This is a genomic window from Bradyrhizobium sp. BRP20 (genome assembly GCF_020194215.1).
Taxonomy (GTDB): Bacteria; Pseudomonadota; Alphaproteobacteria; order Rhizobiales; family Xanthobacteraceae; genus Bradyrhizobium; species Bradyrhizobium yuanmingense.
This window is the reverse complement of the sequence record NZ_JADYVY010000023.1, coordinates 1-56,639: the sequence shown is the minus strand read 5'-3', so window position 1 is coordinate 56,639 and position 56,639 is coordinate 1. Positions and strand designations below refer to the sequence as shown.

The 56,639-nt window shown below is 65.3% G+C and carries 52 protein-coding genes (1 of these 52 running past the window's edge); 25 read left to right on the top strand and 27 right to left on the bottom strand.

The window, feature by feature from the left end; translation table 11 throughout:
* Positions 1–583, top strand: partial view of an alkaline phosphatase family protein gene (locus I6F33_RS33775; protein ID WP_225145397.1) — the final stretch only. Its footprint begins 1,052 nt before the window's first position; only the last 583 of its 1,635 coding nucleotides appear in the window; its start codon lies off the left edge, out of view; the stop codon is at positions 581–583.
* A gap of 157 nt (positions 584–740) precedes the next feature.
* Here I6F33_RS33775 and I6F33_RS33770 read toward each other — a convergent pair whose 3' ends face one another.
* On the bottom strand, positions 741–1,706 hold the full coding sequence (locus I6F33_RS33770) for a Bug family tripartite tricarboxylate transporter substrate binding protein (protein WP_225145396.1): 966 nt from the start codon (positions 1,704–1,706) through the stop codon (positions 741–743).
* A 192-nt stretch (positions 1,707–1,898) separates the two neighbouring features.
* Between I6F33_RS33770 and proB the strand changes: the two genes are divergently transcribed.
* From proB to I6F33_RS33720, 10 genes are all read left to right on the top strand, one after another.
* Positions 1,899–3,020: a glutamate 5-kinase gene (proB, locus tag I6F33_RS33765; protein WP_225130765.1), complete on the top strand. Its 1,122-nt coding sequence runs from the start codon at positions 1,899–1,901 to the stop codon at positions 3,018–3,020.
* 106 nt (positions 3,021–3,126) lie between these two features.
* Complete coding sequence (locus I6F33_RS33760) at positions 3,127–4,434, top strand: glutamate-5-semialdehyde dehydrogenase (protein WP_225145395.1); 1,308 nt, start codon at positions 3,127–3,129, stop codon at positions 4,432–4,434.
* A 19-nt stretch (positions 4,435–4,453) separates the two neighbouring features.
* Positions 4,454–5,098 carry a nicotinate-nucleotide adenylyltransferase gene (locus I6F33_RS33755; protein ID WP_036024650.1) on the top strand — a complete coding sequence of 215 codons (645 nt, stop codon included), beginning with the start codon at positions 4,454–4,456 and terminating at the stop codon, positions 5,096–5,098.
* A 209-nt stretch (positions 5,099–5,307) separates the two neighbouring features.
* Positions 5,308–5,664 carry a ribosome silencing factor gene (rsfS, locus tag I6F33_RS33750; protein WP_024338888.1) on the top strand — a complete coding sequence of 119 codons (357 nt, stop codon included), beginning with the start codon at positions 5,308–5,310 and terminating at the stop codon, positions 5,662–5,664.
* A 91-nt stretch (positions 5,665–5,755) separates the two neighbouring features.
* Positions 5,756–6,238: a 23S rRNA (pseudouridine(1915)-N(3))-methyltransferase RlmH gene (gene rlmH, locus I6F33_RS33745; protein ID WP_057026550.1), complete on the top strand. Its 483-nt coding sequence runs from the start codon at positions 5,756–5,758 to the stop codon at positions 6,236–6,238.
* A 32-nt stretch (positions 6,239–6,270) separates the two neighbouring features.
* Positions 6,271–7,650, top strand: coding sequence for a murein hydrolase activator EnvC (locus I6F33_RS33740; RefSeq protein ID WP_225145418.1), 1,380 nt, complete (start codon positions 6,271–6,273; stop codon positions 7,648–7,650).
* Complete coding sequence (locus tag I6F33_RS33735) at positions 7,647–9,008, top strand: S41 family peptidase (RefSeq protein WP_036008736.1); 1,362 nt, start codon at positions 7,647–7,649, stop codon at positions 9,006–9,008. The genes I6F33_RS33740 and I6F33_RS33735 overlap by 4 nt, the downstream gene beginning before the upstream one ends.
* A 146-nt stretch (positions 9,009–9,154) precedes the next feature.
* A complete protein-coding gene (locus I6F33_RS33730) occupies positions 9,155–10,375 on the top strand; it encodes a divergent polysaccharide deacetylase family protein (protein WP_225145394.1) in 1,221 nt (406 codons plus the stop codon).
* Between the two features lie 67 nt (positions 10,376–10,442).
* Positions 10,443–10,949, top strand: a complete 507-nt coding sequence (locus I6F33_RS33725; RefSeq protein WP_036024645.1) for an RNA pyrophosphohydrolase — start codon at positions 10,443–10,445, stop codon at positions 10,947–10,949.
* A 197-nt stretch (positions 10,950–11,146) separates the two neighbouring features.
* Positions 11,147–11,647 (top strand): RNA pyrophosphohydrolase, encoded by a 501-nt coding sequence (locus tag I6F33_RS33720; protein ID WP_225114555.1) that lies wholly within the window; start codon positions 11,147–11,149, stop codon positions 11,645–11,647.
* Between the two features lie 169 nt (positions 11,648–11,816).
* Here I6F33_RS33720 and I6F33_RS33715 read toward each other — a convergent pair whose 3' ends face one another.
* The 5 genes from I6F33_RS33715 to I6F33_RS33695 form a co-directional block, all read right to left on the bottom strand.
* The gene (locus I6F33_RS33715) at positions 11,817–12,224 is read right to left on the bottom strand and encodes a F0F1 ATP synthase subunit epsilon (protein WP_036008748.1); all 408 of its coding nucleotides are present in this window, start codon (positions 12,222–12,224) and stop codon (positions 11,817–11,819) included.
* A gap of 88 nt (positions 12,225–12,312) precedes the next feature.
* Positions 12,313–13,755, bottom strand: a complete 1,443-nt coding sequence (gene atpD / locus I6F33_RS33710; RefSeq protein ID WP_036008750.1) for a F0F1 ATP synthase subunit beta — start codon at positions 13,753–13,755, stop codon at positions 12,313–12,315.
* Between the two features lie 34 nt (positions 13,756–13,789).
* The gene (locus I6F33_RS33705; RefSeq protein WP_225114554.1) at positions 13,790–14,662 is read right to left on the bottom strand and encodes a F0F1 ATP synthase subunit gamma; all 873 of its coding nucleotides are present in this window, start codon (positions 14,660–14,662) and stop codon (positions 13,790–13,792) included.
* Between the two features lie 170 nt (positions 14,663–14,832).
* A complete protein-coding gene (atpA, locus tag I6F33_RS33700) occupies positions 14,833–16,362 on the bottom strand; it encodes a F0F1 ATP synthase subunit alpha (protein ID WP_036008755.1) in 1,530 nt (509 codons plus the stop codon).
* Positions 16,362–16,922, bottom strand: coding sequence for a F0F1 ATP synthase subunit delta (locus I6F33_RS33695; RefSeq protein WP_225145393.1), 561 nt, complete (start codon positions 16,920–16,922; stop codon positions 16,362–16,364). The genes atpA and I6F33_RS33695 overlap by 1 nt, the downstream gene beginning before the upstream one ends.
* 659 nt (positions 16,923–17,581) lie before the next feature.
* Here I6F33_RS33695 and I6F33_RS33690 point away from each other — a divergent pair.
* Positions 17,582–18,079 carry a septal ring lytic transglycosylase RlpA family protein gene (locus tag I6F33_RS33690; RefSeq protein ID WP_225145392.1) on the top strand — a complete coding sequence of 166 codons (498 nt, stop codon included), beginning with the start codon at positions 17,582–17,584 and terminating at the stop codon, positions 18,077–18,079.
* Positions 18,080–18,304: 225 nt separating this feature from the next.
* Here the strand turns inward: I6F33_RS33690 and I6F33_RS33685 are convergent, their stop codons facing one another.
* Complete coding sequence (locus I6F33_RS33685; protein WP_225145391.1) at positions 18,305–20,509, bottom strand: primosomal protein N'; 2,205 nt, start codon at positions 20,507–20,509, stop codon at positions 18,305–18,307.
* A 113-nt stretch (positions 20,510–20,622) separates the two neighbouring features.
* Between I6F33_RS33685 and I6F33_RS33680 the strand changes: the two genes are divergently transcribed.
* Positions 20,623–21,588: a tyrosine recombinase XerC gene (locus I6F33_RS33680; protein WP_225145390.1), complete on the top strand. Its 966-nt coding sequence runs from the start codon at positions 20,623–20,625 to the stop codon at positions 21,586–21,588.
* Positions 21,589–21,673: 85 nt separating this feature from the next.
* Positions 21,674–22,261, top strand: a complete 588-nt coding sequence (locus tag I6F33_RS33675) for a DUF4337 domain-containing protein (protein WP_036008765.1) — start codon at positions 21,674–21,676, stop codon at positions 22,259–22,261.
* 189 nt (positions 22,262–22,450) lie between these two features.
* Here the strand turns inward: I6F33_RS33675 and I6F33_RS33670 are convergent, their stop codons facing one another.
* The 13 genes from I6F33_RS33670 to I6F33_RS33610 all read right to left on the bottom strand — a co-directional run bounded on the left by I6F33_RS33670 (position 22,451) and on the right by I6F33_RS33610 (position 36,783).
* Entirely contained in the window at positions 22,451–22,981 is a 531-nt protein-coding gene (locus tag I6F33_RS33670) for a hypothetical protein (RefSeq protein WP_225145389.1), read from the bottom strand.
* 34 nt (positions 22,982–23,015) lie between these two features.
* Positions 23,016–24,416, bottom strand: a complete 1,401-nt coding sequence (gene lpdA / locus I6F33_RS33665) for a dihydrolipoyl dehydrogenase (protein WP_225145388.1) — start codon at positions 24,414–24,416, stop codon at positions 23,016–23,018.
* Between the two features lie 52 nt (positions 24,417–24,468).
* Entirely contained in the window at positions 24,469–25,218 is a 750-nt protein-coding gene (locus I6F33_RS33660) for an SDR family oxidoreductase (protein WP_225145387.1), read from the bottom strand.
* Between the two features lie 25 nt (positions 25,219–25,243).
* Positions 25,244–25,477 carry a hypothetical protein gene (locus tag I6F33_RS33655; protein WP_225145386.1) on the bottom strand — a complete coding sequence of 78 codons (234 nt, stop codon included), beginning with the start codon at positions 25,475–25,477 and terminating at the stop codon, positions 25,244–25,246.
* An 11-nt stretch (positions 25,478–25,488) separates the two neighbouring features.
* Complete coding sequence (gene odhB, locus I6F33_RS33650) at positions 25,489–26,730, bottom strand: 2-oxoglutarate dehydrogenase complex dihydrolipoyllysine-residue succinyltransferase (protein WP_225145385.1); 1,242 nt, start codon at positions 26,728–26,730, stop codon at positions 25,489–25,491.
* A 164-nt stretch (positions 26,731–26,894) separates the two neighbouring features.
* The gene (locus I6F33_RS33645; protein WP_225145384.1) at positions 26,895–29,852 is read right to left on the bottom strand and encodes a 2-oxoglutarate dehydrogenase E1 component; all 2,958 of its coding nucleotides are present in this window, start codon (positions 29,850–29,852) and stop codon (positions 26,895–26,897) included.
* Positions 29,853–29,989: 137 nt separating this feature from the next.
* The gene (gene sucD / locus I6F33_RS33640; RefSeq protein ID WP_036008780.1) at positions 29,990–30,874 is read right to left on the bottom strand and encodes a succinate--CoA ligase subunit alpha; all 885 of its coding nucleotides are present in this window, start codon (positions 30,872–30,874) and stop codon (positions 29,990–29,992) included.
* 36 nt (positions 30,875–30,910) lie between these two features.
* Positions 30,911–31,390, bottom strand: a complete 480-nt coding sequence (locus tag I6F33_RS33635) for a DUF1579 family protein (RefSeq protein WP_036008783.1) — start codon at positions 31,388–31,390, stop codon at positions 30,911–30,913.
* 4 nt (positions 31,391–31,394) lie between these two features.
* The gene (gene sucC, locus I6F33_RS33630) at positions 31,395–32,594 is read right to left on the bottom strand and encodes an ADP-forming succinate--CoA ligase subunit beta (RefSeq protein ID WP_036008785.1); all 1,200 of its coding nucleotides are present in this window, start codon (positions 32,592–32,594) and stop codon (positions 31,395–31,397) included.
* A gap of 204 nt (positions 32,595–32,798) precedes the next feature.
* Entirely contained in the window at positions 32,799–33,767 is a 969-nt protein-coding gene (gene mdh / locus I6F33_RS33625; protein WP_025032846.1) for a malate dehydrogenase, read from the bottom strand.
* A gap of 240 nt (positions 33,768–34,007) precedes the next feature.
* Complete coding sequence (zapE, locus tag I6F33_RS33620) at positions 34,008–35,195, bottom strand: cell division protein ZapE (protein WP_225145383.1); 1,188 nt, start codon at positions 35,193–35,195, stop codon at positions 34,008–34,010.
* Between the two features lie 239 nt (positions 35,196–35,434).
* Positions 35,435–35,971, bottom strand: a complete 537-nt coding sequence (gene thpR, locus I6F33_RS33615) for an RNA 2',3'-cyclic phosphodiesterase (protein ID WP_027572985.1) — start codon at positions 35,969–35,971, stop codon at positions 35,435–35,437.
* A 176-nt stretch (positions 35,972–36,147) separates the two neighbouring features.
* The gene (locus I6F33_RS33610; protein WP_036008792.1) at positions 36,148–36,783 is read right to left on the bottom strand and encodes an arylesterase; all 636 of its coding nucleotides are present in this window, start codon (positions 36,781–36,783) and stop codon (positions 36,148–36,150) included.
* A 55-nt stretch (positions 36,784–36,838) separates the two neighbouring features.
* Between I6F33_RS33610 and I6F33_RS33605 the strand changes: the two genes are divergently transcribed.
* The 4 genes from I6F33_RS33605 (at position 36,839) to I6F33_RS33590 (ending at position 41,976) form a co-directional block, all read left to right on the top strand.
* Positions 36,839–37,558, top strand: a complete 720-nt coding sequence (locus I6F33_RS33605) for an ABC transporter ATP-binding protein (protein WP_057026565.1) — start codon at positions 36,839–36,841, stop codon at positions 37,556–37,558.
* Complete coding sequence (locus I6F33_RS33600) at positions 37,555–40,122, top strand: ABC transporter permease (RefSeq protein WP_225130744.1); 2,568 nt, start codon at positions 37,555–37,557, stop codon at positions 40,120–40,122. The genes I6F33_RS33605 and I6F33_RS33600 overlap by 4 nt, the downstream gene beginning before the upstream one ends.
* Before the next feature lie 281 nt (positions 40,123–40,403).
* Positions 40,404–41,195, top strand: coding sequence for a Bax inhibitor-1/YccA family protein (locus I6F33_RS33595; RefSeq protein WP_036008808.1), 792 nt, complete (start codon positions 40,404–40,406; stop codon positions 41,193–41,195).
* A gap of 250 nt (positions 41,196–41,445) precedes the next feature.
* The gene (locus I6F33_RS33590; RefSeq protein WP_036008811.1) at positions 41,446–41,976 is read left to right on the top strand and encodes a GNAT family N-acetyltransferase; all 531 of its coding nucleotides are present in this window, start codon (positions 41,446–41,448) and stop codon (positions 41,974–41,976) included.
* Between the two features lie 130 nt (positions 41,977–42,106).
* On the opposite strand, the gene I6F33_RS33585 is transcribed toward I6F33_RS33590, so the two are convergent.
* The 3 genes from I6F33_RS33585 to acnA form a co-directional block, all read right to left on the bottom strand.
* On the bottom strand, positions 42,107–42,478 hold the full coding sequence (locus I6F33_RS33585; protein WP_036008814.1) for a DUF2794 domain-containing protein: 372 nt from the start codon (positions 42,476–42,478) through the stop codon (positions 42,107–42,109).
* A gap of 529 nt (positions 42,479–43,007) precedes the next feature.
* Positions 43,008–43,784, bottom strand: coding sequence for a thioredoxin family protein (locus tag I6F33_RS33580; RefSeq protein ID WP_225145382.1), 777 nt, complete (start codon positions 43,782–43,784; stop codon positions 43,008–43,010).
* Between the two features lie 231 nt (positions 43,785–44,015).
* Positions 44,016–46,736 (bottom strand): aconitate hydratase AcnA, encoded by a 2,721-nt coding sequence (gene acnA / locus I6F33_RS33575; RefSeq protein ID WP_036040732.1) that lies wholly within the window; start codon positions 46,734–46,736, stop codon positions 44,016–44,018.
* 241 nt (positions 46,737–46,977) lie between these two features.
* Here acnA and ccmA point away from each other — a divergent pair, with 241 nt between their 5' ends.
* The 5 genes from ccmA to I6F33_RS33550 all read left to right on the top strand — a co-directional run bounded on the left by ccmA (position 46,978) and on the right by I6F33_RS33550 (position 50,031).
* The gene (gene ccmA / locus I6F33_RS33570) at positions 46,978–47,580 is read left to right on the top strand and encodes a heme ABC exporter ATP-binding protein CcmA (RefSeq protein ID WP_225145417.1); all 603 of its coding nucleotides are present in this window, start codon (positions 46,978–46,980) and stop codon (positions 47,578–47,580) included.
* A gap of 127 nt (positions 47,581–47,707) precedes the next feature.
* Positions 47,708–48,376, top strand: coding sequence for a heme exporter protein CcmB (gene ccmB / locus I6F33_RS33565; protein ID WP_225130742.1), 669 nt, complete (start codon positions 47,708–47,710; stop codon positions 48,374–48,376).
* Between the two features lie 91 nt (positions 48,377–48,467).
* Positions 48,468–49,259, top strand: coding sequence for a heme ABC transporter permease (locus I6F33_RS33560; RefSeq protein ID WP_225145381.1), 792 nt, complete (start codon positions 48,468–48,470; stop codon positions 49,257–49,259).
* Positions 49,256–49,441, top strand: coding sequence for a heme exporter protein CcmD (gene ccmD / locus I6F33_RS33555; protein ID WP_225145380.1), 186 nt, complete (start codon positions 49,256–49,258; stop codon positions 49,439–49,441). Before I6F33_RS33560 ends, ccmD begins: the two co-directional genes overlap by 4 nt.
* The gene (locus I6F33_RS33550) at positions 49,438–50,031 is read left to right on the top strand and encodes a DsbE family thiol:disulfide interchange protein (protein WP_109141830.1); all 594 of its coding nucleotides are present in this window, start codon (positions 49,438–49,440) and stop codon (positions 50,029–50,031) included. Before ccmD ends, I6F33_RS33550 begins: the two co-directional genes overlap by 4 nt.
* A gap of 107 nt (positions 50,032–50,138) precedes the next feature.
* Here I6F33_RS33550 and I6F33_RS33545 read toward each other — a convergent pair whose 3' ends face one another.
* On the bottom strand, positions 50,139–50,741 hold the full coding sequence (locus I6F33_RS33545; RefSeq protein ID WP_036008846.1) for a septation protein A: 603 nt from the start codon (positions 50,739–50,741) through the stop codon (positions 50,139–50,141).
* A 122-nt stretch (positions 50,742–50,863) separates the two neighbouring features.
* Complete coding sequence (gene ftsY / locus I6F33_RS33540) at positions 50,864–51,808, bottom strand: signal recognition particle-docking protein FtsY (RefSeq protein ID WP_036008849.1); 945 nt, start codon at positions 51,806–51,808, stop codon at positions 50,864–50,866.
* Positions 51,809–51,865: 57 nt separating this feature from the next.
* On the opposite strand from ftsY, the gene I6F33_RS33535 reads away from it, so the two are divergent.
* Together I6F33_RS33535 and I6F33_RS33530 are read left to right on the top strand one after the other, a co-directional pair.
* Positions 51,866–52,567 carry an RluA family pseudouridine synthase gene (locus I6F33_RS33535; RefSeq protein ID WP_192893016.1) on the top strand — a complete coding sequence of 234 codons (702 nt, stop codon included), beginning with the start codon at positions 51,866–51,868 and terminating at the stop codon, positions 52,565–52,567.
* Between the two features lie 254 nt (positions 52,568–52,821).
* Positions 52,822–53,931, top strand: coding sequence for a DUF2336 domain-containing protein (locus I6F33_RS33530; RefSeq protein ID WP_225145379.1), 1,110 nt, complete (start codon positions 52,822–52,824; stop codon positions 53,929–53,931).
* A gap of 167 nt (positions 53,932–54,098) precedes the next feature.
* Here I6F33_RS33530 and mtaB read toward each other — a convergent pair whose 3' ends face one another.
* Together mtaB and dapF are read right to left on the bottom strand one after the other, a co-directional pair.
* Positions 54,099–55,352: a tRNA (N(6)-L-threonylcarbamoyladenosine(37)-C(2))-methylthiotransferase MtaB gene (mtaB, locus tag I6F33_RS33525; RefSeq protein WP_225145378.1), complete on the bottom strand. Its 1,254-nt coding sequence runs from the start codon at positions 55,350–55,352 to the stop codon at positions 54,099–54,101.
* Positions 55,352–56,227 carry a diaminopimelate epimerase gene (gene dapF, locus I6F33_RS33520; RefSeq protein WP_225130734.1) on the bottom strand — a complete coding sequence of 292 codons (876 nt, stop codon included), beginning with the start codon at positions 56,225–56,227 and terminating at the stop codon, positions 55,352–55,354. Before dapF ends, mtaB begins: the two co-directional genes overlap by 1 nt.
* Positions 56,228–56,639: the final 412 nt, after the last annotated feature.

Below are 56,639 nucleotides of genomic sequence, written 5' to 3'. Positions count from 1 at the left end.
GATCATCATCGATCCCTCGCGGGAAGCCGACGCCACGCGCGGCACACGCAGCGACGCGCTGGTCGAGGGAATCGATCTCGCGCCGACCTTCGTCGATTATTTCGGCGGCAAGGTGCCGGGCCACATTCTCGAAGGACGTTCGCTGCTGCCGCTGCTGCGCGGGCGCACGCCATCAGATTGGCGCAAGGTGGCGTTCTCCGAATACGACTATGCCATGCAGGACGTGCGGCTGAAGCTGAACCAGCCGATCGAGCGCTGCCGCCTGTTCATGGTGTTCGACAGCCGCTGGAAATACATCCACGCCTCCGGCTTCCGCCCGATGCTGTACGACCTCGAAACCGATCCGGACGAATATCTGGATCGCGGCGACGATCCGGAATGCGCCGGCATCATCGCGCGGCTCCAGGCCGAGCTGTTCGACTGGGCGCTGCATCCTAACGATCATATCACCACACCACGCGAGAAGATCGCCGCCTATGCGGATAGTCAGCTCCAGGTGAAGGGTGGGATCTTGATCGGCATCTGGGACGAGAAAGAGCTCGCGGCGATCAAGGACGGCATCGCCCAGCGCGCGAAGATGTGAAGCAGCCTCTCCCCGCTTGCGGGGAGAGGCCGGAATTTGCGAGAGCAAATTCCGGATGAGGGGGACTCTCCGCGAGTTCAATTGCCAGCGCTTTCGCGGAGACAGCCCCTCACCCCAACCCTCTCCCCGTAAGAACGGGGAGAGGGAGAAGAGGCCTTCAATTCGTGATCTTGTAGCCCGTCGCCTTCACGATCGGCTGCCACAGCGCGGTGTTCGCGGCGAGCTCCTTGGATAGCGCGTCCGCATTGCTGCCGATCGGAATCAGCCCGATCGCCGTCAACTTCTCCTTCACCTCCGGCTTGGCAAGCGCCGCGCTCGCCGCCGCCCCGAGCTTGCTCGCGAACTCCGGCGGGCTGCCGGCGGGAAGCCACATGCCGTACCAGGCGTCGGCAACGAGATCGATGCCGCTCTCCTTCAGCGTGGGCACGTCAGGCGCGAAGGGTGAACGTTCCGCGCTCGCGACCGCGATGATCTTCACGCCCTTGGCGCGGTGCTGCGGCAGCGCGTCCGCCAGCGTGGTGATCCCGAAGGAAATGTGGCCGCCGACGAGGTCGTTAAGGATCGGCGCGCTGCCGCGATAGGGCACGCGGGTCAGGGGAATACCGAGATCCTTCTCGAGCTTGGAGCCGGTGAAATGCGGAATGGTGCCGTTGCTCGGCACTCCGAACGAGGTCTTGTCCGGATGCGATTTCAGCCACGCTACGAACGCTTTGAAATCGGCAGCATCGATGCCCGGGCCGATCACCAGCGCAAACTCGAAGCGCGCCAGCAGCGACACCGGCATGAAATCCCTGGCCGTGTCGAAGCTCGGCGTCGCCTCCACCATTGGCAGCAGATACATGGTCGGCCCTGTCGTCACCAGCACCATGCTGCCGTCGGGGCTCGCGGCTTTCACCGCCTTGATGCCGATCAGGCCGTCGCCGCCGGTGCGGTTCTCGACCACGACGGTCCGCTGCAGCAGCGGAGCCATCTCCTGCGCGAGCAGCCGGCACAGCGTGTCGCCGCCGGCTCCGGCCGCAAACGGGAAGATGATCTTCGTCAGCCCGGCCTGCGCCCGCGCACCACCCGCCTGCGCGAACAGCGGCAGGCCGAGGCATCCGGCCATGAATTTGCGGCGATCCATTCGTTTCCTCTTTCGGCCCGTTTATCGTTGATCGCCATTAGAGCCAGACGGACGGCTGACACAAGGCCGACATGCGTCGTTTACCATCCCGGCTGACTTGCGCCGGTCACCGTCCTGCTGCAAAAGCAGGGGCTCATCGGCGCCGCCTGTCGCTCCGCCGTCATTCGCATCCAGCGCCAGCACACAAGAGACATGGCCAGCCCCGAACTCAGCCAATTCCGTCGCATCGTCGTCAAGGTCGGCTCAGCGCTGCTGGTGGATTCCGACAGGGGCGAGGTGCGTGCGTCCTGGCTGGCTGCACTGGCCGACGACATGGCCAAGCTGCACAAGGAAGGGCGCGACGTGCTGGTCGTCTCCTCCGGCTCGATCGCACTCGGCCGCAGCCGGCTGAAATTGCCGCGCGGCCCGCTGAAGCTGGAAGAGAGCCAGGCCGCGGCCGCCGTCGGTCAGATCGCGCTGGCGCGAATCTGGTCGGAGGTGCTTGGCGCCCACGGTATCGGCGCCGGCCAGATCCTCGTGACGCTGCAGGACACCGAGGAGCGCCGCCGCTATCTCAACGCGCGCTCCACCATCGGCAAGCTGCTGGAATGGCGCGCGATCCCCGTGATCAACGAGAACGACACGGTGGCGACCACCGAGATCCGCTACGGCGACAACGATCGCCTCGCCGCGCGCGTCGCGACCATGGCGAGCGCCGACCTGCTGGTGCTGCTGTCCGACATCGACGGGCTCTACGACGCCCCGCCGAAGAACAATCCGAACGCTAAGCTTATTCCCGTCGTCGACAGCATCTCATCGGAGATCGAGGCCGTGGCCGGCGATGCCGAGTCCGAGCTGTCGCGCGGTGGCATGCGCACCAAGGTCGAGGCCGCCAAGATCGCGACGACCGGAGGCACGCATATGCTGATCTCCTCCGGCAAGATCGAGCATCCCTTGCAGGCGATCGCCGATGGCGGCCGCTGCACCTGGTTCCTGACGCCGGCCAATCCCATCACCTCGCGAAAGCGCTGGATCGCGGGCACGCTGGAGCCGAAGGGCACGCTGACCATCGACGCCGGCGCGGTGACCGCGCTACGGGCCGGGGCCAGCCTGCTGCCGGCCGGCGTGAACAAGGTCGAGGGCCAGTTCGCCCGCGGCGATGCCGTGATCGTGCGCGGCCCCGACGGCAGCGAGGTCGGCCGCGGCCTGATCGCCTATGACGCCGATGATGCCGAGCGGATCAAGGGCCGCTCCTCCCCCGACGTGATGACCATCCTCGGCATCAGCGGCCGCGCGGAGATGATCCACCGGGATGATCTGGTGGTGGGCGGGTAAGGGCCCCGCCCCGCTCGCCGCCGGGAGACCAGCCATACCCTCCCCGCCCTTCGCAAAAGCGGGATTTCCGTGCTAGGACACCGCCTTAGCAGAAGGTTTTGACCCCATGGCCGCCCCCCTCAAAGCCGTTGACGGCAATGCCGATCGCGCTTGCGATCTCTTGGCGCTGATGTCCGATCTCGGAACCCGTGCCCGCGCTGCCGCGCGCGTGCTGGCGCTGGCGCCGCCGGAGCAGAAGAACCGCGCGCTGGAAGCCATGGAGCGGGCAATCCGCGCCAACTCGGCCGCGATCCTCGCCGCCAATGCGGAGGACGTCGCGGAGGCCCGTGCCGCCGGCAATGCCACCTCCTCCTTCATCGATCGCCTGACGCTGACGCCGGCACGGGTCGAAGGAATGGCCGAAGGCATCGGCATTGTGCGCGGCATCGCCGATCCCATCGGCGTCGTCACCGAGCGCTGGCAGCGGCCGAACGGCATGTCCATCGAGCGCGTGCGCGTGCCGCTCGGCGTCGTCGGCGTGATTTTTGAGAGCCGGCCCAATGTCGCGGCCGATGCCGGCGTGCTGTGCCTGAAGTCGGGCAATGCCGTGATCCTGCGCGGCGGCTCCGACAGTTTCCGCTCGTGCCGCGCCATCCATGAGTGCCTGGTGCAGGGCCTGCGCGAAGCCGGCCTGCCGGAAGCTGCGATCACGCTGGTGCCGACGCGCGACCGCGCCGCGGTCGGCATGATGCTGTCGGGCCTCAACGGAGCCATCGACGTCATCGTGCCGCGCGGGGGCAAGAGCCTCGTCGCGCGGGTCGAGCAGGAGGCGCGCGTGCCTGTCTTCGCGCATCTCGAAGGCGTCAACCACGTCTATATCGACGGCAGCGCCGACCTCGCCATGGCGAAGTCGATCGTGCTCAATGCCAAGATGCGACGCACCGGCGTCTGCGGCGCGGCCGAGACGCTGCTGGTCGATCGTGCCGCCGCTGGCAAGAACCTGAAGCCGCTGGTGGAGATGCTGCTCGATGCCGGCTGCGAGGTGCGCGGTGACGAGGCCGTGCAGAAGGCCGATGCGCGCGTCAAGCCGGCGAGCGAGGAGGATTGGGACACCGAATATCTCGACGCGATCATCGCGGCGAAGGTGGTGGACGGCGTCGACGGCGCGATCGCGCACATCCAGGACCACGGCTCGCATCACACCGATGCCATCGTGAGCGCGGATGAGGCTGCGGCGAGCAAGTTCCTGAGCGAGGTCGATTCCGCGATCGTGCTCCACAACGCCTCGACGCAGTTTGCCGATGGCGGCGAGTTCGGGTTCGGCGCCGAGATCGGGATTGCCACCGGCCGCTTCCACGCCCGCGGCCCGGTCGGCGCCGAGCAATTGACGAGCTTCAAATATCGCGTCCGCGGCACCGGACAGACTCGGCCGTAGACGTCGCGGGGCGCGGGCATTGAGCAACAATCTCGTCGTGCCGCGCTTCGTGGCGCAAGCGGTTCCGCCCTCGACGCCGGGCATGCGCATCGGCCTGCTCGGCGGCTCGTTCAACCCGCCGCATCAGGCGCACCGCGCGATCAGCCGCTTCGCGCTGAAGCGATTGCAGCTCGATCGCGTCTGGTGGCTGGTTACGCCGGGCAATCCGCTCAAGGAGAACGGCACGCTGCACGAGCTCGGCGAGCGCATGCAGGCCGCGCGCGAGGTCGCCGATGATCCGCGCATCGAGGTGAGCTGTCTCGAATCCGTCATTCGCACCCGCTATACTATCGACACGATCAACACCTTGCGCCGCCGCTTTCCTGGCTTGCGCTTCGTCTGGATCATGGGCGCCGACAATCTCGCTCAATTCCATCGTTGGCAGGACTGGCGGCGCATCGCCGCCCAGGTGCCGATGGCCGTGATCGATCGCCCCCCGCAGAGTTTTCGCGCGCTCGGCTCGCCCGCGGCCCAGGCGTTATCGCGCTACCGTCTGCCCGAGAACAAGGCTGTCCAGCTTGCAGATCGGCCGGCACCGGCCTGGGTGTTCCTGACCGGATTGAAGCTGAATCTGTCCTCGACCGGCCTACGGAACCCGGACGGGAGCTGGAAAGGTACGAAGTGAGACGAAGTGTGCCGACCTGGTGGGGATTTCGGTCTCTCTGGCATATTGAAACCCTTAACCCCACATGATGTAGTGTAACCAGTGGGCGCCCGGATTCGGCGTTCGCGATACAGTGAAAGGAATGGTCCCTGACCGCATCTGTATTGTCCAAGTCTGTTTTACCCAAGGTTGCCAAGCCTACGCGTAAAACATCGACCAAAGCTGCGGCCTTGAAGGCGCAACCCGACGCCGACAAGACGCTGAGCCTGATCCTCTCCCGCCTCGAGGACATGAAGGCGGAAGAGACGGTCACCATCGACCTTCGCGGCAAATCGGCGTACTCCGACTACATGATCGTCACCACCGGCCGGGTGAACCGGCACGTCGGCGCGATCGCGGAAAACGTCACCAAGAGCCTCAAGGAAAACGGCATCAAAAACATCCATGTCGAGGGCTTGCCCAATTGCGACTGGGTGCTGATCGATTCCGGCGACGTGATCGTGCACGTGTTCAGACCCGAGGTCCGCGAGTTCTACAACCTCGAGCGGTTGTACACGCAGGGCCCAGGGGCGGCGAAGGCGATCTAGGCTCGAAGGCCGATTTCGAATCGGCTGACGCGCATGCTAGCGTCGTGCGCGCGCTTGTTGCGCGCGGTCTCGTCAACGCGACTCAAGAATCATGCGTGTTGCTGTCATTGCGGTGGGCCGGCTGAAGCAGGGCCCCGAACGGGAGCTTGCAGACCGCTATTTCGAGCGGTTCGAGGAGGCCGGCCGCAAGCTTGGATTCCGCGAGCTCGGCATCCACGAAATTCCCGAAAGCCGCGCACGCGATGCGGCGACGCGGATGGCCGAAGAGGCCGCGGCGATCTCGGCGCATATTCCTGACAAGGCGATCCTGGTGGCGCTGGACGAGCGCGGCCAGAATCTCGAGTCCACCGTATTCGCACGGCATCTGGCGCGCTGGCGCGACGAGGGCGCCGGACATACTATTTTCGTGATCGGAGGGGCGGACGGACTTTCGCCCGAATTGCGCCGTAAGGCCAAGCTCGCGATCGCGTTCGGCTCTGCGACCTGGCCGCACCAAATGATCCGCGTCATGCTTCTGGAACAGCTGTATCGGGCCGCCACCATCCTGGCCGGCCATCCCTATCACCGCGCGTGATGCGCGCCACAACGAGCACCTTTGCCGACACGATGCGAGCGCCGCTCCTCAACCTGCTGCTGATCACCGGCCTTGCCGGCGCAAGCCTCTTCGCCGAAGAAAGCCTCGCGCAAGCCCAGACGCAAGGTCAGACAGTTGCGCCGTCGCCGCAGACTGCCGCCGTCTCGCCCGATGCGATCAAGCAGCGCGAGCAGGAGCTGGAGGCCGCGCGCGCGAGGCAACGAAGCGCGGAAGAAGCGCAGGCCAAGCTGAAGGCCGAGATCACCGCGCTCGGCCAGGACCGCACCCAGCTCAATCAGCAGCTGATCGACACCGCCGCCAATGTGCGCGCCGTGGAAGCCAAGATCGACGAGGCCGAAGCGCGGCTGCGAACGCTGAACGGCCGCGAGCAGCAGATGCGCGCTTCGCTGGATTCGCGCCGTGCCGACATCGTCGAGGTGCTGGCGGCCTTGCAGCGCGCCGGCCGGCGCACGCCGCCGGCGCTGCTGGTGCGGCCCGAAGATGCGCTGCAATCCTTGCGCACCGCGATGCTGCTTGGCGCCGTCGTGCCGGAATTGCGCGGCCGCGCCGAGAAGATCGCAAGCGAGCTCGGCGAGCTCGTGGCCTTGCGCAGGACCATTGCCACCGAGCGCGATCAGCTCGCCTCCGACCGCGACAAGGTCCGCAATGACCAGGCCCGGCTCACCGCCCTGATCGAGGAACGGCAGCGTCAGCAGTCCGCGCGGGAAAAAGACCTCGACGCCGAAAGCGCGCGCGCGATCGCGCTGTCAAGGCAGGTCGGCGATCTCCAGGGGCTGATCGCCAAGATGGAGCAGGATCTGCAAACCGCCGCCAGGGCGGCCGAGAAGGCTGCCGAGGCCGCAAGGCAGGCCGAGGCCAAGGAGGCCAAACTGGCGGCGGCAAACGCGGCCGCCAGCGCCAAACAGGGCCCGGGCGCGTTCATGGACAAGTCCCGCACCACCCCAGCGATCGCCTTCGCTTCGGCCAAGGGCCTCCTGCCGTTTCCGGTTAACGGTAACAAGATCAGGGACTTTGGCGGTTCCGACGGGGTCGGCGGCGTCCAGAAGGGCATTTCGCTGGCGACCAAGCCCGGCGCCCAGGTCACGACGCCGTGTGATGGCTGGGTTGTGTATGCCGGCCCATTCCGCAGCTATGGACAACTCTTGATCCTAAACGCCGGGGGCGGGTATCATGTCCTGATCGCCGGGATGGAGCGCATTTCGGTCAACATCGGCCAGTTTGTGCTCACGGGGGAGCCGGTCGCGACCATGGGGTCGACCTCTCAGGTCGCTTCCATTCTCGCCACCAATGCGAGTCAACCTGTGCTGTATGTCGAGTTCCGTAAAGACGGCACTCCAATCGATCCAGGCCCATGGTGGGCCGCAAATGAAGGCGAGAAGGTTCGCGGATGATGCGCAAGACTTCAGTAATCCTCCTCAGCGCCGCCACCGGTGCAGCGCTGACGCTGTTCGTGACCCAGCCGCGCGCGGTGTTCATGGGCTCCAGCGCGCGAGCCGCCACCGCGGACACCTATCGCCAGCTCAACCTGTTCGGCGACGTGTTCGAGCGCGTGCGCTCCGACTATGTCGAGAAGCCCGATGACACCAAGCTGATCGAATCCGCCATCAGCGGCATGCTTACCGGCCTCGATCCGCACTCGAGCTACATGGACGCGAAGAGCTTCCGCGACATGCAGGTGCAGACCCGCGGCGAGTTCGGCGGCCTCGGCATCGAGGTCACGATGGAGGACGGCCTGATCAAGGTGGTCTCGCCGATCGACGACACGCCCGCCTCGCGCGCCGGCGTCATGGCCAACGACATCATCACCAATCTCGACGACGAGGCGGTGCAGGGCCTGACCCTGAACCAGGCGGTCGAGAAGATGCGCGGTCCAGTCAACACCAAGATCAAGCTCAAGATCATCCGCAAGGGCCAGGACAATCCGCTCGACGTCACGTTGGTGCGCGACAACATCCGCGTCCGCTCGGTGCGCGCGCGCGTCGAGCAGGATGACATCGGCTATATCCGCATCACCACCTTCAACGAGCAGACCACCGAAGGCCTGAAGCGCGAGATCGGCAACCTCACGAACCAGATCGGCGGCGACAAGCTCAAGGGCTTCATCATCGACCTCCGCAACAATCCGGGCGGCCTGCTCGAGGAAGCGGTCACCGTCTCCGACTCGTTCCTCGAGAAGGGCGAGATCGTCTCGACCCGCGGCCGCAATGCCGAGGAGACCCAGCGCCGCGCCGCGCATACGGGCGACCTGACCAAGGGCAGGCCGGTCATCGTGCTGGTCAATGGCGGCTCGGCCTCGGCGTCGGAAATCGTCGCCGGCGCGCTGCAGGACCACAAGCGCGCGACCATCGTCGGCACGCGCTCGTTCGGCAAGGGCTCGGTGCAGACCATCATTCCGCTCGGCAGCGGCAACGGCGCGCTGCGGCTGACCACCGCGCGCTATTACACGCCGTCGGGCAAGTCGATCCAGGCCAAGGGCATCGTGCCCGATATCGAAGTGCTGCAGGACGTGCCGGACGAGCTGAAGTCGCGCACCGACACCAAGGGCGAGGCTTCGCTGCGCGGCCACCTCAAGAACGACGGCGACGAGAAGACGGGCTCGCAGTCCTACGTCCCGCCGGACGCCAAGGACGACAAGGCGCTCAAGCTCGCCGGCGACCTGCTCCACGGCATCAAGAACAGCGCCTCCGCGGCGCCGACGCCCGGCAACGACAACAAGGCGGCGACCGACAAGGCCAAAGCGGCGAACTAGGTCGGCGTATCACGCGATCCAGCGAAAGGGCGGCTTCCCGAAGCCGCCCTTTTTGCTTGGGAACTGCTGCTGCCTCCGGCCTATCCCGGCCTGCCGCCGCTTGACCTCGGCGTGGTATCGTCGGCTGGAGTGATTCGGGATCGCGCATGACTGAAACGGCCGATGATCTGAGCGCCCCGCTCGGACAGGATAAGCCGCGCCGCAAACGGCGGCTGCGGCTGCCGTTCACGTCTATGCAGCTGCTCGCTGTTCTGCTCGGCCTGTTCCTGGTTACCTTTGCCGGCTTCGCCATCTTCAACAAGGACCCGCTCGGCGGTGAGCCGATGAGCCGGATCGCGATCAACCAGCTCAGGCCGGCCGAGAAGGCCACGGACGACAAGTCTGCCATCGGCCAAGGCCAGGAAACCAAGCACGAGACCAAGGAAGCGCCGAAGCAGGCCGCGCCCGGCGAGCAGAGGACCATCACCATGATCGACGGCTCCACCGGCGCCCGCCGCGACGTGGTGATCGGCGGGGGCGATGCCGCCGACAAGGGCGAGGCTGCATCCGCCCCGCCGCCCGTCATGACCGGGATCAATCCGAAGCTGCTGGAGAAATCGCGCTACGGCATGATCCCGGTGGTCGCCGACGGGCTGAGGCCGTTCAACGTCTATGCGGCGGACGCCGACCGCGCCAAGGCCGCCAAGATGCCGGTGGTCGCGATCGTGATCGGCGGCCTCGGCGTCGGCGCCGCCAAGACCCTGGACGCCATCATGAAGCTGCCGCCGGCGGTGACGCTGGCCTTCACGCCCTACGGCTCCGACCCCGGCAAGCTCGCCGAGCGGGCGCGAGCGCAGCGCCACGAGATCTTCCTCCAGATCCCGATGGAGCCCTACGACTTCCCCGACAACGATCCGGGGCCGCAGACGCTGCTGACCTCGCTCAGCCCCGACCAGAACATGGACCGCCTGTACTGGCACCTCAGCCGGATGCAGGGCTATGCCGGCCTCACCAATTTCATGGGCGCCCGCTTCATCGCGACTGAGCCGGCGATGCAGCCGATCATCCGCGAGGCGGCCAAGCGCGGGCTCGGCTTCTTCGACGACGGCTCCTCGCCCCGCAGCATCGCGCCCCAGGCCGCGGCGAACCAGGCCGTGCCGTTCGGCAAGGGCGATATCGCCATCGACGCGGTGCCGACAGCGACCGAGATCGACCGCGCCCTCAACAAGCTGGAATCGGCGGCGCGCGAGCGCGGCATCGCCGTCGGCACGGCCTCCGCCCTGCCCGTCTCGATCGAGCGCATCAGCGCCTGGACCAAGACATTGGGCGACCGAGGTATCCTTTTGGTGCCATTGACAACCGCGATGCTGAAATCAAAATCCAGCTAAATCAACGAATTGGTTCGGCGCGGGTCTCGCGGGGCCGGCACAAGAAGCAGGCAAGAGGTCTGGCGGAATGGCGCGTTACGAGGATCTGCCCTACCGGACCTGCGTCGGCGTGATGCTGATCAATCCAAAGGGACTGGTGTTCATCGGCCGCCGCGCCGGCGGCATCGAGCATGTCGACGACACCCATGTCTGGCAGATGCCGCAGGGCGGGGTCGATCCCGGCGAGGACACCTGGGAAGCGGCCAAGCGCGAGCTCTACGAGGAGACCAGCGTGCGCTCGGTCGAGCGGCTCGGCGAGGTCCCGGACTGGCTCACCTATGACATTCCGCGCACCGTTGCCGGGCGCGCCTGGAAGGGCCGCTACCGCGGCCAGCGCCAGAAATGGTACGCGGTGCGCTTCACCGGCAAGGACAGCGAGATCAACGTCGAGCATCCCGGCGGCGGCGGCCACAAGGCGGAATTCGTGAGCTGGCGCTGGGAGTCGATGAAGAATCTCCCTGAGTTGATCATCCCGTTCAAGCGCCCAGTCTATGAGCGCGTGGTGCAGGAATTTTCTGCGCTGGCGGAGGGGTGATCAGATCACCTGTCGCGGCTCGCTCGGTCGTCATCCCCGCGAAGGCGGGGATCCATACTCCCAGGCAGAAGCTGTGCGAAGGATCGCAGCCACGGCCTTTCAACCCATTGTGGCCTGTGGTTATGGATTCTCAGGTGCGCAATTGCGCACCAGAGCTCGCGCTTCGCGCGCCCCGGAATGACGAGAGAAGGTTACGCGTGACGACCCACAAACCCTACCGCCCGAACGTCGGCATCGCGCTGTTCAACGCCGACGGCCGCGTGCTGATCGGCCATCGCTTCAAGGGTGACGGACCCGAGATCATCCTGCCGGGGCTCGACTGGCAGATGCCGCAGGGCGGCGTCGACGAGGGCGAGAACCTGCGTGATGCGGCGATGCGCGAGCTGTGGGAGGAGACCAACGTCGTCAGTGCCGACTATCTCGGCGAGACCGACTGGTTCACCTATGAATTCCCGCCTTACGACGGACCGCAGACGCACCGGCTGGCGAAATTTCGCGGCCAGCGCCAGAAATGGTTCGCGCTGCGCTTCACCGGCACGGACGACGAGATCGATCCGCTGACGCCGCGCAACGGCCAGCCCGCCGAGTTCGACGCCTGGCGCTGGGAGCGCCTCGACCGTGTCGCCGACCTCGTGGTGCCGTTCCGCCGCGAGGTCTACCGCGCGGTGGCACATGAGTTTGCGCACCTCGCCGACTGAACTCTCGAAAACAACCCATGCACAGTAGCGAAGTGACTGACGCGCCGCGATAAAATAGGCGACAGCGCCAGCGATAGCGCAATAAAGTTTCAGCGCCCGCCACGACCGTGACGAGCGCTGAAACTGTTCAGGAATTTGGAGATCGAGCCCCGGAGCGGTGCCCCGGGGCTTAGTGCATAGCCGTGGCGTTGAGCTGATGCTGGATGCTCTTGAAGTGGTCGAGCCGCTCGATGGCCTGATCGAGCTCGGTGCCTTCGTGCTCCTTCAAGTTCTCTTCCATCTCCGCGATCGTCTCGGCGAACTGGACACGGTCGAGCTCGTCCAGCGAGGTCGCGACGTCGGCGAGCACGGTGAGACCCTTTTCGGAGACTTCGGCAAGGCCCCCGAGCACGATGATCTTCTCGTGGCGGCCGCCGGTGGTGACGGTGAGAATGCCGGGCCGGATCGCAGCCACGACCGGCGCATGCCCCGCCAGCACGCCGAAATCACCCTCGGCGCCGGGGATGTCGACCTGATCGACCTCACCCGAGAAGGCGAGCTTTTCCGGAGAGACGAGATCGAAATGGAAGGTGGCCATGGGAAACCTTGCGAATGGTGAGTAGCGAATGGCGAGTGGCGAAGAGAGCAGCGCGTCTATTCGCTACTCCCTATTCGCCATTCGCACCTTAGGCCGCTTCCGCCGCCAGCTTCTTGCCCTTCTCGACGGCTTCTTCGATGGTGCCGACCATGTAGAAGGCAGCTTCCGGCAGGTGGTCGTACTTGCCTTCCACCAGGCCCTTGAAGCCCTTGATGGTGTCGGCGAGGTCCACGAACTTGCCCGGCGAACCCGTGAAGATTTCGGCGACGTGGAACGGCTGCGACAGGAAGCGCTCGATCTTGCGGGCGCGGGCCACCGTTAGCTTGTCCTCTTCCGAAAGCTCGTCCATGCCGAGAATGGCGATGATGTCCTGGAGCGACTTGTAGCGCTGCAGCACCTGCTGGACCTGACGGGCGACGGTGTAGTGCTCCTCGCCGACGACCAGCGGCGAGAGCATGCGCGAGGTCGAGTCGAGCGGGTCCACCGCCGGATAGATGCCCTTTTCCGAGATCGCGCGCGACAGCACCGTGGTGGCGTCCAAGTGCGCGAACGAGGTCGCGGGCGCCGGGTCGGTCAAGTCGTCGGCCGGCACATAGATGGCCTGCACCGAGGTGATCGACCCCTTTTGCGTGGTGGTGATGCGCTCCTGCAGCGCGCCCATGTCGGTCGCGAGCGTCGGCTGATAACCCACCGCCGAAGGAATACGGCCGAGCAGCGCCGACACTTCCGAACCCGCTTGCGTGAAGCGGAAGATGTTGTCGACGAAGAACAGCACGTCCTGGCCCTGGTCGCGGAAGTGCTCGGCGACGGTCAGACCGGTCAGGCCGACGCGGGCGCGGGCGCCCGGCGGCTCGTTCATCTGACCGAACACCAGCGCGCACTTCGACTTCACGCTCGGATCCGGATTGTGCGGGTCGGCGTTGACCTTGGACTCGATGAACTCGTGATAGAGGTCGTTGCCCTCGCGGGTGCGTTCGCCGACGCCGGCGAACACGGAGTAACCGCCGTGCGCCTTCGCGACGTTGTTGATCAGCTCCTGAATCAGCACGGTCTTGCCGACGCCGGCGCCGCCGAACAGGCCGATCTTGCCGCCCTTCGCATACGGAGCGAGCAGATCGACGACCTTGATGCCGGTGACGAGAATTTCGGCTTCAGTCGACTGGTCGGTGTAGGTCGGCGCTTCCTGGTGGATGGCGCGGGTGCCTTCCGACTTGATCGGGCCGGCCTCGTCGATCGGCTCGCCGATGACGTTCATGATGCGGCCCAACGTACCGTCCCCCACGGGAACCGAGATCGGCTGACCGGTGTCGGTCACTTCCTGGCCGCGCACCAGACCTTCGGTGGCGTCCATCGCGATGGTGCGGACGGTCGACTCGCCGAGATGCTGCGCGACTTCCAGCACCAGGCGGTTGTTGCCGTTCTTGGTTTCGAGCGAGTTGAGAATGGCCGGCAGGTGGCCTTCGAACTGCACGTCGACGACGGCGCCCATGACCTGGGTAACGCGACCGATCTGTGTGGCTGCTGTAGCCATTTACTGTCTCCTTCGATCCGAATTTCGTGTCCGGTCAGACTGCTTCTGCGCCGGAGATGATTTCGATGAGTTCCTTGGTGATCTGAGCCTGACGCGTGCGGTTGTAGACCAGCGTCTGCTTGCGGATCATTTCGCCGGCGTTGCGCGTGGCGTTGTCCATCGCGCTCATCTGCGCGCCGTAGAACGAGGCGTTGTTCTCGAGCAGGGCGCGGAAGATCTGCACGGCGAGATTGCGCGGCAACAGCCGCGTGAGGATCTCGTCCTCTTCCGGCTCGTATTCGTACGACGTCGTGTTGGCGGCACCGCCCTCCTCGATGACCAGCGGGATGACCTGCTGGGCGGTCGGGATCTGCGCGATCACCGACTTGAATTGCGAATAGAACAGCGTGCAGACGTCGAATTCGCCGTTGTCGAAGCGCGCCAGAACCTTCTTGGCGATCTCCTCGGCGTTGACGAAGCCGAGCTGGCGGACGCTGCGCAGGTCCATGTGCTCGACGATCTGCTTGTCGAACTGGCGGCGGAGCTGCTCGTAACCCTTGCGGCCGACGCAGAAGAATTTCACCTCCTTGCCCTGCGCAGCGAGCGCCAGAGCGCGCTCGCGGGCGAGACGCACGATCGAGGAGTTGAAGGCGCCGGACAGGCCGCGCTCGCCGGTGCAGACCAGCAGCAGATGAACCTGGTCCCGGCCGGTGCCGGCCAGCAGCACCGGTGCGCCGGGCGAGCCGACCGCGGCGCTGGCGATGTTGGAGATCACCGCGCTCATCTTGTCGGCATAGGGACGCGCCGCTTCCGCGGCGGTCTGCGCGCGGCGCAGCTTGGAGGCCGCGACCATCTGCATGGCCTTGGTGATCTTTTGCGTCGCCTTGGTGGAGGCGATGCGGACGCGCATGTCTTTAAGTGACGCCATTCTTCGTCCCCAGCGATCAGCCTGCGGCTCGACCGCGACCCTATCCTTTCGTCATGCCCGGGCGTGTCCCGGGCATCCACGTTCTCCGTCTTCCACGCACAAGACGTGGATGGCCGGGACTTCAGTTGCGAAGACGCGCTTCGCGCTTTGGCCCGGCCATGACGGCCTTCTTATGAGAAAGACTTCGCGAAGCCCTCGACCACCGACTTCAGCTTGGCAGCGGTATCGTCGGAGAGATCGCGGCTGTCGCGAATCGCGTTGAGGATGTCGGCGTGCTTGCCGCGCAGCAGCGACAGCAGGCCGTCCTCGAACGCGCGCACCTTGTTGAGCGGGAGCGGATCGAGATAGCCGTTGGTGCCGGCCCAGATCACGCAGACCTGCTCTTCCATCTTCAGCGGCGAGAACTGCGGCTGCTTGAGCAGCTCGGTGAGGCGCGAGCCGCGGTTGAGCAGGCGCTGGGTCGAGGCGTCGAGGTCGGAGCCGAACTGCGCGAACGCCGCCATTTCGCGGTACTGCGCGAGCTCGCCCTTGATCTTGCCGGCGACCTTCTTGGTGGCCTTGGTCTGCGCCGACGAACCGACGCGCGACACCGACAGACCGACGTTCACGGCAGGACGGATGCCCTGGAAGAACAGGTCGGTTTCCAGGAAGATCTGGCCGTCGGTGATCGAGATGACGTTGGTCGGGATGTAAGCCGACACGTCATTAGCCTGGGTTTCGATGACAGGCAGCGCCGTCAGCGAGCCCGAGCCCATGTCCTTGTTCAGCTTCGCCGCGCGCTCGAGCAGGCGGGAGTGCAGATAGAACACGTCGCCGGGATAGGCTTCGCGGCCCGGCGGGCGGCGCAGCAGCAGCGACATCTGACGGTAGGCGACGGCCTGCTTGGACAGATCGTCATAGATGATGACCGCGTGCATGCCGTTGTCGCGGAAGTACTCGCCCATGGTGCAGCCGGTAAAGGGCGCGATGTACTGCATCGGCGCCGGATCGGAGGCGGTGGCGGCGACGACGATCGAGTATTCGAGCGCGCCCTGCTCTTCCAGCACCTTCACGAACTGGGCGACGGTCGAACGCTTCTGGCCGACCGCGACGTAGACGCAGTACAGCTTGATGTTCTCGTCCGGCTGCGCGTTGAGCGGCTTCTGGTTCAGGATGGTGTCGAGCGCGATCGCGGTCTTTCCGGTCTGGCGGTCGCCGATGATCAGCTCGCGCTGGCCGCGGCCGATCGGGATCAGGGCGTCGATGGCCTTGAGGCCGGTTGCCATCGGCTCGTTCACCGACTTGCGCGGAATGATGCCGGGCGCCTTGACGTCGACGCGCATGCGCTTCTCAGCCTGGATCGGGCCCTTGCCGTCGATGGGATTGCCGAGCGCGTCGACGACGCGGCCAAGCAGGCCCTTGCCGACCGGCGCGTCCACGATGGCGCGGGTGCGCTTGACGGTCTGGCCTTCCTTGATCTCGCGGTCGGCACCGAAAATAACGACACCGACGTTGTCGGTTTCGAGATTCAGCGCCATGCCGCGGGTGCCGTTCTCGAACTCGACCATTTCACCGGCCTGGACGTTGTCCAGACCGTAGACGCGGGCGATACCGTCGCCGACGGACAGCACCTGTCCGACTTCGGAGACTTCAGCTTCCTGGCCGAAATTCTTGATCTGGTCCTTGAGGATCGCGGAAATTTCCGCGGCGCGGATGTCCATCAGCCTGCCTCTTTCATCGCGTGCTTGATCGAATTGAGTTTGGTGCGAAGCGAACCATCCACCATGCGGCTGCCCAGCTTGACGATGAGGCCACCGATAATCGAGGGATCGACTTTCACGTTCAGCGCGACGTCCTTGCCGGTCACCGACTTCAGGGCAACCTTGAGGGCATCGAGATTCTTGTCAGAGAGCGCCTCCGCCACCGTCACGTCGGCCGTCGTCTCGCCCTTGAACCGGGCCACGAGGGCGCGGTAGGCGCGGCTGACGTCGGCCACCGCGAACAGGCGGCGATTGGCGGTCAGCACTTTCAGAAAGTTGGCGGTGATGCCGGCGATGCCCACCTTGTCCAGCACGGCCGAAAGGGCCTTGGACTGGGCATCGGCGGCGAACACCGGGCTGCGGACGAGGCGCTTGAGATCAGCGCTTTCGTTCAGCAAGGCATCGAATTTATCAAGATCGGCTTTGACCTCGTCGACCACCTTCTGGTCGCGGGCCAGCTCGAACAAGGCCGTTGCATAACGGCCGGACACACCTGAAACGGACGTATCTTCTGCAGCCACAGACGCGCTCTTTTTGCTGTCAAACTCGCAAGGGAAAAACCGTCGCCACGAAGCGGCGCCTAGCGATCCAAGCCCTTGGAATTCAAGCGGGACTTCGATTTTCGACCAGCACGGGAGGTGCCGGGCTCGTTAAAATCGCGGCTTTGCTAACATAGCAGGTGCGCAGGTGCAACATGACGCCAAACTAAAGGCATGAGGTTCTGTCGCCAGTTCGTCGCAGCCCCGCAACACATTTGCGCGCGGGAGGGGCGGCCGAGGCGGTGACCTGCCACGTCACGGAAAGCAGCGCCGGCCCCGGCCGCGACACCTCCATTGGTTCCTGCCTCCAGCGCATAGCGGCCATGAACACGGATCGCTGAGCCGTGAATCCGTTCCCACCGGTTCCACCCGCCGAATACTTATCGAATTCTAAACGCTAGAGGCGATGACTTCGCTTTACAGTATTCGCAAGTAATATAGAGGTTAATAGATCGTTAAAGGCGAAGATTACCGGAGATCGGATGAATATCTCGCGACGGTAACAAGATATTTCATGACGACACATACCGGATTTACTGCCCAATTCACGCCTCATTGGGAATCGAAACGCCAAATCGCTCACAAACTGATGGGGGCTCCACTTGCCACACATGTGGCAATACTAGCTTAGGGACCATTAAATGCTGTCTTTGAAGACGCTGGGCTTTGCGACCCGGCCGCGTACGGCGATTGCTTTCGTCGCCGCAACTCTCCTCGTCGGTGGAACTGCCACCGAAGCTTCCGCCAAATCCCGGCATCACCGGCATCACCACCGCCACCACGCCCAGACCGAGGCCAACGCGACCTCCGATTGGCGCAATGCCAATGCGTCGATGACGCCGACCTCCGGCACGGGCCGCAGCTTCTCCGGCATCGCGTCCTTTTACGGCAATGAGTCCGGCAGCAAGACCGCCTCGGGCCAGCGCTTCAACCAGAACGCCATGACCGCGGCGCACCGTTCGCTGCCCTTCGGCACCAAGCTGCGCGTCACCCATGGCAGCCAGAGCGTCATCGTCACCATCAATGACCGCGGCCCGTTCATTCGCGGGCGCGTGCTCGACCTCTCCACGGGTGCCGCCCGCGCCATTGGCCTCACCAGTCGCGGCGTCGGCCGCGTCACCGCGGAAGTCGTCTCCTAAGGCGCGATCCGCGCCTGATCGAACGCGCAGTTTTCATCAGTTTGCTGCGCACGTGAAACAAGCCCGCGGTCTTGGGGGACCGCGGGCTTTTTTTGTTTTGTCATTCCGGGGGGCGCGGAGCGCGAACCCGGAATCCATTCATCCACAAACTCTGCCGCCCGATGGATTCCGGGCTCGCGCTACGCGCGCCCCGGAATGACAGTAGAGGGTATGGCTGCGGTGGCCCTACAAAAAGCTCTGCGGATCGACGTCGACTTCCAGCTTCAGATTGCCTGTCGGCTTCGGGCAGACCGCGAGCCAGTTGCGCAAATAGTCCGACAAGTCGAAACCGCGCGCCGATTTCGCCAGGATGCGGAAGCGGTAGCGCCCCTTGATGACGGCGAGCGGCGCTTCGGCGGGGCCGAGCACGACGACGCGCTCGTCGCGCGGCGCGAGCGCGACGAGCTTACGGCCGAAGCCTTCGGCGCCCGGACGGTCGCCGGCGGAGATGATCAGGCTGGCGAGCCGGCCGAACGGCGGATAGAGCGTCTTCTGGCGCAGCTCGATCTCGCTGTCGTAGAAGGCCTCGCGGTCACAGGCGATCAGCGCCCGCATCACGGGATGATCGGGCTGATGGGTCTGCAGATAGCCGACGCCGCGGCCCTGCTCGCGGCCGGCGCGGCCGATTACCTGATTGAGCAATTGCCAGGTGCGCTCCGCCGCGCGCGGATCGCCGTTGGAAAGGCCGAGATCGGCGTCGACCACGCCGACCAGATTGAGCCGCGGAAAATTGTGGCCCTTGGCCACGAGCTGGGTGCCGATGATGATGTCGACGCGGCCCTCCGCGATCTCGGCAAGCTCGCTTCGCATCGTCTCGATCGAGGTGATGAGATCGCTCGACAGCACCATGGTGCGCGCTTGCGGGAACAACGCGGCCGCCTCCTCCTGCAGGCGCTCGACGCCGGGTCCGACCGCGACCAGCGATTCCTCGGCCGAACAGTTCGGGCAGATGTGCGGGCGCGGCATCGAGAAGCCGCAATGGTGACAGACGAGGCGCTGGCGAAAGCGATGATCGACCAGCCAGGCATCGCAGATGGTGCAGGCGAAGCGATGGCCGCAGGCACGGCACAGCGTCAGCGGCGCATAGCCGCGGCGATTGAGGAAGAGCAGCGCCTGCTCGCGCCGCTCGATCGCGGTTCTGATCTCGCCCGCAAGCCGCGGCGAGATGAAGCGGCCGCGCGCGGGCGGCTCGCGGCGCAGGTCGATGGCCTCGATATGCGGCATGTGCTGGCCGCCGAAGCGCGAGGGCAGCGCGATGCGCTGATAGCGGCTCTTGCGCGCATTGACCTCGGATTCGACCGACGGCGTCGCGGAGGCCAGCACGACCGGGATTTTTGCGATATGCCCGCGCACCACCGCCATGTCACGGGCGTGGTAGTGCACGCCGTCGTCCTGCTTGTAGGCCTGGTCGTGCTCCTCATCGACGACGATGAGGCCAAGATTGGCGTAAGGGAGAAACAGCGCCGAACGCGCGCCGACCACGACCGGCGCCGAACCTTCGGAGATCGCGGCCCAATTGCGCGCGCGGGTGCGCGGGGTGAGCTCGGAATGCCATTCGATCGGCCGCACGCCAAAACGCTGCGCGAAGCGATCGAGGAACTGGCCGGTCAGCGCGATCTCCGGCATCAGGATCAGCGCCTGCTTGCCGCGGCGGATCACCTCGGCGACCGCTTCGAAATAGACCTCGGTCTTGCCCGAGCCGGTGACGCCGTCGAGCAGCGCGACATGGAAGGTGCCATTGGCCGCGAGCGCGCGCATCGCATCCACACCGGCACGCTGCAGCGGCGAAAAATCCGGCCGGCCGAATTCCGGATCGGGTGCCGGCGGCGGAGGCGGCGGCGGCATTGGCTCAACCGTGAGCGTGCCTTCATCGACGAGGCCGTCGATCACGCCCGAGGAGACGCCGGCCTCCTTGGCCGCCTCGGACTTGCCGTGCAGCAGCCGGTCCGACAGCAGCGCGATGACACGCTGGCGCGCCGGCGTCAGACGCTTCGGCGGATCGCCGGTCAGGCGCACGCCGGCACGCACCCGCTCCGGACCGAGATTTTCGCCCATGCGCAGGCACATGCGCAGCACCATGCCGCGCGGGCTCAGCGTGTAGTTTGCGACCCAGTCCACCACCGAGCGCAGCTCCGGCTTGAGCGGCGGGATGTCGAGCTTCTCGCTGACCTCCTTGAGGCGGTTATGCAGGCGCGGGTCGGGATTGGCGTTCTCGCCCCAGATCACGGCCAGCACCTCGCGCGGACCGAGCGGCACACTGATGAGATCGCCCGCCTTCAGCTCCATCCCGCGCGGCACCTTGTAGGAATAGGTCTGGTCGAGCGCGACCGGCACCAGCACGTCGACCATGCGGGTGGCGGGGGCGGTGTCGTTGCGCGGCGATTGGTCCATGAGCTTTGGAATCGGAACCTTGAGGTTTTGAGGCTAGCGCCACGCGGCGGCCTTAGCGAACAGTAAACTGGTGTGATGCGATATACTGTGCGGAATCACCACGTCCAGAGCGCATGAGCAAAGCGGCCGCCCCACACATCGAGCTCGCCAGCGCCGATCCCTCGATCGCGCAGGAGATGGCGCGCTGGCTGGCGCATCTCGGCGCCGAGCGGCGGCTGTCGCCGAAGACGCTGGAGGCCTATGGCCGCGATCTGCGGCAATGCCTGGATTTCCTCTGTGCCCATTGGGGCGAGCGGGTGACGCTGGAGCGGTTTGCAGCGCTGGAAGCCACCGACGTGCGCGCCTTCATGGCAATGCGCCGGGCAGATGACATTGCCGGCCGCAGCCTGATGCGCGCGCTGGCGGGCCTGCGCTCGTTCGGACGTTTTCTGGAGCGTGAGGGCAAGGGCAAGGTCGGTGCATTGTCGGCGATCCGCGCGCCGAAGGTCGCCAAGAGCCTGCCGAAGCCGCTGCCGATGGTATCGGCAAAACGTCTGGCCGATGCCGACGAGCGCGCCGGCGAGGAGCGCGAGACCTGGATCCTTGCACGCGACGCCGCGGTGATGGCGCTGCTCTATGGCTCGGGCCTGCGCATCTCCGAGGCGCTGGGTCTCAAGCGCCGCGAGGTGCCGAAACCCGGCGAAGGCGACGTGCTGGTCGTGACCGGCAAGGGCAACAAGACGCGCATGGTGCCGGTGCTGCAGAACGTGCTGGCGCTGGTGCAGGAATATGTCGCGATGTGCCCCTATCCGCTGCCGGCGGAAGGACCGATCTTCGTCGGCGCACGCGGCGGCCCCTTGAGCCCGCGCATCATCCAGCTCGCGATGGAGCGGCTGCGCGGCGCGCTGGGACTTCCCGACAGCGCCACGCCGCACGCGCTGCGGCATTCCTTCGCCACGCATCTGCTCTCGCGCGGCGGCGATCTGCGCGCCATCCAGGAATTGCTCGGCCATTCCTCGCTCTCGACGACGCAGGTCTATACCGGCATCGATTCCGAGCGGCTGCTCGAGGTGTATGCCAGCGCCCATCCGCGGCGCTGACACACTCTCGTCATAGCTCGCGTGCCTCTTGCACAGCGCCCACGGTTCGGTCAAATCGTGGGAACCGGCACAGGAGGGACATTATATGGGCGCACATGAAAGCATGGAGCATGCCGAGCACGCCGAACACGCGTCCGGCTCGAACAAGAAGATCGCTCTTCTGATCGCCGTGCTGGCGCTGTTCCTGGCGATCTCGGAGACGCTCGGCAAGGGTGCCCAGACCGAATCGATCAGCAAGAACGTCGAGGCCGCCAATCTCTGGGCGTTCTTCCAGGCCAAGAGCATCCGCCGCACCGTGGTGGTGACCGCGGCCGAGCAGGGCAAGCTGACACTGGCCGCCGCGGCCGAGGCGCAGAAGCCCGCCGTGCAGAAGCAGATCGACGACTGGACCAAGACCGCGCAGCGCTACCGCTCCGAGCCCGAGACCGGCGAAGGCACCGAGCAGCTTGCGGACAAGGCCAAGCACGCCGAGCACGCCCGCGACGAGGCGACCGCGAAGTACCACCATTTCGAGCTGGCCTCGGCCGCCTTCCAGATCGGCATCGTGCTGGCGTCCGCCACCATCATCACCGGCATGATCGCGCTCGCCTATGTCGGCGGCGCGCTGACGATCGCCGGCCTGTTCATGACCGCGCTCGGCCTGTGGTGGCCACATCTGCTGCATTTGCATTGAGGTGTTGAGGCCGGGTTCTCACCGCGTCATTGCGAGGAGCCCTTGCGACGAAGCAATCCAGACTGCCTCCGGGGAAAGATACTGGATTGCTTCGCTGCACTCGCAATGACGGAGGATAGAGCGGGGACGCCTGTCCCGGATTGCGCTGCGCTCCATCCGGGCTACGGACGGTCCTTGTGGTGGCGAAGATCACCGCGCCTCATGCACGCTCTTCCTGAAGCGCTGGATCATACGCAGCGTGCGGTAGGACCAGCCCTCGCCGTTGCCGGCGATCAGCTCGCGGATGCGGCGCTTGATCGGGTCGACCAGCTCGGCGGCCTTGGCGCGCACCCTCAGCACCAGGGCGTAGATCCGCTCGAACCAGCGCATCTCCAGAAGCTTGGCGCGCGTGACGTCGAACACGAAGGCGGTGACGCCGACGCCGACAAGCTTTCCGAACACGATCGTGAAGAACGCGCCGGTCCAGTATTCATGCGCGAGCAGCCACAGCCCGACCAGCTTGAGCGGAAACAGCGGGACGACGGGCACCGCAAACACGAGCAGCGTCATGGCCGGCGAGAGCGCATCGACGCGCTCCGTCAGCCAATGCTTGAAGCGCGCCAGCGGGATGGCTGCGACGATCCTGGCGACGATCGGCTCGAGATGATCCCACAGCCAGGCTTCGATCAGGAAGATGATCGCAAGCAGGACCCAGACCGGTTGAAGAAGGCGGCGCAGCATGTGTTTCCCGCCCGGTTCGGCGCTGGGCGCGTCGTTACATATGGATGGCTCGCTTGCCGACCGCAAGCGCGGCTTCCTTGACGGCCTCCGAGCGCGTCGGATGGGCGTGGCAGGTGCGCGCGAGATCTTCCGCACTGCCGCCGAATTCCATGAGAACACACGCTTCATGGATCATTTCGCCGGCTTCGCGGCCGATGATGTGCACGCCGAGCACGCGATCGGTCTTCGCATCCGCGAGAATCTTCACAAAGCCGTCGGTGGTCTGGTTGACCTTGGAGCGGCCGTTGGCGGTGAACGGAAACTTTCCGACCGTGTAAGCCACGCCCGCCTGCTTGAGTTCCTCCTCGGTCTTGCCGACGGAGGACACTTCCGGCGTGGTATACACGACGCCGGGGATCACATCGTAATTCACGTGGCCGGCTTGGCCTGCGATGATCTCGGCGACCGCGACGCCCTCGTCCTCGGCCTTGTGCGCGAGCATGGGGCCTGCGACGACGTCGCCGATGGCATAGACGCCCTTCAGGCTGGTGGCGAAATGCGAATCGATCTGCACCCGGCCGCGCGCGTCCAGCGCGACACCGGCTTCCTTGAGGCCGAGACCGTCGGTGTAGGGCACGCGGCCGATGCAGACGAGCACGACGTCGGCTTCGATGGTCTCGGCGGCACCGCCGGAAGCCGGTTCGATTTTCGCAAGCAATGCCTTGCTGTTCATCTCGACGCCGGTCACCTTCGAGCCCAGCTTGAATGCAAATCCCTGCTTTTCAAGGATGCGCTGGAATTGCTTGGCGATCTCGCCGTCCATGCCGGGCAGGATGCGATCGAGGAATTCAACCACCATGACTTCGGATCCGAGCCGGCGCCACACGGAGCCGAGTTCGAGCCCGATCACGCCGGCGCCAATGACCAGCAATCTGCCTGGCACCTTCTCCAGCGACAGCGCGCCGGTCGAGGACACGATGCGCTTCTCGTCGATCTCGATGCCCTTCAGGCGCGCGATGTCGGAGCCGGTGGCGATCACGATGTTCTTGGTCTCGACAACCTGCGACTTGCCGTCGGCGGAGACCTCGACCTTGCCGGTGCCCAAGATCTTGCCGGCGCCCTTGAGCACGTCGATCTTGTTCTTCTTCATCAGGAACTCGACGCCCTTGACGTTGCCGTCGATGCCCTGCTGCTTGAAGTTCATCATCGCGGGCAGATCGAGCTTCGGCGCGGAAACGCTGACGCCCATCTTGGCGAAGGAATGGCCGGCTTCCTCGAACATTTCGGAGGCGTGCAGCAGCGCCTTCGACGGCATGCAGCCGACATTGAGGCAGGTGCCGCCGAGGGTCGCGTTCTTTTCGACCACGGCGACCTTCATGCCGAGCTGGCTCGCGCGTACCGCGCAGACATAACCGCCCGGTCCGGTGCCGATGACGACGAGATCGTAGGTAGCCATGAGAAAAAGTCCCGTAAGGTTAGGCGTGGTGAGGATGCGTCAGCGCGGCGCGTCAGCGTCCGCCGGACACATCGAGAATGGCTGAGGTGACGTAGGAGGCCTCGTCCGAGATCAGCCAGACGATGGCATTGGCGATTTCATCGGCGGTGCCGACGCGCTTCATCGGCACCAGATGGGCCAGGCGATGGGCGCGGTCGGGCTCGCCACCGGCAGCGTGGATGTCGGTGTCGATCAGGCCGGGACGGATCGCGGCGACGCGGATGCCCTCGCCCGCGACCTCATGGCCGAGGCCGACGGTGAAGGAATCGACCGCACCCTTGGACGCGGCGTAGTCGACATAGGTGTTGGGCGAGCCGAGCCGCGCAGCGACGGACGACAGGTTGACGATGACTCCGCCCGTGCCGCCGTGCTTGGTCGACATCCGCTTCACCGCCTCGCGCGCGCAAAGGATGGAGCCGGTGACGTTCACCGCCATCACGCGCTGGATGCGCTCGGCCGACATCTCGTCGACGCGCACGCCGCTCTTGCCGACGATGCCGCCATTGTTGACGAGCGCCCCGAGCGTGCCGAACTTGTCGGCCTCCTCGAACAGATTGAGGATGTCACTTTCCTCGGCGACATCGCATTTCACCGCGATGGCCTTGCCGTTGCTGGCCGCGATCGTAGCTACCACCTCGTCGGCGGCCTGCTTGTTGCTGGCATAGCCGACCACGACGCGAAAACGGCGCGCGGCCGCCGCAAGCGCGGTCGCCCGCCCGATGCCGCGGCTGCCGCCGGTGATGACAACGACTTTATCCGTCACATCAATCCCCACGAGTTCGAGCGCACTACGACGTCCTGCCCTCAAGAGCCGCCAAGCGATCAAGCACGGACTTGTCCGTCAAGCTGATCAAATGGAACAGAAGGAAGGGCGTGAGAAACGGGATCAGGCACAAGGCCGCGAAGCCGACCCCCTTACCTTTCCTGCGACTAATCGGAATCGCAAAGAAGAAAAAGATAAGGGTGGTCAGCAGGAGCGGCACCATGGAGATGAGCGCATGCGCGAGCGACGGCTCCCCCATCGTCGCCTCCCTTAGAGGTCCAGCACCAGGCGCGCCGGATCTTCCAGGCTCTCCTTGACGCGAACCAGGAAGGTGACGGCTTCCTTGCCGTCGATGACGCGGTGATCGTAGGACAGCGCCAGATACATCATCGGACGGACCTCGATCTTGCCGCCGACGACCATGGGGCGCTCCTGGATCTTGTGCATGCCGAGGATGCCGGACTGCGGCGCGTTCAGGATCGGGGTCGACATCAGCGAGCCGTAGATGCCGCCATTGGTGATGGTGAAGGTGCCGCCCTGCATCTCGTCGATCTTGAGCTGGCCGTCACGGGCGCGGCGGCCGAAATCGGCGATGCTCTTCTCGATGTCGGAGATCGACTTGTGGTCGCAGTCGCGCACCACGGGCACGACCAAGCCCTTGTCGGTGCCGACGGCAACGCCGATGTGGTAGTAGTTCTTGTAGATCAGGTCGCTGCCGTCGATCTCGGCGTTGACGGCCGGGATGTCCTTCAGCGCCTGCACGACGGCCTTGGTGAAGAAGCCCATGAAGCCGAGCTTGGCGCCGTGCTTCTTCTCGAACGCGTCCTTGTAGTGTGCGCGCAGCGCCATGACGTTGGTCATGTCGACCTCGTTGAAGGTCGTGAGCATGGCCGCGGTGTTCTGCACGTCCTTGAGCCGGCGCGCGATGGTCTGGCGCAGCCGGGTCATCTTGACGCGCTCTTCGCGGGCGGCGTCATCGGCCGGCGAGGGGCTGCGGACCTGCACGGCGGCGGCGGGCTGGTTGACCGGCGTCGGCGCCGAGGCGGCGCGCTCGATCGCGGCCAGCATGTCGCCCTTGGTGACGCGGCCGTCCTTGCCGGAGCCCGGCACGGTCGAGGCGTCGATGCCGGTCTCGGCCGACAGTTTGCGCACGGACGGCGCGAGCGGCGCATCGGCCGGCGGCGCCTTCGCGGCAGCGGGAGCCGCCGCCGGAGCAGCGGCAGCAGTGGCAGGCGCAGCAGCCTTGACCGGCGCGGCAGCGGGCTTGGCTGCGCCGGCACCATCGGTGATCTGACCGAGCAGCGCGCCCACGGCAACGGTCGCACCATCGGCAGCGATGATCTCGCTCAGCGTGCCCGCGGTCGGCGCGGGGACTTCGATGGTGACCTTGTCGGTCTCGAGCTCCACCAGGGGCTCGTCGACGGCGACGGGGTCGCCGGCCTTCTTGAACCAGCGGCCGATGGTGGCCTCGGTGACGGATTCGCCGAGCGTCGGCACACGAATTTCAGTCATGGTCTCTTCCTCAAGGGATCGCAGGTAGCGGTCATGAATTTCATACGTCATTGCCCGCGAAGGCGGGCAATCCAGTACGCCGTGACCTTCGTGATCAGAACGAAAGCCGCGGAGTACTGGATGCCCCGCCTTCGCGGGGCATGACAGAGTCCTAAAAAAACTTCTCAGCTCAGTGCTTCGTCCAGGAACGCCTTCAGCTGAGCCTGATGCTTGGACATCAGACCCGTGGCGGTCGCGGCGGAAGCGGCGCGGCCGACATAACGCGGACGCCGGCTCGCGCCGTTCACCTGGTTCAGCACCCATTCCAGATAGGGCTCGATGAAGTGCCAAGCACCCATGTTGCGGGGCTCTTCCTGGCACCACACCATCTCGGCCTTCTTGAAGCGCGACAGCTCGGTCACCAGCGCCTTCAGCGGCACCGGATAGAGCTGCTCGACGCGCATCAGGTAGATGTCGTCGATGCCGCGCTTCTCGCGCTCCTCGTAGAGGTCGTAATAGACCTTGCCGGAGCACAGCACGATGCGGCGGATCTTCTCGTCGGGGACGAGCTTGATCGCCTCGTTCGGCAGCATCTGGGCGTCATCATAGAGGATGCGGTGGAAGGTCGTGCCCTTCGCGAGCTCGTCGAGACGCGACACCGCCCGCTTGTGACGCAGCAGCGACTTCGGCGTCATCATGATCAGCGGCTTGCGTATCTCGCGATGCAGCTGCCGGCGCAGCACGTGGAAATAGTTCGCCGGCGTGGTCGGGTAGACCACCTGCATGTTGTCTTCCGCGCACATCTGCAAGTAGCGCTCGAGGCGCGCCGAGGAGTGCTCCGGTCCCTGGCCCTCATAGCCGTGCGGCAACAGGCAGACCAGACCGGACATGCGCAGCCATTTGCGCTCGCCCGAGGAGATGAACTGGTCGAACACGACCTGCGCGCCGTTGGCGAAGTCGCCGAACTGGGCTTCCCACAGCGTCAGCGTGTTCGGCTCGGCGAGCGAATAGCCGTATTCGAAACCGAGCACGGCTTCTTCCGACAGCAGCGAGTTGATGACCTCGTAATGGCCCTGCTCGTGGCCGAGATGGTTGAACGGCGTGTAGCGGCTTTCGTCTTCCTGGTCGATCAGGACCGAATGGCGCTGCGAGAAGGTGCCGCGTTCCGAATCCTGTCCGGACAGGCGGACGTGGTGGTTTTCGTTGAGCAGCGAGCAGAACGCCAGCGCCTCGCCGGTCGCCCAGTCGATGCCGTTGCCGCTCTCGATCGCCTTGGCGCGGTTATCGAGGAAGCGCTGAATGGTGCGGTGAACGCGGAAACCGTCCGGCACCTTGGTGATCTTGCGGCCGATGTCCTTCAGCGTGGCGATGTCGACGCCGGTGACGCCGCGCCGCGCATCCTCTTCCTGGTCGGCGATCTTGAAGCCCGCCCACTTGCCGTCGAGCCAGTCGGCCTTGTTCGGCTTGTAGGAGGTGCCGGCCTCGAACTCGGCATCGAGCCGGGCGCGCCAGTCCGCCTTCAGCTTGTCGACCTCGCCCTCGGTGACGACGCCTTCTGCGATCAGGCGCTTGGAGTAGAGCGTCAGCGTCGAGGGATGGGCGGCGATCCGCTTGTACATCACCGGCTGGGTGAAGGCCGGCTCATCGCCCTCATTGTGGCCGTAGCGGCGGTAGCACCACATGTCGATGACGACGGGCTTGTGGAACTTCTGCCGGAATTCGGTCGCGACCTTGGCCGCGAACACGACGGCTTCCGGATCGTCGCCGTTGACGTGGAAGATCGGCGCATCGATCATCTTCGCCACATCCGACGGATAGGGCGAGGAGCGCGAGTAGCGCGGATAGGTGGTGAAGCCGATCTGGTTGTTGACGATGAAGTGCACGGAGCCGCCGGTGCGGTAGCCCTTCAGGTCGGACAGGCCGAAGCATTCAGCAACCACGCCCTGGCCGGCGAACGCGGCGTCGCCGTGCATCAGGAGCGGCATCACGGAGATGCGCATGTCAGGGGGATCGCCGTGCTGGTCCTGCTTGGCGCGGACCTTGCCGAGCACGACGGGATCGACGATCTCGAGATGCGAGGGGTTGGCGGTCAGCGACAGGTGGATGCGGTTGCCGTCGAACTCGCGGTCCGAGGAGGCGCCGAGGTGATACTTGACGTCGCCGGAACCTTCGACCGCGTCGGGATTGGCCGAGCCGCCCTTGAACTCGTGGAATAGTGCGCGATGGGCCTTGCCCAACACCTGGGTCAGCACGTTGAGGCGGCCGCGATGCGGCATGCCGAGCACGATTTCCTTCACGCCGAGATTGCCGCCGCGCTTGATGATCTGCTCGAGCGCGGGGATCAGGGCTTCACCGCCGTCGAGGCCGAAGCGCTTGGTGCCGGTGAACTTGGTGTCGCAGAACTTTTCGAAACCCTCGGCTTCGATCAGCTTCTGCAGGATGGCCCTGCGGCCTTCGCGCGTGAACGAGATCTCCTTGTCGGGTCCCTCGATGCGCTCCTGGATCCAGGCCTTCTGCGCCGCGTTGCTGATGTGCATGAACTCGACGCCGAGCGTCTGGCAGTAGGTGCGCTCGCAGATCGCGGTGATCTCGCGCAGAGTGCCGTATTCGAGGCCGAGCACGTGATCGAGGAAGATCTTGCGGTCGAAATCGGCTTCGCTGAAGCCGTAGGTGCGCGGATCGAGCTCTTCGCGGTTGCGCTGGGCTTCGATGCCGAGCGGATCGAGCTTGGCATGGAAGTGGCCGCGCATGCGGTAGGAGCGGATCAGCATCAGGGCGCGGACGGAATCGCGCGTCGCCTGAAGCAGGTCGGCGGAGGAGATGTCGGCCCCCTTGGCCTGCGCCTTGGCGGCGATCTTGCCACCGACCGTCTTCTCGACCTCGGCCCAGTTGCCGTCGAGGGCGGAGGTCAGATCGTCCTTCGGGGTCAGCGGCCAGTTGTCGCGCTCCCAGGACGGGCCTTCCGCGTTCTTGCTGATGTCAGCCGGCGCGTCGTTCAGGCTCTTGAAGAACTCCTGCCACTCGGCATCGACCGAGGACGGGTCCTTCTGGTAGCGGGCGTAGATTTCGTCGATGTAGGTGGCGTTGGTGCCCTGCAAAAAGGATGACAGGGCAAAGGCTGCGTTCGCGTCCTGGCGAGACATACTTGAGTTCCTGGCGATTTCGATTCGCGCATAACAAACGGCGCTGGCGCCGAGCTCCCCCGACAGGGCTCGACGCGACAGGCACCCTTTACCCTATTTGCTGCGAAACTTCGCCCGGAAAAGCACGAAGAACTGAATTAGCCCTTCAACTTTTCGGCAAGCGTGTGGCCGAGGCGGGCGGGCGACGGGGACACTGTAATCCCTGCGGATTTCATCGCCTCGGTCTTGGAACCGGCATCGCCCTTGCCGCCGGAGATGATGGCGCCGGCATGACCCATGCGGCGGCCGGGAGGGGCGGTGACGCCGGCGATGAAGCCGACCATCGGCTTCTTGCGGCCACGCTTGGCCTCGTCCTTGAGGAACTGGGCGGCGTCCTCCTCGGCGGAACCGCCGATCTCGCCGATCATGATGATCGATTCGGTCTTGGGGTCGGCGAGCAGCATCTCCAGCACGTCGATGAACTCGGTGCCCTTGACCGGGTCGCCGCCGATGCCGACCGCGGTGGTCTGGCCGAGGCCTTCCTGGGAGGTCTGGAACACGGCTTCATAGGTCAGCGTGCCCGAGCGGGAGACGATGCCGACCGAGCCGGTCTTGAAGATGTTGGCGGGCATGATGCCGATCTTGCACTCGCCGGCGGTCATGACGCCCGGGCAGTTCGGCCCGATCAGGCGCGACTTGGAGCCGAGCAGCGAGCGCTTGACGCGGACCATGTCGATCACAGGAATGCCCTCGGTGATGCAGACGATCAGCGGGACCTCGGCGTCGATGGCTTCGCAGATCGCGTCGGCTGCGCCCGGCGGCGGCACGTAGATCACCGAAGCGTCGGCGCCGGTCTTCTCACGTGCCTCGCGCACGGTGTCGAACACCGGCAGGCCCAGATGCGTCGAGCCGCCTTTGCCCGGCGAGGTGCCGCCGACCATCTTGGTGCCGTAGGCGATCGCGGCCTCCGAGTGGAAGGTGCCGTTCTTGCCGGTGAAGCCCTGGCAGATGACCTTGGTGTTCTTGTCGATCAGGATGGACATGAGGTCTGCTTTCGCGAAACTAACAGAGTGAGTGGGTCAGTGGATGCGGCGGTAGACGCCGGTGAGGACGTCGGACCAGCCTTCCGCGTCCGGCGAGAATTGAATCTTCAACGAGTAGGAATCCTCATTGATGATCTCGTAGACGTGGCGCGCATTGCCGCGGAGCGAGCCGCGCACCAGCGTCAGGGTCTTGCCGGCCCACCCGCCTGAGGCGGGCGAAGGCGGCGTGTAGCCGAGCGAGTCGTACCAGAACAATTTGTAGGTCCGGTCGTCGCGGTCGAAGGTGAAGATGCCGTGGGTGGCGAAGACCTGCTTGCCGTCGCGCATCTGGATCGAGTCCTGGATCAGATAGAACCCGTTGAGATCCATGCGCGCGACGGTGCGCGAGGTCGCCGGCCCGCCCGCCGTCCAGCGCGACGGGAAGACCATCTCCTCACCATCCCATTCGCCGGCGAACGCGGCGAGGCGCGCATGCTCGGGGAGCGGAGATGATGCGGCGAGATGGTCCTGGGCCATGGCGCTAGCCTCCCTTGACGGCCTTCACGATCTTCTGCGCGGCGTCGTCGAGATTGTCGGCGGGCACCACGTTCAGTCCGGATTCACGGATGATCTTCTTGCCGAGCTCGACGTTGGTGCCTTCGAGACGGACCACCAGCGGCACGCTGAGGCCGACCTCGCGAACCGCAGCCGTGACGCCCTCGGCGATCACGTCGCACTTCATGATGCCGCCGAAGATGTTGACCAGGATGCCCTTCACGTTGGGATCGGCGGTGATGATCTTGAACGCGGCCGCGACCTTCTCCTTGCTGGCGCTGCCGCCGACGTCGAGGAAGTTGGCCGGCGCCATGCCGTAGAGCTTGATGATGTCCATCGTCGCCATGGCGAGACCGGCGCCGTTGACCATGCAGCCGATATTGCCGTCGAGCGTGACGTAGTTGAGATCGTATTTCGACGCCTCGATTTCCTTGGCGTCTTCCTCGGTCAGATCGCGCAACGACACCGCGATCTCGGGATGGCGGAACAGGGCGTTGTCGTCGAAGGACACCTTGGCATCGAGCACGCGGAGCTCGCCCTGCTTGGTCACGACCAGCGGATTGATCTCCAGCATCGACATGTCCTTGGCGACGAAGGCCGCGTAGAGCTGCGCGGTGAGCTTCTCGGCCTGCTTGGCGAGGTCGCCGGACAGATTCAGCGCCTTCGCGACCGTGCGGCCGTGATGGCCCATGATGCCGGTCGCCGGATCGACCGAGAAGGTCACGATCTTCTCCGGCGTGTTGTGCGCGACGTCCTCGATGTTGACGCCGCCTTCGGTCGACACCACGAAGGAGACGCGCGAGGTCTCGCGGTCGACCAGGATCGAGAGGTAGAATTCCTTGTCGATGTCGGAGCCGTCCTCGATGTAGAGGCGGTTGACCTGCTTGCCGGCAGGTCCCGTCTGCACGGTGACCAGCGTCGCGCCCAGCATCTGCTTGGCGAATTCGTTGACCTCTTCCACCGACTTGGCGATGCGGACGCCGCCTTTGTCGCCGGCGGATGCTTCCTTGAACTTGCCCTTGCCGCGCCCGCCGGCATGGATCTGGCTCTTCACCACCCAAACCGGGCCGGGAAGCTGTCTTGCGGCGGCGTCGGAGTCCGAGGCCTTGAGAACCGCTACGCCGCGCGAAATCGGAACGCCGAATTCATGCAGCAGCGCTTTGGCCTGATATTCATGGATATTCATATGGTCGCTCCCTGAACCCGCGGGCGGTGACCTCATGGGCCCACCTCAGTCTTGTGGCTGGCATACCATATACCACAGGAACTGCAACCCGGATTCTTTGACAATCGAGATCTGCCGAGACCGGAACCCCACCCCGGTCAGCCGGGGTCCGGAAGTGAAACCGCCGAAGACCGGGTTTCGATCTTCGGCGGGTATTGCTTTGCCTTAGCGGCCGAGAAGATCGGGTGCGATCTTCTTGCAGGCATCGACCAAGCCCTGCACGGCACCGACCGACTTGTCAAACGCCTCGCGGTCCTTGCCGGCGAGTTCGATCTCGACCACGCGCTCGACGCCCTTGGCGCCGATCACGACGGGCACGCCGACATACATGTCCTTCACGCTGTACTCGCCGTTGAGATAGGCGGCGCAGGGCAGCACGCGCTTCTTGTCCTTCAGATAGCTCTCGGCCATCGCGATCGCGGAGGCGGCAGGGGCGTAGAAGGCCGAGCCGGTCTTGAGCAGGTTGACGATCTCGGCGCCGCCATTGCGGGTGCGGTCGACGATCTCGTCGAGGCGCGCCTGTGAGGTCCAGCCCATCTTGACGAGGTCGGGCAGCGGGATGCCGGCGACGGTGGAGTACTTCACCAGCGGCACCATGGTGTCGCCGTGGCCGCCGAGCACGAAGGCGGTGACGTCCTCGACCGAGACGTTGAACTCGTCGGCGAGGAAGTAGCGGAAGCGGGCCGAATCCAGCACGCCGGCCATGCCGACGACCTTCTTGTGCGGCAGGCCCGAAGCCTTCTGCAGCGCCCAGACCATGGCGTCGAGCGGGTTGGTGATGCAGATGACGAAGGCGTCGGGGGCGTACTTCTTGATGCCGGCGCCGACCTGCTCCATGACCTTGAGGTTGATGGAGAGGAGGTCGTCGCGGCTCATGCCGGGCTTGCGCGGCACGCCGGCGGTGACGATGCAGACCTTGGCGTTGTCGAGCGCCTCATAGGAGTTCGCGCCGGTGTAGTGGGCGTCGAAGCCGTCGACCGGCGAGGACTGCGCGATGTCGAGCGCCTTGCCCTGCGGCACGCCCTCGGCGATGTCGAACATCACGACGTCGCCCAGTTCTTTCAGGCCGATGAGGTGAGCCAGCGTTCCGCCGATCTGGCCGGAGCCAATCAAAGCAATCTTGTCGCGCGCCATGTGAACCTGTCCTTTAGACACGTAAGGAGGGGAAACTGAGACGGGTGGTTATCCCTTTCGTCTCCCCCGTTCAAGTCGCCCAATGCCCAATTGTCGGGCTTGCCGAGATAGCAGCCAGCATACCCCGGCCGTTATGCCGGGGCGCGCGAAGCGCGAGCCCGGAATCCATAACCACCATCCGGAGTATGGATTCCGGGCTCGTCGCTTTGCGACGCCCCGGAATGACGGCGGGGATAGGACTTAAGTGTCGACCAAGCCCTTGGTCGAGCCGCTGGCGGTGGAATCCTTGCGGCCGTGAGGCAGCGCCAGATAGGATTCCGAGCTCATTTCGATCAGGCGCGAGGCGGTCCGGTTGAACTCCATGGCCTCGGTGCCATCGGTCGCGAGGTAGAGCGAGATCGGATTGGCGTCGGCCGAGGCCATCAGCTTCACGGCGTTGTCATAGAGCGTATCGATCAGGGTGATGAAGCGCTTGGCCGCGTTGCGCTGGGAGAGGTCCATCACTGGAATATGGTCGACCAGGAGGGTGTGATAGTCGTGCGCCAGCCTGAGGTAGTCGGATGCACCGAGCGGCTGCTCGCAGAGGTCGGCGAAGGAGAAACGCGCCACGCCATGGGCCGAGCACGGCACGTGCAGAATGCGGCCCTTGATCGAAATGTCACGCGAGCGGCATTTGGCGCCGCCCGTCATCCGCTTCCAGGCCCGATCGAGCGCGGCGTCCGCATCGCCATCGGCCGGTGTCAGCCACATCGGCACGCCCTGCAGCTTCTCCAGGCGGAAGTCGGTGCGCGCATCGAGCCGCGCGACGTCCATGTGGTCGGTGATCTGCTTGATGAAGGGCAGGAACAGCGAGCGGTTCAGGCCACCCTTGTAGAGATCGTCGGGCGCGACGTTGGAGGTCGCGACCACGACGGTGCCGAGCTCGAACAATTTGGCGAACAGGCGGCCCAGGATCATCGCGTCCGCGATGTCGGTGACGTGGAATTCGTCGAAGCAGAGCAGCCAGCTCTCCTCGAAGATCGCATTGGCCGTCAGAGCGATGACGTCGCTGTCGGCGATCTCGCCGCGCGCGATGCTCTGGCGATAATCGTAGATGCGCTCGTGCACGTCCGCCATGAACTCGTGGAAATGCGCGCGGCGCTTATGCTCGGCCGATGAGTGCTGGAAGAACAGGTCCATCAGCATGGTCTTGCCGCGGCCGACCTCGCCGTGGATGTAAAGCCCGCGCGGCGCCTCGTCCTTGTCACCAGAGCTGAACAGGCGGCTGAGCAGGCCCTGCTTGCGGGTGGGCTTGTAGGTCGAAAGCCGCAGGTCCAGCGCCGCATAGGCCTCGGCGACCTCGGCCTGCGCGGGATCCGGCTCGATCGCGCCGGACGCGATCTCGGCCTGATAGGCCTCGCGGAATGAGGGATTTGGGGTGGAGAGCATGGCTCTTTACCGCCAGAGACGGACGGAAATTGCAAGCCGTGAAATGGGGTCAGAGGTATGCGCGTTTCTTCTCCCTCGCCCCGTTCTTACGGGGGCGCGACGAGCTTCGCTCGCGCTGGGAGGGTCGGGGTGAGGGGCTCTATCCGCGTATGAGATCCATCGAAAGACCTGTCCCCCCCACCCGGATCGCGAGAGCGATCCGACCTCTCCCCGCAAGCGGGGAGAGGTTAAGAAAGAAATTACTCACACAGCTCGTAGGCATCCTCGACCACATACGGGCCGCCGCCGGTGGACGCGCGCGAGGAGAACAGCACGAAGCGTTCGGCCATGAACGCCTTGCTCGGGAAATAGCCGCGCAGCGAGAGATAATCGGCGACGTCGCGGTCGGAGGCATCGTGCAGCCTCGCAAGCGTGACGTGCGGAATGAACTTGCGTCCCTCCGGGTCGAGGCCGATCCGCTGCATCATGCGCTCGAGCTCGGCCTGCAATTCCATCAGCGGCTTGCTCGGCGCAATCGTGGCGACCACCGCGCGGGGCTTGCGGCCGCCGAAGCTGGTGAGCCCCTGCACCTTCACCTCGAACGGCTTGCGGTCGACGCGAAACAGCATCGAAGCGATCTCGTTGGCGGAAGCCCCGTCAATGTCGCCGATGAAGCGCAGGGTGACGTGATAATTTTCGGGATCGATCCAGCGGGCGCCGGGGAGGCCACCTCTCAAGTTGGAAAGCGACTGGCCGATTTCGGCCGGAATTTCCAGACCCGTGAACAAACGCGGCATCGTTTCGCACTCCCGATGCTTGGGTACGGTGCTCGAACAGCGAGAACCATATCCAAATTAGAGCCGGCGACGAATCACCGGTACCCTGATTCCTATCGCAGTTGTGTGACTCTGCGAAGCACACCGCGCCTCACCCCGGTAAAACCCTGGGAATTAGGGTTAGCGCTGCCTGGTTTTCAACGCCGTTGCTCAGCGATCGTGCCAATGAATGCCTCCACCATGGGCATGATCCTGCCGACGATGATGTCGACGCCTTCAGCGGTCGGATGAATGCCGTCGGCCTGGTTGAGCTTGGCCTCGGCCGCGACGCCTTCGAGGAAGAACGGATAGAGCGGCACGTCGAATGTCTTCGCCAGATCCGGATAAATCGAATTGAAGCGCGCGGCGTATTCGGCGCCGTAATTCGGCGGCGCCAGCATGCCGCAGAGCATGACCGCAATCTTTCGCGCCTTGAGCCGCTGGACGATGTCGGTCAGCGCGGCGCGCGCCACGTCGGGATCGATGCCGCGCAGCGCGTCATTGGCGCCGAGCTCGACGATGACACCGTCAGTTCCATCGGGCACCGACCAGTCGAGCCGGTCGCGGCCGCCCGAGGTGGTGTCGCCGGACACCCCGGCATTGGTCATGTCGACCTCTATGCCTTTGGCCCGCAAGGCTTTTTGAAGCTTTTGGGGGAACGCCTCCTGGGCCGGAAGGCCAAGGCCCGCGCTCAGGGAATCGCCGAGGACGACCAGCTTGACCGGTTTTGTCGCACCCGCCCAAGCGGGGTTCGCCATCGTCATGACGGCGAGCATCAACACGGCTATGTGCATGAACAATCCGTAACGCCTCTCGACCCCGCGTGCGGACTTGCCATATGACCGGACCATGGACACTCGCATCGACCCCTCTTCGCTCGCCGCTACCGCGGACACCATCGCCATCTCCAACGTCAACCTCTCATTGGGCACGGGCGCGGCACGCGTTCACATCCTCAAGGATATCAGCCTGCGGGTCGGCCGGAGCGAGACGATCGGACTGATCGGCCCGTCAGGCTCGGGCAAATCCACGCTACTGATGGTTATGGCGGGGCTGGAACGTCCTGATAGCGGAGAGGTGGTGGTGAATGGCACGCCTTTCAATGCCCTCGACGAGGACGCGCTGGCGCGCTTCCGCGGCCGCCAGGTCGGCATCGTCTTCCAGTCCTTTCACCTGATCCCGACCATGACGGCGCTGGAGAACGTTGCTGTGCCGCTCGAACTTGCCGGCAATCCCGATGCCGCCAAGCGCGCGGCAGAGGAGCTGCAATCGGTCGGGCTCGGTGACCGCCTGCATCATTATCCGACCCAGCTCTCCGGCGGCGAGCAGCAGCGCGTCGCGCTCGCCCGCGCGCTGGCGCCGGATCCCGCGATCCTGGTCGCTGACGAGCCGACCGGCAATCTCGACGAAGCAACCGGTAAGCAGATCGTCGATCTGCTGTTCAGCAAGCATGCCGAGCGCGGCATGACCTTGGTGCTGGTGACGCACGATTCCTCGCTCGCGCATCGCTGCGATCGCGTCATCCGCCTGCGTTCCGGGCGCATCGACACGCAGTCTGCGCCCGCATGAGCGCCGCGGCCGAATCGTTCCCGAAGCCCAACGCCGTCGCGCTGTCGCTGCGCTACGCCTTGCGTGAATTGCGCGGCGGCCTGCGCGGCTTCTACGTCTTCATCGCCTGCATCGCGCTCGGCGTGATGGCGATTGCCGGCGTCGGCTCGGTGTCCGCGAGCCTGAGCGACGGTCTCGCGCGCGAAGGCCGCACGCTGCTTGGCGGCGACGTCTCTTTCGTGCTGTTCCAGCGCGAGGCCAAGCCGGAAGAGGTCGCGTTCCTGCGTTCGCGCGGCACGCTGTCGGCGGCTGCGACCTTGCGCGGCATGGCGCGTTCGGCTGACGGCAAGCTGGCGCTGGTCGAGATGAAGGCGGTCGATAACACCTATCCGATGCTCGGCAAGTTGAAGCTTGCGCCGCAGCTGGAGATGTCCGATCTGCTCGCGGAACGCGACGGCGCGTTCGGTGCCGCCGCCGATCCGACGCTGCTGGCGCGGCTCTCGCTCAAGACCGGCGACCGCGTCACGATCGGGTCCGCAACGTTCCAGATCCGCTCCACCGTCGAGGCCGAGCCCGACAAGCTGGCCGGCGGCATCGGCTTCGGGCCGCGCTTTCTGATCAGCGAGGCGGCCTTGCGCGCCACCGGCCTGATCCAGCCCGGCAGCCTGGTGCGCTGGGTCTACCGGGTCAAGCTGCCGGAGGCTGCTAACAACGAGCGCGCCACCGAAGCCTTCATCGCGGATGCGCGCAGCGCCGCGCCGCAGGCCGGCTGGGAGATCCGCAGCCGCTCCAACGCCTCGCCGCAGCTCGAGCGCAACATCAACCGCTTCACGCAGTTCCTGACGCTGGTCGGCCTTGCCGCGCTGCTAGTCGGCGGCGTCGGCGTCGCCAATGCCGTCAAGAGTCACATCGACCGCAAGCTCGAGGTGATCGCCGCCTTCAAGGCCGTCGGGGCCACCGGCCGGGACGTGTTCGGCATCTACCTGGCGCAAGTGGTCCTGCTGGCCGCGATCGGGTCCGTGATCGGCCTGGCGCTCGGCGCCGCGATGCCCTTTGCGATCGTTGGCCTGTTCGGCAAGCTGTTGCCGCTGCCGGTGGTGCCGGCCGTGCACACCGACGAGCTCGCGCTGTCCTTCCTCTACGGCCTCCTCACCGCGCTCGCCTTCGGCCTGTGGCCGCTCGCGCGCGTGCACGACGTGCCGGTGGCCGCGCTGTTCCGCGACACCATCAGCTCCGAATGGCACCGGCCACGCGCGAGCTATCTCGTGTTCATGGCCGTCGTGATCGCACTCCTCATCGCGGTCGTGATCGGCCTGTCGTTCGACAGGCGCATCGCCGCGGTGTTCGTGGCCTCCTCAGTGGTCGTGTTCGCCTTGCTGCGCGGCATCGCCGCCCTGCTGATGACGATCGCACGACGGCTGCCACGGACGCGGCTGCCGATGCTGCGGCTTGCGATCGCCAACATCCACCGGCCGGGCGCGCTGACGCCGTCCGTCGTGCTGTCGCTGGGGCTCGGGCTCGCCGTGCTCGTCACCATCACCCAGATCGACGGCAATCTGCGCCGGCAGTTCCTGGCGGCGCTCCCCGACCAGGCGCCATCGTTCTTCTTCATCGACATTCCGAGCGCGCAGGCCGAGCAGTTCGATGGCTATCTGCGCCAGATCGCCCCCGGCGCCAGGATCGAGGACGTGCCGATGCTGCGCGGACGCATCGTCGCCGCGCGCGGGGTGCGCGCCGAGGAGCTCAAGCCGACCACGGATTCCGAATGGGTGCTGCAGAGCGATCGCGGCCTGACCTACACCGCCGAGCTGCCGAAGGGCTCCAAGGTGGTCGAGGGCGAATGGTGGCGCGCCGATTATTCCGGCCCGCCGCTGGTCTCGTTGGAGAAGAAGATTGCCGACGGGCTCGGCCTCAAGCTCGGCGACGAGGTCGTGGTCAACGTGCTCGGCCGCGACATTCCGGCCAAGATCAGCAATCTGCGCACGATCGACTGGCAGGGTCTCGGCATCAATTTCGTCCTGGTGTTCTCGCCCAACGCCTTCAAGGGCGCGCCGCACACCCACATCGCGACGCTGACGGAAGCGGGCGGAAAGGCGGGCGACGGCAGGATCATCAAGGAGGTCGCCGACGCCTATCCGATGGTGACGAGCGTGCGCGTGCGCGAGGTGATGGAGACGGTCGGCTCTGTGGTGACCAATCTGGCCCTGGCGATCCGCGGCGCCAGCGCCGTGACGCTGATCTCGGCGATCCTGGTGCTGGGCGGGGCGCTCGCCGCCGGCCACCGCCACCGCGTCTATGATGCGGTAATCCTCAAGACCCTCGGCGCGACGCGGCTGCGGCTGCTCGGCGCCTATGCCCTCGAATACCTGCTGATCGGCCTTGCCACCGCGGTGTTCGGGGTGATCGCGGGCAGCATCGCGGCCTGGCTGATCGTGACGCGGCTGATGACGCTGAGCTTCGTCTGGCAGGCCGGCAGCGCCGCCGGCGTGGTCGCCGCCGCGCTGGTCGTGACCGTCGGGCTCGGGCTTGCCGGCACGCTGCTGGCATTGAACAAAAAGCCCGCGACGGTGTTGCGAAATTTGTGACAAAATGTAGCGGCTGATCGAGCTGCCCGGAATCGGCCCGGTTTCCGCGATTAACCACGCTACCCCGTCAACTTCGCGTCAGGATTGACGCCGAGGGCGACATTCAGCCGCGCGTGGAAGGTTGCGGCGAATGTGTTAGTTTCCCACATATCGGATGGGTTCGGAGTCCCGATTGTGAGCCAAAATTAAATCGGCTGGCAGCGGTCTCCGAGATAGAATTTGACGAACCGGCGGCATGGCGACCCTCGTGCCGGACCGGACCAACCAACGGGAATTCGACCATGTCGGACCTAGACCGTAACTACGCTTCTCCTTTCGGCAGGGCCGCCGGGCGTGTTGACGCCGCGACGGTCGATGCCGGCCTGCGCGCCTATATGCTGCGCATCTACAACTACATGAGCATTGGCCTGGCCATCACCGGCCTTGCCGCGCTCGGCGTCTACATGGCCGCCGTGACCGACGTTCCGACGGCGGACGCCGTCCGCGTCGGCAAGGTGTTCCTGACACCGTTCGGCTACGCCATGTTCGTCAGCCCCCTGAAGTGGCTGTTCATCCTGGCGCCGCTCGCGATGGTGTTCGTGATCTCGGCGGGCATCAACCGTCTGGCACCCTCGACCGCCCAGATCCTGTTCTGGGTATTCGCGGCGCTGATGGGCATCTCGCTGTCGTCGATCTTCCTGGTGTTCACGCACACCTCGATCGTGCGGGTGTTCTTCATCACCGCGGCGACCTTCGGTGCGCTGAGCCTCTACGGCTACACCACCAAGCGTGACCTGACCGGCATGGGCTCGTTCCTGTTCATGGGCCTGATCGGCATCGTTCTCGCCAGCCTGGTGAACCTGTTCCTGGCCAGCTCGATGCTGCAGTTCATCGTGTCGGTGGTCGGCGTGCTGGTGTTCTCGGGCCTGACCGCCTGGGATACCCAGCGGCTGAAGAACGACTACATCTACGGCTATGCCTCGGCCGGCGGTGACGTCGCAGAGCGTTCGGCCATCACCGGCGCACTGTCGCTGTACCTGAACTTCATCAACCTGTTCACGCTGCTGCTGCAGCTCCTCGGCCAGCGCGAGTAAGCTCTGAGACGAGAGAACGGACACGAACCCCGGCCGAAAGGCCGGGGTTTTTGTTTTGAGGGTACGGCCTCTCCCCGTCATTGCGAGGAGCTCGCGACAAAATTGCGCAGCAATTTTGCGCCGATGCGACGACGCAATCCAGAGCCCCTCCGCAGATGCATTTCTGGATTGCTTCGCTGCGCTCGCAATGACGGGTGTGGAGGCAGCGCAGCCTCTTCCGGCCCCTCAGGGAACGCTCTATCCTCCCCCCATGTCCGCACCCGATATCAGGCCCACCACCGAGGCCGACCTCCCCGCCGTCACCGCCATCTACCAGCAGGCCGTCCGCGAGGGCACGGCGACGTTCGAGCTGGAACCGCCCGACCTCTCGGAAATGACGCGCCGCTATCGCGCGCTGATCGACGGCGGCTATCCCTATTTCGTCGCCATGCTGGACGGCCGCGTGGCCGGCTATGCCTATGCCGGCGCCTACCGGCCGCGGCCCGCCTATCGCTTCACGGTGGAGAACTCGATCTATCTCGATCCGTCCTTCCACCGCCGCGGCGTCGGCTCAATGCTGCTGGAACGGCTGATCGTCGAATGCGAAGCGCGCGGCTTTCGCCAGATGATCGCTGTCATCGGCGATTCCGCCAATGCCGGGTCGATCGGCGTGCACACAAGGTGCGGCTTCAAGATGATCGGCACGCATCCCAGTGTCGGGCTGAAATTCGGCCGCTGGCTGGACACCGTGATGATGCAGCGCGACCTCGGCGAGGGCGCAAGCACGGTGCCGGGGAAGTAGTTCATCCGTCATTCCGGGGCGATGCACAGCATCGAACCCGGAATCCATTGAACGGCAGGGGCGGTGGAGGGAGGGATGGATTCCGGGCTAGCGACTTCGTCGCGCCCCGGAATGACGATCGATGGTTCGTCTACACCACCGCCAGTTTGCGATCGATCACCAGCAGCACCCGCTCGAGCTCGTGGCCGCGGCGCAGGATCAGGCCGGTCGCCGAGATCACGCTGTACATGCCCTGCTTGCGCGCCAGGCGCGGGTCCTTCTCGATGCGATAGATCGGCACTTCCGAGGCGCGGCGATAGACCGAGAACACGGCGCGGTCCTTCAGGAAGTCGATGGCATAGTCGCGCCATTCGCCGTCGGCGACCATGCGGCCGTAGAGATTGAGAATCCGGTGCAGCTCGAGCCGGTTGAACGTCACCCGGTTCGGCTGCGCATGCGCCGCGGCAGGACGCGCCGCCGCGCGCTGCTCGCTCGGATCGGCATCCTCCGACGTCAGACTCATGGGAAGCGCCTCCTCATCGCACGGCTACCCGCGTCCGCCAAGATCGTCCCGGAACCGCGTTCGTGACAATTGCATGATTGCGCCAACCGTTCCGCATCGCAAGGGGCTCGACCCATCGAATCGGCGTCGCATCAGGACACACGCAAGGGTGGAACTCCGTCGCGGCAAACCGTCACGGGATCGTTAGCAGGAATCATAGTATCGCCGCTTTTCCGCCAACCGCCTGCCGCCCTGCACTGCGAAAAGGGTGACGTGCGTTGACCCGGTCCTTTCGGTTCCGGATTCCTCAGCCCCCAGCCCCCCGGGGTCGAACAGGATCGGGTCTGTACGCACGACAAGGAGGGCCAACGCAAGTTGGTCCTTTTTTGTTTGTGCCGAGATGTTTCCGGTCTGCCGTCATTCCGGGGCGCGCGAAGCGCGAGCCCGGAATCCATTTACCATCACACAAGCTGAGAAATGGATTCCGGGTTCGCGCCAAGAGGCGCGCCCCGGAATGACGAGCATCAATTGCTGAGACGTTCTGCCTGCTTCAATGCAGCGACGTGTAGGCCGCACCCAGCATCGGGCCCGGCCTCTCGCGGCTGCCGTCCTGGATGTAGACCACCGCGCCGTCGACGCCGTCGCGCGTGAGGTTCTCGATCGGCACCGTCCAGCTCTCCGGACGGCCGGTCCAGTCGCCGACCTTGAGCAGGCTACGTACCACATTGTGATAGGTGACCTGCTGTCCCTTGTTCTCGCCGCGGGTGATCGCGATCGGCACCGACTTCGCGATCGAGCAGATCCAGACCTCGCCCTTAGAGACCGTGGGCTCCTTGCTTGCGGCGACCGACACGTTGATCTGCTTGCCCGAGAGCGACACCGTGACCGGCACGCTCATCACGCCGGTGCCCTTGTCGGTCTTGCCGATCGCGTTCTCGATGCCGGCGCGATCGCTGCCGATGACATGGGTGGAGCCGTTGACCACGACCTGCGGCGTGTAGACCTCGCGGTCGCCGCGCATGCGCGAATAGGCACGCTGCCGTGCAGAGAAGCGCGAATCCGCCAGCGTGTCCTTCCAGCCGAGATAGTCCCAATAATCGATCGGCATGCTCAGCGCGATGACCGAGGGGTCCTTGGAGAGATCGCCGATGATCTGGTCGGCGGGCGGGCAGGAGGAGCAGCCCTGCGAGGTGAACAATTCGACGACGGCGCGGGGTTCAGCTTCGGCAGGACGAATGACGGCGATGATCGCACATATGCCGAGAGCTCCCGACCAGAGGGCGCCGGACCAACGTGGAATCAGATGGGAAGCCGTCATTGTCGTCATGTCGAACGCCGCACACCGTTGCTCTCAGGGGGAAATCTTATCGCCGGATGGTCACCGTAGTCTTACGGGGCGCGGTACATTCATCCATCCGGGCCACCGTCCAAAGGGAGGTTTTCCGCCGGGCGGGCCCATCTGAAGCGTACCGCAAACGCGCGAAGGCGGCCTTTGATAGGCCGCCTTCGTTAAGGCTTCTACTCACTTCGCAGTGAGCCATCATTCACAAATCCGCGTTTACGCCGCGAGCTTGCGCAGCACGTAGTGCAGGATGCCGCCGTTGCGGTAGTAGTCGAGCTCGTCCAGCGTATCGATGCGGCAGAGCAGCGAAACGCGCTGCAGCGAACCGTCGCCGGAGACGATCTCCGCGGTCAGCTTCTGGCGCGGCTTGAGGTCGCCGACGAGGCCGCGGATGGTCACCTTCTCGTCACCCTTCAGCCCAAGCGACTGCCAGGAGGTGCCTTCCTCGAAGGTCAGCGGCAGCACGCCCATGCCGACCAGATTGGAGCGGTGGATGCGCTCGAAGCTCTGGCAGATCACGGCGCGCACGCCGAGCAGGCGCGTGCCCTTGGCGGCCCAGTCGCGCGAGGAGCCATTGCCGTACTCGGCACCCGCGAACACCACCAGCGGCACCTTCTCTTCCTGGTACTTCATCGCGGCGTCGTAGATCGACATCTGCTCGCCGTCGGGCCAGTGCTTGGTCAGGCCGCCCTCGGGGATGTTTCCGTCCGCGCCCTTCAGCATGAAGTTCTTGATGCGGATGTTGGCGAAGGTGCCGCGCATCATCACTTCATGGTTGCCGCGACGCGTGCCGTACTGGTTGAAGTCGGCCGGACGCACCTGGTGCTCGCTGAGATATTTGCCGGCGGGCGAGGTGAGCTTGATCGAGCCGGCCGGCGAGATGTGGTCGGTGGTGATCTTGTCGCCGAACATGGCGAGAATGCGCGCCTCGACGATGTCGGTGACCGGCTCCGGCTCCTTCTTCATGCCTTCGAAGTAGGGCGGGTTCTGCACATAGGTCGAAGACATGTTCCAGCGATAGGTCTCACTCTCGACCGTCTTGATCTTGCGCCAGTTGGTGTCGCCCTTGAACACGTCGGCATACTTCTTCTTGAAGATCGACGCGGTCACGAACTTCTTCATGAAGGCGTTGATCTCCTTGGTCGTCGGCCAGATGTCCTTCAGGTACACCGGCTTGCCGTCCTTGCCCTCGCCGAGCGGCTCGGTGGCGAGGTTCTTGGTGACGCTGCCCGCGAGCGCGTAGGCGACCACCAGCGGCGGCGAGGCCAGGTAGTTCGCCTGCACATCCGGCGAAACGCGGCCTTCGAAGTTGCGGTTGCCGGAGAGCACGGCGGCCGCGACGACGCCGTTGTCGTTGATCGACTTCGAGATCTCCTCAGGCAGCGGACCGGAATTGCCGATGCAGGTGGTGCAGCCGAAGCCGACCAGGTTGAATCCGACTTTGTCGAGATCGGGCTGCAGACCGGAATTGGCGAGATATTCCGCGACCACCTGGCTGCCCGGCGCGAGCGAGGTCTTCACCCACGGCTTGGCCTTGAGGCCCTTCGCAGCCGCATTGCGCGCGAGCAGGCCGGCACCGATGAGCACGCTCGGGTTCGAGGTGTTGGTGCAGGAGGTGATCGCAGCGATCACGACGTCGCCATGGCCGATGTCGAAGTTCTTGCCGTCGACGGGGAAACGCTTGGCCGGCTCCTCGGCCTTCTTGTACTCGCTGGCAAGCGCGAGCGAGAAGCCGTCCGCGACGGTCGGCAGCGCGATGCGGCCTTCGGGACGCTTCGGGCCGGCCATCGACGGCACGACGTCGCCGAGGTCGAGGGTCAGCGTTTCCGTGAACACGGGGTCGGGCGACTTGGCCGTGCGGAACAGGCCCTGCGCCTTGGCATAGGCCTGCACCAGCGCGACGCGGGCCGAGGCACGGCCGGAGGTCTTGAGATAATCGAGCGCGGCGGCATCGACCGGGAAGAAGCCGCAGGTCGCGCCGTATTCGGGCGCCATGTTGGCGATCGTCGCCTTGTCGGCGACCGAGAGATGGTCAAGGCCGGGGCCGAAGAACTCGACGAACTTGCCGACCACGCCGAGCTTGCGCAGCATCTGCGTCACGGTGAGCACGAGGTCGGTCGCGGTGACGCCTTCCTTCAGCGCGCCCTTCAGCTTGAAGCCGACGACGTTGGGCAGCAGCATCGACAGCGGCTGGCCGAGCATGCAGGCTTCCGCCTCGATGCCGCCGACGCCCCAGCCGAGCACGGCAAGGCCGTTGACCATGGTGGTGTGCGAATCGGTGCCGACCAGCGAATCGGGATAGGCCACCTCGAAGGTGCCGGTCTTCTTACCGACGGTCATCTTCTCCTTCTTGGTCCAGACCGTCTGGGCCAGATATTCGAGATTGACCTGGTGGCAGATGCCGGTGCCGGGCGGCACGACGGAGAAGTTCGAGAAGGCCTTCTGGCCCCACTTCAGGAACTCGTAGCGCTCCTGGTTCTGCTTGTATTCCTCGGTGACGTTCTTGCCGAAAGCCTTGTTGTCGCCGAAGAAGTTCACGATCACGGAATGGTCGATGACGAGATCGACGGGCACCAAGGGGTTGATCTTCTCAGGCTCGCCACCGAGCTTCTGCATCGCGTTGCGCATCGCGGCGAGGTCGACCACCGCGGGCACGCCGGTGAAGTCCTGCATCAGCACCCGCGCCGGCCGGAAGGCGATCTCATGCTCCAGCGACTTCTTGCGCAGCCATTTCGACACCGCGACGATGTCTTCCTTCTTGACCGAGCGGCCATCCTCGTTGCGCAGCAAATTCTCGAGCAGGACCTTCATCGAGTAGGGAAGTTTCGAAATTCCCTTCAGACCATTCTTCTCGGCGGTGGGCAGGCTGTAATAGACATAGGTCTTGGCGCCGACCTTGAGAGTCTTTTTGCATTTGAAGCTGTCGAGCGAGGTCATGTAGGAGATCCCAATTGCTAGTTATACCCGGCAGGGTATTTTAACACCGTCAGCGTATCAGGCTGGGCCGCTTGCAGGGGCAGGTTGAGTTGCTGCATCAAGTAGTTCCGGGCTTATAGAAGCTTTCTAACCGCGCCGCCACAGCCACTATCGTGCCGCAGCAATTCGCGAGCCAAAAATTCCCATGCGCTACCCCAAGATTTCCTGAGGCCCGGCTGTGAGCGGACTGAACCAAGGCGACATGCGGCTGTCAGGTCACGGGCTGAGATGCGTGCGGGGCGGGCGCGAGGTGTTCGCCGGGCTCGATTTCGCGGCCGGGTCGGGCGAGGCCGTGGCTGTGGTCGGCCGCAATGGATCGGGCAAGACCTCGCTGCTGCGGCTGATCGCGGGCCTGCTCGTTCCGGCCGGCGGGACGATCGCGCTGGAGGGGGGCCATAGTGAGCTGACTTTGGCGGAGCAGTGCCACTATCTCGGCCATCGCGATGCCCTGAAGCCGGCGCTGAGCGTGGCCGAAAACCTGACGTTTTGGGCTGATTTTCTCGGCGGCGAGCTTTTCGATGCCGTCGAGAGCCTTGCCAAGGTGGGGCTCGACCACGCCATCCATCTGCCCGCCGGATTCCTGTCCGCGGGACAGCGCCGCCGGCTCTCGCTGGCGCGGCTGCTGACGGTCCGCCGCCCGGTCTGGCTCCTGGACGAGCCGACCAATGCGCTTGATGTCGCCGGTCAGGACATGTTCGCCGGCCTGATGCGCGAGCATCTGGCCGGCGGCGGCATGATCGTCGCGGCGACGCATGCCCCGCTCGGGATCGAATCGCGGGAGCTGCGGATCGGGGGTGGGGCGTGAAGTTCAGGCACCCTCAGTTTTCCAAGCGGCCGGGCTCGGCTCTCTTCATTCCCTCCCCCCACAAGGGGGAAGGGAGCGCAGTGTGCCTGTGGCTGTCGGATGCGTTCCCAGAAGCTGGAAGCCTCTCATGACCGCCCTCACCGCCCTCATCCGCCGGGACATCAGGATTGCGCTTCGCGTCGGCGGCGGAGCGCTGATCGGGGTCTTGTTCTTCCTGACCGTGGTGGTGCTGATGCCGTTCGCGGTCGGGCCGGATCTGGCGCTGCTGTCGCGGCTGGGACCTGCGATCCTCTGGCTCGGCGCCCTGCTCGCGAGCCTGCTGACCCTCGACCGGCTGTTCATGGCCGACCATGAGGACGGCTCGCTCGACCTGATCACGATGAGCCGGACGCCGCTGGAACTCGCCTGCGCCGCCAAGGCGCTGGCGCATTGGCTCGCCGCCGGCCTGCCGCTGATTGTCGCAACCCCCGTGCTCGGCCTGTTGCTCAACCTCGACATGATCGCCACGGCCGCGGTGGCGCTGACGCTGCTGGCGGGCACTCCGGCGCTGACCTTCACCGGCATGATCGGCGCGGCGCTGGCGGTGACGCTGCATCGCGGCGGGCTGTTGATGGCGGTGCTGGTGCTGCCGCTGTCGATTCCCGTGCTGATTTTCGGCGTTGCGGCCTCGCAGGCGGTGATCGTCGGCCCGATGACTTTCGGCGCGCCGTTCTCGATCCTGTGCGCGCTGTCGCTGGTCAGCCTCGTGATCGGCCCGTTCGCGGCCGCAGCGAGCCTGCGGCATGGTCTCGATTGAAATGGACCGGGCCGACCTTGACCCCGATCAACTTTCGCGACGGGCTTTCGTGCTGATTGCCTGAGCGGCCCCCGGTGATTATCAGGATACCATGACGCTGATCGACCTCGCCAACCCCACGCGGTTCCTCGCGCTGACAGCGCGGGTGTTGCCGTGGCTGGCGGCCGCGACAATCATCCTGCTCACGATCGGTCTCTATCAAGCTGCGCTCGCGCCCGATGACTATCAGCAGGGCGCGACCGTCAAGATCATGTTCATCCACGTGCCCAATGCCTGGCTGTCGATGTTCGTGTGGGGCGTGATGAGCATCGCATCGTTGGGCACGCTGGTGTGGCGGCATCCGCTCGCCGACGTCGCCGCCAAGGCCGCAGCTCCGATCGGCGCCGCCTTCACCTTCCTCGCGCTGCTCACGGGCTCGCTCTGGGGCCGGCCGATGTGGGGCACCTATTGGGAGTGGGACGCGCGGCTGACCTCGGTGCTGATCCTGTTCCTGATGTATCTCGGCCTGATGGCGCTGTGGCGTGCCGTCGACGATCCCTCGCGTGCGGCGCGCGCTGCCGCGGTGCTGACCCTGGTCGGCGCGATCAACCTGCCGATCATCAAGTTCTCGGTCGATTGGTGGAACACGCTGCACCAGCCCGCCTCGGTGATACGCATGGGCGGCTCGGCGCTGGACAAGTCGTTCCTGATTCCGCTGCTGGTGATGGCGGTCGCCTTCACGCTGCTGTTCGTCACGCTGCACCTGGCCGCGATGCGCAACGAGATTTTGCGCCGCCGTGTCCGCTCGCTGCAGATGATGCAGGCCAGCCGGATCGCGTTTTCGAGCGACATGGCCGCCGGTTCGCGTGAAGACAACGCGTCCAAAGAAGCTGGGGCTGCATGACGATGTCGCTCGGTCCTTATGCCTCTTTCATCGTGGCGTCTTACGCAGCTGTCGCCCTCGTGATCGCGATCCTGATCGGCTGGGTCATGCTCGATTATCGCAGCCAGACGCAGCGCCTGCGCGAGCTGGAGCAGCGCGGCATCACCCGCCGGTCGGGCCGCAGCGCGACGGAGCCGCGATGAGCGATCAACCTGCCTCCGCTCCGCCGCAGCGCCGCGCCTTCCTGGTGATGCTGCCGCTGATCGTCTTCATCGGCCTCGCGCTTTTGTTCTGGTTCCGGCTCGGCAGTGGCGATCCCTCGCGGATTCCCTCGGCGCTGATCGGCCGGCCCGCACCGCAGACCGTGCTGCCGCCGCTCCAGGGATTGCAAGAGAATGGCACGCAGGTGCCGGGACTCGATCCGGCAGCGTTCAAGGGCAAGGTCAGTCTCGTCAACGTCTGGGCGTCCTGGTGCGTGCCGTGCCATGACGAAGCGCCGCTTTTGACCGAAATGGCAAAAGACAAGCGCTTCCAGCTGGTCGGCATCAACTACAAGGACGCCGCCGACAATGCGCGGCGCTTCCTCGGCCGCTACGGCAACCCGTTCGGCCATGTCGGCGTGGACGCCAACGGCCGCGCCTCGATCGAATGGGGCGTCTATGGCGTGCCGGAGACCTTCGTCGTCGGGCGCGAGGGCACCATCGTCTACAAGCTGGTCGGGCCGATCACGCCGCAAAATCTCAAGGCCGTGCTGATGCCGGAGCTGGAGAAGGCGCTGAAGGCAGGGTCTTAGCCATGACCGTCATTGCGAGGAGCTCTTGCGACGAAGCAATCCAGAGTCCCTCCGCAGAGGCATTCCGGATTGCTTCGCTTCGCTCGCAATGACGAGCGTAGAGACCATCACCCCTTGCTCACATCCCCCGCCTCGGCCTCGCTTCTCTCCAGCGAGACCGGCGCGAGATGATAGCGCTTGGTCAGCGGCATCTGGGCGATGGCGAAGATCATCGTGATCGGAGTGACGCCGAACACCTTGAAGTTCACCCAGAAATCCGTGCTCTGGGTGCGCCAGACGATCTCGTTCAGCACCGCCATTCCGGCGAAGAACAGCGCCCAGCGCAAGGTGAGGATGCGCCAGCCCTGCGGCGTCAGGTTGAACACCTGGTCGAACATCACGGCGATGAAGGAGCGGCCGAACAACAGGCCGCCGCCGAGGATCGCGGCGAACAGGCCGTAGATGATGGTCGGCTTGACCTTGATGAAGGTCTCGTCGTGCAGCACCAGGGTCAGCGTGCCGAACACCAGCACGATCACCCCCGTGACGATCGCCATGATCGGGATGTGGCGCGTCACGATGTAAGAGGCGGCCATCGCGACCGCGATGGCCACCATGAAGGCGCCGGTCGCCGCGAACAGATTGAACTTCGCGTTGACGAAGAAGAACACGAGCAGCGGACCGAGCTCGGTCGCGAGCTTGAACAGCGGATGCGGCTGGGTCTTGTCCATTCTCTCTTCCGTATCTCCCATCCTTCGAGACGACCGCTTCGCGGTCTCCTCAGGATGAGGACCTAATGTGTGGCACGACCTCATCCTGAGGAGCCGCGCAAGCGGCGTCCCGAAGGATGACGCTATTCGATTCCGGCGATGGCGCGGGCGAAGTCGCGCGCGGTGAAGGGCGCGAGATCGTCGACGCCTTCGCCGACGCCGATGAAGTGCACCGGCAGCTTGAACTTCTCCGCGAGCGCCACCAGGATGCCGCCGCGCGCGGTGCCGTCGAGCTTGGTCATCACGAGGCCGGTGACCCCGGCGGTGCGATGGAAGGCCTCGACCTGCGACAGCGCATTCTGGCCGACGGTCGCATCCAGCACCAGCAGCACGGCATGCGGCGCAGTGTCATCCACCTTGCGGATCACGCGCACGACCTTCTCGAGCTCGTTCATCAGCTCGGCCTTGTTCTGCAAGCGGCCCGCGGTGTCGATCAGCAGCACGTCGACATTCTGCTCCTTCGCCGCGGTGAGCGCGTTGAAGGCGAGGCTTGCGGAATCCGAGCCCTGCGCGCCCGCGATGACGGGCGTCTTCGTCCGCTCGCCCCAGACCTTGAGCTGCTCGATGGCGGCGGCGCGAAACGTGTCGCCGGCGGCCAGCATCACCTTGCGGCCTTCGGAGGCGAATTTCTGCGACAGCTTGCCGATCGTGGTGGTCTTGCCGGAACCGTTGACGCCGACCACGAGAATGACGAACGGCTTTTTTGCCGCATCGATCACCAGCGGCTTTGCCACCGGCGACAGCACCTTCTCGACCTCGGTGGCGACGACGTCCTTGACCTCGTCCGCCGAGATCGCCTTGTCGTAGCGGCCGGTGCCGACGGCATCGGCAATGCGCACCGCGACTGACGTGCCGAGGTCGGCGCGCAGCAGCACGTCCTCGATGTCGTCAAGCATGGCGCGGTCGAGCTTGCGCTTGGTGACGAGGTCGGCGACCGCGGTCCCGAGCGAGGACGAGGTGCGCTTCAGCCCGTTGGACAGGCGGCGCCACCAGCTCAGCTTGGGGGTCTCGGAGGTGGTATCGTTCATGGTGGCGTGTTAGCCGTTCCGGCCCGTAAACGAAAGCCTTGACCGAAAGTCCTGCGATTGCTCGATGTTCCCCAATTGACCGCCGATGAGATCTTAGGCCGCGTGCTCCATCGCGACGGCCTGATGCTGGTCATCGACAAGCCGGCCGGCCTGCCGGTGCATCGCGGCCCCAAGGGTGGCCCCAATCTGGAGGATTCCTTCGACGCGCTGCGTTTCGGCCTGCCGCGACCGCCGGTGCTGGCCCACCGGCTGGACAAGGACACCTCGGGCTGCCTCGTGCTCGGCCGCCACCGCAAGGCGACGGCATCGCTGGGCCTTTTGTTCAAGCACGGCAAGATCGGCAAAACCTACTGGACCGTGGTCGAAGGCGGCCCTGCCGAGGACGAAGGCACCATCGACATGCCGCTCGGCCGGCTCAATGCCGAACGCGGCTGGTGGCAGAAGCCGGATCCGGAAGGGCAGAAGGCGATCACGAACTGGAAGGTGATGGGCCGGGGCGACGGTTTCACCTGGCTTGCCATGGAACCGGTGACCGGCCGGACCCATCAATTGCGGGTGCATGCGGCCGCGAGCGGCTGGCCGATCTTCGGCGATAACATTTACGGCAACGGTCCGCGCTTCGGCGAGCCGCGCCTGCACCTGCATTCGCGCGAGATCGTGGTGCCGATCTCCCGGAACAAGGAGCCGGTCCGCGTGGTGGCGCCGGCCCCGCCGCATATGCACGAGAAGCTCCGGGCCTGCGGGTGGAAGGGGGAGTAGCCTCTTAGACCCTCATGGTGAGGAGGCGCGTCAGCGCCATCTCGAACCATAGAGGCCCCGCAGGCGCATCGCGGTCGTATCCATCCTTCGAGACGCCCGCTTCGCGGGCTCCTCGGGATGAGGAGCGGTGGTCGGTCGAGAAACGGCTGTGCTCGGCTACCGTGCCATGGTTTACGAAACCTTCAGCGCTCGCCTCTAATGATAACGGTTGCTTAGAACAAGCTTCCGTAACCGCTCAGGACGAGCCGCGCGCGATGACCAATTCCGGGCTATCGATCATCGACGAGGTCGAATCCGCACTGCGGATCGGCTCGCCGGAAAAGGGCCTGGCGACGGCCCGGCGCGTCACCGAGCTGTTCCTCTCCTCCGCCGGCAATTTCGACGACGAGCAGATCGCTCTGTTCGACGACGTGCTCGAGCGCCTGATCGGCACCATCGAGCTGCGCGCCATCGCCGATGTGGCAGCGCGCGTGGCGCTGGCCGAGATCAGCGCGCAGCTGGCGCCGGTCGCGCAGGCGCCGCCGTCGGTGATCCGCCGCCTCGCCAACAATGACGAGATCCGCATCGCCGGCCCCGTGCTGCAGGAATCCGCGCGCCTCGACGACGGCGAGCTGGTGAAGATCGCATCAGCTAAGGGCGAGCCGCATCTGCTCGCGGTCGCCGGCCGCTGGTGGCTGAAGGAGATCGTCACCGACGCGCTGCTGGCGCGCCGCTACCCCAGCGTCAGCCGGCGGCTTGCGGCCAATCCCGGCGCGCGCGTCTCCGGAAAAGGGTTCGCCATCATCGTCGGCCAGGCCGAAAGCGATCCGGAGCTCGCAGTCAGTGTCGGCGTCCGCGTCGACTTGCCCTTGGAGCTGCGCCGCCAATTGCTGCGCTCGGCGACGGACGCCGTGCGCACCCGCCTGTTGTCGCGCGCCCCGCCGCATCTGTTCGAGGAGATCCAGAGCGCGATCGCCGCCGTCGCCATCGGCGCCGAACGCGAAATGTCGGCGGTGCGCGATTTCGAAGGTGCCAAGCGCGCCATCGCCGGCCTCAAGGCCACCGGCCAGCTCGACGAGGCGACGTTGCTCGGCTTCGCCAGACAGCGGCGCTATGAGGAGACGGTGGCGGCGCTGGCGGCGTTGTCGGGATCGACGGTCGAGGTGATCCGACCGCTGATGCAGAGTCTCCGCGAGGACGGCCTGCTGGTGCCGTGCAAGGCCGCACAGCTCAGCTGGGAGACCACCATGGCCGTGCTCGAATGCCGTTTCGCGACAGGCGCGATGACGCCCGCGGACATCGCGAGGACACAGGGGCATTTTGCGAGAATGACGGCGGAGAACGCCAAGCGCACGCTGCGATTCTGGCAGGTCAGGGCGTCGTAGCTTTCCCTCTCCCCTTGCGGGAGAGGGTGGCTCGCCGCGAGAGCGGCGAGACGGGTGAGGGGTCTCTCTCCGCGCATGACCTCTCAATGCGATTGCGCGGATACAACCCCTCATCCGGCGCTTCGCGCCACCTTCTCCCACAAGGGGAGAAGGAAGAGAGCAGCTGCTTACGTCGTGAGCCGCTCGCCATCAATGCCAGCAATCTTCAGCCGCACGATGCTTCCCACCCGCTCGCCCGCAATCACCACCGGCAGATAGTGCTCCGTGCGGCCCTGCCCCTCGCTCTCGATCAGCACATCGCGCATCGCGCCGATCTCGGCTTGCAGCCGTTGCTGCAGCGCCGCCTCTCCTACCGCGCGCAGCCGCTTCGCACGCTCTTTAATGACCGGCCCCGCCACCTGCGGCATCCGCGCGGCGGGCGTGCCGGGCCGCGGCGAATAAGGGAAGACGTGCAGGAAGGTCAGTCCGCATTGCTCGACGAGGTCGAGCGAGCGCGAGAACATGTACTCGGCCTCGGTCGGGAAGCCCGCGATGATGTCGGCGCCGAAGACGACATCGGGGCGTAGGCGGCGTACCTGCTCGCAGAAGCCAATCGCATCCTGCCGCGAATGCCGCCGCTTCATGCGCTTCAGGATCATGTCGTCGCCCGACTGCAGCGACAGGTGCAGGTGCGGCATCAGGCGCGCATCCTCCGCGATGGCATCGAGCAGGTCGTCATCCGCCTCGATCGAATCGATCGAGGAGATACGCAGGCGCTTGAGCTCGGGCACATGGCGCAGGATCTGCTTGGTCAGCAGGCCGAGCTTGGGCGCGCCGGGCAGGTCTGCGCCGTAGCTCGTGAGATCGACGCCGGTCAGCACGATCTCGGCATGGCCGCGCTCGACCAGGGTGCGCACCTGATCGACCACCGCGCCCATCGGCACCGAGCGCGAATTGCCGCGGCCGAACGGGATGATGCAGAAGGTGCAGCGATGATCGCAGCCGTTCTGCACCTGCACGAAGACGCGCGGCAGGCCGCTCGCATAGCCATCGACGAGGTGCGGCGCCATCTCCTTCACCGCCATGATGTCGCTGACGGCGATCTTCTCGCTGGCGCCAAGATCGAAAGCGTGGCGCGTCTCCCGCCACGCTTCGCCGCGCATCTTGTCGTCATTGCCGACGACGCGATCGACCTCGGCCATGCCCGCAAACATCGCAGCCTGCGTCTGCGCCGCGCAGCCGGTGACGACGATGCGCGCCTCGGGGCGCTCGCGCTTCAACTTGCGGATCGACTGGCGCGCCTGCGCCACCGCCTCGTTGGTGACGGCGCAGCTGTTGATGACGATGGTGTCGGAAAGCCCTGCGACTTCCGCCTTGCTGCGGATCACCTCGGCCTCGAAGGCGTTGAGGCGGCAGCCGAAGGTGACGATGTCGACGGCCATCAGGCGACCGGCGCGAACAGCGCCGGATCGAAGCTGCCCTCATATTCGAAGGTCGCGGTGCCCGTCATCAGCACGTGGTCGTCGCGCTCGCGCCATTCGATGCCGAGCTTGCCGCCGGGCAATGTGATCTCGACCTTGCGCTCGGCGCGCTTCAGCCGCGCGGCGGCGACCCCCGTGGCGCAGGCCGCCGACCCGCACGCCTTGGTCAGGCCGGCACCGCGCTCCCAGGTGCGGATCGTGATGTGCTCGCGATCGACGATATGGGCCAGCGTGATGTTGGCGCGCTCGGGGAAGATCGGATGGTTTTCCAAGAGCGGACCGAAGCGGCCGAGATCGTAGGCGTTGACGTCGTCGACCCAGAACACCGCGTGCGGATTGCCCATGCTCACCACTGAGGGCGAATGCAGAATGGGATTGTCGATCGGCCCGATCTGCAATTCGATGTAGCGGGTGTCGCGAAACTCTTCCGCCAGCGGAATGTCCTGCCAGCCGAATTTCGGCGCGCCCATATCCACTGTGTAGAGGTCGGGCGCCGGACCCTGCCAGGCATTGAGCAGGCCGGCGGCCGTCTCGAAGGTCGCACTGGTCTGCCCGGTCTTCTCGAAGATGCGGCGCACGACGCAGCGCATGCCGTTGCCGCAGGCACCGGCCTCCGAGCCGTCATTGTTGTAGATGCTGATGAAGGCCTCGGTGCCGTCGAGCCGCGGCCTCTGCAGCACCATGAGCTGGTCGTAAGCCACGCCGCCGTTCGCGGACGCGACGGCGCGGGCATCGTCCGGCGTGACCTTGGCCGCCGAATCGCGCAAGTCGACAACGACGATCTCGTTGCCGATGCCGTTCATCTTGGCAAATGCGTGGTTGGCCAGCGCGCTCATGAAAATTCCCGAATTTCGCCTGCCTTATATGGCGATCCTCGGCTGCTTGGCCAGTGATTTGCCACCCGGGTCGGGACATCGGGCAAGTTGCCTGCCATGACGCATCTGTCATGGGACGAATTCGGCGCTCGCGTGTTAGAACGGCGCGGTTCGCGCGAACCGGGACGCGCGGACGGGTTAAGGCCTTGGTGGGTAAGGCCTTGATGAATTGAGGCCCCGACGAAGCGGGCCTCGGGGAGAATAAAATGAACACTTTTCGTCGCCTCGCTTTGGCCGCGCTGATCCCGGCTGCGGCCTTGTCGCATGGGCTGTCAGGCGCTCTGGCGCAGACCGCGAGCCCGGCGCCGGCCGCATCGGCAAGTCCCTCGCCGGCCCCGACGGCTTCGCCCGCCCCGGCTGCAAGTGCCTCGCC

Coding starts and splice junctions, on each gene's coding strand:
- I6F33_RS33770 (WP_225145396.1), bottom strand. CDS start 1,706: ATGGATCGCCGCAAATTCATGGCCGGATGCCTCGGCCTGCCGCTGTTC.
- proB (WP_225130765.1), top strand. CDS start 1,899: ATGGCCAGCCCCGAACTCAGCCAATTCCGTCGCATCGTCGTCAAGGTC.
- I6F33_RS33760 (WP_225145395.1), top strand. CDS start 3,127: ATGGCCGCCCCCCTCAAAGCCGTTGACGGCAATGCCGATCGCGCTTGC.
- rlmH (WP_057026550.1), top strand. CDS start 5,756: ATGCGTGTTGCTGTCATTGCGGTGGGCCGGCTGAAGCAGGGCCCCGAA.
- I6F33_RS33740 (WP_225145418.1), top strand. CDS start 6,271: ATGCGAGCGCCGCTCCTCAACCTGCTGCTGATCACCGGCCTTGCCGGC.
- I6F33_RS33735 (WP_036008736.1), top strand. CDS start 7,647: ATGATGCGCAAGACTTCAGTAATCCTCCTCAGCGCCGCCACCGGTGCA.
- I6F33_RS33730 (WP_225145394.1), top strand. CDS start 9,155: ATGACTGAAACGGCCGATGATCTGAGCGCCCCGCTCGGACAGGATAAG.
- I6F33_RS33725 (WP_036024645.1), top strand. CDS start 10,443: ATGGCGCGTTACGAGGATCTGCCCTACCGGACCTGCGTCGGCGTGATG.
- I6F33_RS33715 (WP_036008748.1), bottom strand. CDS start 12,224: ATGGCCACCTTCCATTTCGATCTCGTCTCTCCGGAAAAGCTCGCCTTC.
- atpD (WP_036008750.1), bottom strand. CDS start 13,755: ATGGCTACAGCAGCCACACAGATCGGTCGCGTTACCCAGGTCATGGGC.
- I6F33_RS33705 (WP_225114554.1), bottom strand. CDS start 14,662: ATGGCGTCACTTAAAGACATGCGCGTCCGCATCGCCTCCACCAAGGCG.
- atpA (WP_036008755.1), bottom strand. CDS start 16,362: ATGGACATCCGCGCCGCGGAAATTTCCGCGATCCTCAAGGACCAGATC.
- I6F33_RS33690 (WP_225145392.1), top strand. CDS start 17,582: ATGCTGTCTTTGAAGACGCTGGGCTTTGCGACCCGGCCGCGTACGGCG.
- I6F33_RS33685 (WP_225145391.1), bottom strand. CDS start 20,509: ATGGACCAATCGCCGCGCAACGACACCGCCCCCGCCACCCGCATGGTC.
- I6F33_RS33680 (WP_225145390.1), top strand. CDS start 20,623: ATGAGCAAAGCGGCCGCCCCACACATCGAGCTCGCCAGCGCCGATCCC.
- I6F33_RS33675 (WP_036008765.1), top strand. CDS start 21,674: ATGGGCGCACATGAAAGCATGGAGCATGCCGAGCACGCCGAACACGCG.
- I6F33_RS33670 (WP_225145389.1), bottom strand. CDS start 22,981: ATGCTGCGCCGCCTTCTTCAACCGGTCTGGGTCCTGCTTGCGATCATC.
- lpdA (WP_225145388.1), bottom strand. CDS start 24,416: ATGGCTACCTACGATCTCGTCGTCATCGGCACCGGACCGGGCGGTTAT.
- I6F33_RS33655 (WP_225145386.1), bottom strand. CDS start 25,477: ATGGGGGAGCCGTCGCTCGCGCATGCGCTCATCTCCATGGTGCCGCTC.
- odhB (WP_225145385.1), bottom strand. CDS start 26,730: ATGACTGAAATTCGTGTGCCGACGCTCGGCGAATCCGTCACCGAGGCC.
- I6F33_RS33645 (WP_225145384.1), bottom strand. CDS start 29,852: ATGTCTCGCCAGGACGCGAACGCAGCCTTTGCCCTGTCATCCTTTTTG.
- sucD (WP_036008780.1), bottom strand. CDS start 30,874: ATGTCCATCCTGATCGACAAGAACACCAAGGTCATCTGCCAGGGCTTC.
- I6F33_RS33635 (WP_036008783.1), bottom strand. CDS start 31,390: ATGGCCCAGGACCATCTCGCCGCATCATCTCCGCTCCCCGAGCATGCG.
- sucC (WP_036008785.1), bottom strand. CDS start 32,594: ATGAATATCCATGAATATCAGGCCAAAGCGCTGCTGCATGAATTCGGC.
- mdh (WP_025032846.1), bottom strand. CDS start 33,767: ATGGCGCGCGACAAGATTGCTTTGATTGGCTCCGGCCAGATCGGCGGA.
- zapE (WP_225145383.1), bottom strand. CDS start 35,195: ATGCTCTCCACCCCAAATCCCTCATTCCGCGAGGCCTATCAGGCCGAG.
- thpR (WP_027572985.1), bottom strand. CDS start 35,971: ATGCCGCGTTTGTTCACGGGTCTGGAAATTCCGGCCGAAATCGGCCAG.
- I6F33_RS33610 (WP_036008792.1), bottom strand. CDS start 36,783: ATGCACATAGCCGTGTTGATGCTCGCCGTCATGACGATGGCGAACCCC.
- I6F33_RS33605 (WP_057026565.1), top strand. CDS start 36,839: ATGGACACTCGCATCGACCCCTCTTCGCTCGCCGCTACCGCGGACACC.
- I6F33_RS33600 (WP_225130744.1), top strand. CDS start 37,555: ATGAGCGCCGCGGCCGAATCGTTCCCGAAGCCCAACGCCGTCGCGCTG.
- I6F33_RS33595 (WP_036008808.1), top strand. CDS start 40,404: ATGTCGGACCTAGACCGTAACTACGCTTCTCCTTTCGGCAGGGCCGCC.
- I6F33_RS33590 (WP_036008811.1), top strand. CDS start 41,446: ATGTCCGCACCCGATATCAGGCCCACCACCGAGGCCGACCTCCCCGCC.
- I6F33_RS33585 (WP_036008814.1), bottom strand. CDS start 42,478: ATGAGTCTGACGTCGGAGGATGCCGATCCGAGCGAGCAGCGCGCGGCG.
- I6F33_RS33580 (WP_225145382.1), bottom strand. CDS start 43,784: ATGACGACAATGACGGCTTCCCATCTGATTCCACGTTGGTCCGGCGCC.
- acnA (WP_036040732.1), bottom strand. CDS start 46,736: ATGACCTCGCTCGACAGCTTCAAATGCAAAAAGACTCTCAAGGTCGGC.
- ccmA (WP_225145417.1), top strand. CDS start 46,978: ATGCGGCTGTCAGGTCACGGGCTGAGATGCGTGCGGGGCGGGCGCGAG.
- ccmB (WP_225130742.1), top strand. CDS start 47,708: ATGACCGCCCTCACCGCCCTCATCCGCCGGGACATCAGGATTGCGCTT.
- I6F33_RS33560 (WP_225145381.1), top strand. CDS start 48,468: ATGACGCTGATCGACCTCGCCAACCCCACGCGGTTCCTCGCGCTGACA.
- ccmD (WP_225145380.1), top strand. CDS start 49,256: ATGACGATGTCGCTCGGTCCTTATGCCTCTTTCATCGTGGCGTCTTAC.
- I6F33_RS33550 (WP_109141830.1), top strand. CDS start 49,438: ATGAGCGATCAACCTGCCTCCGCTCCGCCGCAGCGCCGCGCCTTCCTG.
- I6F33_RS33545 (WP_036008846.1), bottom strand. CDS start 50,741: ATGGACAAGACCCAGCCGCATCCGCTGTTCAAGCTCGCGACCGAGCTC.
- ftsY (WP_036008849.1), bottom strand. CDS start 51,808: ATGAACGATACCACCTCCGAGACCCCCAAGCTGAGCTGGTGGCGCCGC.
- I6F33_RS33530 (WP_225145379.1), top strand. CDS start 52,822: ATGACCAATTCCGGGCTATCGATCATCGACGAGGTCGAATCCGCACTG.
- mtaB (WP_225145378.1), bottom strand. CDS start 55,352: ATGGCCGTCGACATCGTCACCTTCGGCTGCCGCCTCAACGCCTTCGAG.
- dapF (WP_225130734.1), bottom strand. CDS start 56,227: ATGAGCGCGCTGGCCAACCACGCATTTGCCAAGATGAACGGCATCGGC.